General features: G+C 69.8%; 55 protein-coding genes (1 of these 55 cut by a window edge). 14 read left to right on the top strand and 41 right to left on the bottom strand.

Annotated features, from left to right (window positions below):
- Positions 1-7: 7 nt before the first annotated feature.
- From trpM to hisI, 7 genes are all read right to left on the bottom strand, one after another.
- Entirely contained in the window at positions 8-181 is a 174-nt protein-coding gene (gene trpM, locus OG734_RS48135; protein WP_371659256.1) for a tryptophan biosynthesis modulator TrpM, read from the bottom strand.
- A 22-nt stretch (positions 182-203) separates the two neighbouring features.
- A complete protein-coding gene (gene trpC, locus OG734_RS36755; RefSeq protein WP_330291738.1) occupies positions 204-1,013 on the bottom strand; it encodes an indole-3-glycerol phosphate synthase TrpC in 810 nt (269 codons plus the stop codon).
- Positions 1,014-1,178: 165 nt separating this feature from the next.
- Positions 1,179-1,628 carry a DUF2752 domain-containing protein gene (locus OG734_RS36750; RefSeq protein ID WP_330291737.1) on the bottom strand — a complete coding sequence of 150 codons (450 nt, stop codon included), beginning with the start codon at positions 1,626-1,628 and terminating at the stop codon, positions 1,179-1,181.
- 94 nt (positions 1,629-1,722) lie between these two features.
- Positions 1,723-1,977, bottom strand: a complete 255-nt coding sequence (locus tag OG734_RS36745; RefSeq protein ID WP_330291736.1) for an HGxxPAAW family protein — start codon at positions 1,975-1,977, stop codon at positions 1,723-1,725.
- A gap of 222 nt (positions 1,978-2,199) precedes the next feature.
- Positions 2,200-2,847, bottom strand: a complete 648-nt coding sequence (locus OG734_RS36740; protein ID WP_330291735.1) for a TIGR02234 family membrane protein — start codon at positions 2,845-2,847, stop codon at positions 2,200-2,202.
- A 104-nt stretch (positions 2,848-2,951) separates the two neighbouring features.
- Positions 2,952-4,430 carry an anthranilate synthase component I gene (locus OG734_RS36735; RefSeq protein WP_330291734.1) on the bottom strand — a complete coding sequence of 493 codons (1,479 nt, stop codon included), beginning with the start codon at positions 4,428-4,430 and terminating at the stop codon, positions 2,952-2,954.
- Between the two features lie 11 nt (positions 4,431-4,441).
- Positions 4,442-4,867, bottom strand: coding sequence for a phosphoribosyl-AMP cyclohydrolase (hisI, locus tag OG734_RS36730; protein ID WP_330291733.1), 426 nt, complete (start codon positions 4,865-4,867; stop codon positions 4,442-4,444).
- Between the two features lie 82 nt (positions 4,868-4,949).
- Between hisI and OG734_RS36725 the strand changes: the two genes are divergently transcribed.
- Positions 4,950-5,585, top strand: a complete 636-nt coding sequence (locus OG734_RS36725) for a TIGR03085 family metal-binding protein (protein ID WP_330291732.1) — start codon at positions 4,950-4,952, stop codon at positions 5,583-5,585.
- Positions 5,586-5,695: 110 nt separating this feature from the next.
- Here the strand turns inward: OG734_RS36725 and hisF are convergent, their stop codons facing one another.
- From hisF to hisD, 8 genes are read right to left on the bottom strand one after another with little or no spacing between them, the layout of a single operon-like run.
- Positions 5,696-6,451 (bottom strand): imidazole glycerol phosphate synthase subunit HisF, encoded by a 756-nt coding sequence (hisF, locus tag OG734_RS36720; protein WP_330291731.1) that lies wholly within the window; start codon positions 6,449-6,451, stop codon positions 5,696-5,698.
- Positions 6,448-6,846 (bottom strand): RidA family protein, encoded by a 399-nt coding sequence (locus OG734_RS36715; protein WP_330291730.1) that lies wholly within the window; start codon positions 6,844-6,846, stop codon positions 6,448-6,450. The genes hisF and OG734_RS36715 overlap by 4 nt, the downstream gene beginning before the upstream one ends.
- On the bottom strand, positions 6,843-7,574 hold the full coding sequence (gene priA / locus OG734_RS36710) for a bifunctional 1-(5-phosphoribosyl)-5-((5-phosphoribosylamino)methylideneamino)imidazole-4-carboxamide isomerase/phosphoribosylanthranilate isomerase PriA (RefSeq protein ID WP_330291729.1): 732 nt from the start codon (positions 7,572-7,574) through the stop codon (positions 6,843-6,845). Before priA ends, OG734_RS36715 begins: the two co-directional genes overlap by 4 nt.
- Positions 7,575-7,582: 8 nt before the next feature.
- Positions 7,583-8,233, bottom strand: coding sequence for an imidazole glycerol phosphate synthase subunit HisH (hisH, locus tag OG734_RS36705; RefSeq protein ID WP_443064983.1), 651 nt, complete (start codon positions 8,231-8,233; stop codon positions 7,583-7,585).
- Positions 8,230-8,394 carry a hypothetical protein gene (locus OG734_RS36700; protein WP_203690639.1) on the bottom strand — a complete coding sequence of 55 codons (165 nt, stop codon included), beginning with the start codon at positions 8,392-8,394 and terminating at the stop codon, positions 8,230-8,232. The genes hisH and OG734_RS36700 overlap by 4 nt, the downstream gene beginning before the upstream one ends.
- A 3-nt stretch (positions 8,395-8,397) precedes the next feature.
- Entirely contained in the window at positions 8,398-8,991 is a 594-nt protein-coding gene (gene hisB, locus OG734_RS36695; RefSeq protein WP_330291728.1) for an imidazoleglycerol-phosphate dehydratase HisB, read from the bottom strand.
- Positions 8,988-10,100, bottom strand: a complete 1,113-nt coding sequence (locus OG734_RS36690; protein ID WP_330291727.1) for a histidinol-phosphate transaminase — start codon at positions 10,098-10,100, stop codon at positions 8,988-8,990. The genes hisB and OG734_RS36690 overlap by 4 nt, the downstream gene beginning before the upstream one ends.
- A complete protein-coding gene (hisD, locus tag OG734_RS36685; protein WP_330291726.1) occupies positions 10,097-11,419 on the bottom strand; it encodes a histidinol dehydrogenase in 1,323 nt (440 codons plus the stop codon). Before hisD ends, OG734_RS36690 begins: the two co-directional genes overlap by 4 nt.
- A gap of 225 nt (positions 11,420-11,644) precedes the next feature.
- Between hisD and OG734_RS36680 the strand changes: the two genes are divergently transcribed.
- The 4 genes from OG734_RS36680 to ybaK all read left to right on the top strand — a co-directional run bounded on the left by OG734_RS36680 (position 11,645) and on the right by ybaK (position 15,700).
- On the top strand, positions 11,645-13,243 hold the full coding sequence (locus tag OG734_RS36680) for an oxidoreductase (RefSeq protein ID WP_330291725.1): 1,599 nt from the start codon (positions 11,645-11,647) through the stop codon (positions 13,241-13,243).
- Positions 13,244-13,341: 98 nt separating this feature from the next.
- A complete protein-coding gene (locus OG734_RS36675; RefSeq protein WP_330293924.1) occupies positions 13,342-14,418 on the top strand; it encodes a hypothetical protein in 1,077 nt (358 codons plus the stop codon).
- Positions 14,419-14,429: 11 nt separating this feature from the next.
- Positions 14,430-15,170: an LON peptidase substrate-binding domain-containing protein gene (locus tag OG734_RS36670; RefSeq protein WP_330291724.1), complete on the top strand. Its 741-nt coding sequence runs from the start codon at positions 14,430-14,432 to the stop codon at positions 15,168-15,170.
- Between the two features lie 11 nt (positions 15,171-15,181).
- On the top strand, positions 15,182-15,700 hold the full coding sequence (ybaK, locus tag OG734_RS36665) for a Cys-tRNA(Pro) deacylase (protein WP_330291723.1): 519 nt from the start codon (positions 15,182-15,184) through the stop codon (positions 15,698-15,700).
- Positions 15,701-15,791: 91 nt separating this feature from the next.
- Here the strand turns inward: ybaK and OG734_RS36660 are convergent, their stop codons facing one another.
- From OG734_RS36660 to OG734_RS36645, 4 genes are all read right to left on the bottom strand, one after another.
- On the bottom strand, positions 15,792-16,505 hold the full coding sequence (locus tag OG734_RS36660) for a hypothetical protein (protein ID WP_330291722.1): 714 nt from the start codon (positions 16,503-16,505) through the stop codon (positions 15,792-15,794).
- A 34-nt stretch (positions 16,506-16,539) separates the two neighbouring features.
- Entirely contained in the window at positions 16,540-17,367 is an 828-nt protein-coding gene (locus OG734_RS36655; protein ID WP_330291721.1) for an ABC transporter permease, read from the bottom strand.
- A 103-nt stretch (positions 17,368-17,470) separates the two neighbouring features.
- A complete protein-coding gene (locus OG734_RS36650; RefSeq protein ID WP_330293923.1) occupies positions 17,471-18,442 on the bottom strand; it encodes an ABC transporter ATP-binding protein in 972 nt (323 codons plus the stop codon).
- A gap of 120 nt (positions 18,443-18,562) precedes the next feature.
- Entirely contained in the window at positions 18,563-19,783 is a 1,221-nt protein-coding gene (locus tag OG734_RS36645; RefSeq protein ID WP_330291720.1) for an NYN domain-containing protein, read from the bottom strand.
- A gap of 237 nt (positions 19,784-20,020) precedes the next feature.
- Here OG734_RS36645 and OG734_RS36640 point away from each other — a divergent pair, with 237 nt between their 5' ends.
- Positions 20,021-20,194 (top strand): hypothetical protein, encoded by a 174-nt coding sequence (locus OG734_RS36640; RefSeq protein ID WP_330291719.1) that lies wholly within the window; start codon positions 20,021-20,023, stop codon positions 20,192-20,194.
- A 104-nt stretch (positions 20,195-20,298) separates the two neighbouring features.
- Here OG734_RS36640 and dnaE read toward each other — a convergent pair whose 3' ends face one another.
- Entirely contained in the window at positions 20,299-23,838 is a 3,540-nt protein-coding gene (dnaE, locus tag OG734_RS36635; RefSeq protein WP_330291718.1) for a DNA polymerase III subunit alpha, read from the bottom strand.
- Positions 23,839-24,076: 238 nt separating this feature from the next.
- Here dnaE and OG734_RS36630 point away from each other — a divergent pair, with 238 nt between their 5' ends.
- The 4 genes from OG734_RS36630 to OG734_RS36615 all read left to right on the top strand — a co-directional run bounded on the left by OG734_RS36630 (position 24,077) and on the right by OG734_RS36615 (position 28,928).
- Positions 24,077-25,402 (top strand): DUF2252 domain-containing protein, encoded by a 1,326-nt coding sequence (locus OG734_RS36630; protein ID WP_330291717.1) that lies wholly within the window; start codon positions 24,077-24,079, stop codon positions 25,400-25,402.
- Positions 25,403-25,484: 82 nt separating this feature from the next.
- Positions 25,485-26,174: a hypothetical protein gene (locus OG734_RS36625; RefSeq protein WP_330291716.1), complete on the top strand. Its 690-nt coding sequence runs from the start codon at positions 25,485-25,487 to the stop codon at positions 26,172-26,174.
- A 94-nt stretch (positions 26,175-26,268) separates the two neighbouring features.
- Positions 26,269-27,117 (top strand): thioredoxin domain-containing protein, encoded by an 849-nt coding sequence (locus tag OG734_RS36620; protein WP_330291715.1) that lies wholly within the window; start codon positions 26,269-26,271, stop codon positions 27,115-27,117.
- Between the two features lie 137 nt (positions 27,118-27,254).
- Complete coding sequence (locus OG734_RS36615; protein WP_330291714.1) at positions 27,255-28,928, top strand: alkaline phosphatase D family protein; 1,674 nt, start codon at positions 27,255-27,257, stop codon at positions 28,926-28,928.
- Between the two features lie 27 nt (positions 28,929-28,955).
- Here the strand turns inward: OG734_RS36615 and OG734_RS36610 are convergent, their stop codons facing one another.
- Positions 28,956-29,525: a dienelactone hydrolase family protein gene (locus OG734_RS36610; RefSeq protein ID WP_330291713.1), complete on the bottom strand. Its 570-nt coding sequence runs from the start codon at positions 29,523-29,525 to the stop codon at positions 28,956-28,958.
- 80 nt (positions 29,526-29,605) lie between these two features.
- Between OG734_RS36610 and OG734_RS36605 the strand changes: the two genes are divergently transcribed.
- Complete coding sequence (locus OG734_RS36605) at positions 29,606-30,721, top strand: mechanosensitive ion channel family protein (protein WP_330291712.1); 1,116 nt, start codon at positions 29,606-29,608, stop codon at positions 30,719-30,721.
- A 106-nt stretch (positions 30,722-30,827) separates the two neighbouring features.
- Here the strand turns inward: OG734_RS36605 and OG734_RS36600 are convergent, their stop codons facing one another.
- From OG734_RS36600 to OG734_RS36585, 4 genes are all read right to left on the bottom strand, one after another.
- A complete protein-coding gene (locus tag OG734_RS36600; RefSeq protein WP_330291711.1) occupies positions 30,828-31,298 on the bottom strand; it encodes a GNAT family N-acetyltransferase in 471 nt (156 codons plus the stop codon).
- Positions 31,295-32,239, bottom strand: a complete 945-nt coding sequence (locus OG734_RS36595; protein WP_330291710.1) for an RluA family pseudouridine synthase — start codon at positions 32,237-32,239, stop codon at positions 31,295-31,297. The genes OG734_RS36600 and OG734_RS36595 overlap by 4 nt, the downstream gene beginning before the upstream one ends.
- A 66-nt stretch (positions 32,240-32,305) precedes the next feature.
- Complete coding sequence (gene lspA, locus OG734_RS36590) at positions 32,306-32,878, bottom strand: signal peptidase II (protein ID WP_330291709.1); 573 nt, start codon at positions 32,876-32,878, stop codon at positions 32,306-32,308.
- A gap of 116 nt (positions 32,879-32,994) precedes the next feature.
- On the bottom strand, positions 32,995-33,855 hold the full coding sequence (locus OG734_RS36585) for a TraR/DksA family transcriptional regulator (protein WP_330291708.1): 861 nt from the start codon (positions 33,853-33,855) through the stop codon (positions 32,995-32,997).
- A gap of 581 nt (positions 33,856-34,436) precedes the next feature.
- On the opposite strand from OG734_RS36585, the gene ileS reads away from it, so the two are divergent.
- Positions 34,437-37,595 (top strand): isoleucine--tRNA ligase, encoded by a 3,159-nt coding sequence (ileS, locus tag OG734_RS36580; RefSeq protein WP_330291707.1) that lies wholly within the window; start codon positions 34,437-34,439, stop codon positions 37,593-37,595.
- Positions 37,596-37,855: 260 nt separating this feature from the next.
- On the opposite strand, the gene OG734_RS36575 is transcribed toward ileS, so the two are convergent.
- From OG734_RS36575 to rsmH, 16 genes are all read right to left on the bottom strand, one after another.
- The gene (locus tag OG734_RS36575) at positions 37,856-39,139 is read right to left on the bottom strand and encodes a DivIVA domain-containing protein (RefSeq protein ID WP_330291706.1); all 1,284 of its coding nucleotides are present in this window, start codon (positions 39,137-39,139) and stop codon (positions 37,856-37,858) included.
- 46 nt (positions 39,140-39,185) lie between these two features.
- Complete coding sequence (locus OG734_RS36570) at positions 39,186-39,476, bottom strand: YggT family protein (protein WP_330291705.1); 291 nt, start codon at positions 39,474-39,476, stop codon at positions 39,186-39,188.
- 84 nt (positions 39,477-39,560) lie between these two features.
- Positions 39,561-40,220: a cell division protein SepF gene (locus OG734_RS36565; protein ID WP_330291704.1), complete on the bottom strand. Its 660-nt coding sequence runs from the start codon at positions 40,218-40,220 to the stop codon at positions 39,561-39,563.
- 129 nt (positions 40,221-40,349) lie between these two features.
- Positions 40,350-41,069, bottom strand: a complete 720-nt coding sequence (locus tag OG734_RS36560) for a YggS family pyridoxal phosphate-dependent enzyme (protein ID WP_330291703.1) — start codon at positions 41,067-41,069, stop codon at positions 40,350-40,352.
- Positions 41,070-41,075: 6 nt separating this feature from the next.
- The gene (gene pgeF, locus OG734_RS36555) at positions 41,076-41,813 is read right to left on the bottom strand and encodes a peptidoglycan editing factor PgeF (RefSeq protein ID WP_330291702.1); all 738 of its coding nucleotides are present in this window, start codon (positions 41,811-41,813) and stop codon (positions 41,076-41,078) included.
- Positions 41,810-42,997: a cell division protein FtsZ gene (gene ftsZ, locus OG734_RS36550; protein ID WP_330291701.1), complete on the bottom strand. Its 1,188-nt coding sequence runs from the start codon at positions 42,995-42,997 to the stop codon at positions 41,810-41,812. Before ftsZ ends, pgeF begins: the two co-directional genes overlap by 4 nt.
- A 275-nt stretch (positions 42,998-43,272) precedes the next feature.
- Positions 43,273-44,091 carry a cell division protein FtsQ/DivIB gene (locus OG734_RS36545; RefSeq protein WP_330291700.1) on the bottom strand — a complete coding sequence of 273 codons (819 nt, stop codon included), beginning with the start codon at positions 44,089-44,091 and terminating at the stop codon, positions 43,273-43,275.
- 25 nt (positions 44,092-44,116) lie between these two features.
- The gene (gene murG / locus OG734_RS36540; RefSeq protein ID WP_330291699.1) at positions 44,117-45,208 is read right to left on the bottom strand and encodes an undecaprenyldiphospho-muramoylpentapeptide beta-N-acetylglucosaminyltransferase; all 1,092 of its coding nucleotides are present in this window, start codon (positions 45,206-45,208) and stop codon (positions 44,117-44,119) included.
- Between the two features lie 6 nt (positions 45,209-45,214).
- Positions 45,215-46,585: a putative lipid II flippase FtsW gene (gene ftsW, locus OG734_RS36535; RefSeq protein ID WP_330291698.1), complete on the bottom strand. Its 1,371-nt coding sequence runs from the start codon at positions 46,583-46,585 to the stop codon at positions 45,215-45,217.
- 170 nt (positions 46,586-46,755) lie between these two features.
- A complete protein-coding gene (murD, locus tag OG734_RS36530; protein ID WP_443064982.1) occupies positions 46,756-48,198 on the bottom strand; it encodes a UDP-N-acetylmuramoyl-L-alanine--D-glutamate ligase in 1,443 nt (480 codons plus the stop codon).
- Entirely contained in the window at positions 48,180-49,253 is a 1,074-nt protein-coding gene (gene mraY, locus OG734_RS36525; RefSeq protein ID WP_330291697.1) for a phospho-N-acetylmuramoyl-pentapeptide-transferase, read from the bottom strand. Before mraY ends, murD begins: the two co-directional genes overlap by 19 nt.
- Positions 49,250-50,680 (bottom strand): UDP-N-acetylmuramoyl-tripeptide--D-alanyl-D-alanine ligase, encoded by a 1,431-nt coding sequence (locus tag OG734_RS36520; RefSeq protein ID WP_330291696.1) that lies wholly within the window; start codon positions 50,678-50,680, stop codon positions 49,250-49,252. Before OG734_RS36520 ends, mraY begins: the two co-directional genes overlap by 4 nt.
- A gap of 4 nt (positions 50,681-50,684) precedes the next feature.
- Positions 50,685-52,358 (bottom strand): UDP-N-acetylmuramoyl-L-alanyl-D-glutamate--2,6-diaminopimelate ligase, encoded by a 1,674-nt coding sequence (locus tag OG734_RS36515; RefSeq protein ID WP_330291695.1) that lies wholly within the window; start codon positions 52,356-52,358, stop codon positions 50,685-50,687.
- Positions 52,359-52,388: 30 nt separating this feature from the next.
- The gene (locus OG734_RS36510; protein WP_330291694.1) at positions 52,389-54,341 is read right to left on the bottom strand and encodes a peptidoglycan D,D-transpeptidase FtsI family protein; all 1,953 of its coding nucleotides are present in this window, start codon (positions 54,339-54,341) and stop codon (positions 52,389-52,391) included.
- A gap of 5 nt (positions 54,342-54,346) precedes the next feature.
- On the bottom strand, positions 54,347-54,925 hold the full coding sequence (locus OG734_RS36505; protein WP_330291693.1) for a septum formation initiator family protein: 579 nt from the start codon (positions 54,923-54,925) through the stop codon (positions 54,347-54,349).
- Positions 54,926-55,022: 97 nt separating this feature from the next.
- A complete protein-coding gene (gene rsmH / locus OG734_RS36500; protein WP_330291692.1) occupies positions 55,023-55,979 on the bottom strand; it encodes a 16S rRNA (cytosine(1402)-N(4))-methyltransferase RsmH in 957 nt (318 codons plus the stop codon).
- Between the two features lie 391 nt (positions 55,980-56,370).
- On the opposite strand from rsmH, the gene OG734_RS36495 reads away from it, so the two are divergent.
- The gene (locus OG734_RS36495; RefSeq protein WP_330291691.1) at positions 56,371-56,919 is read left to right on the top strand and encodes a beta-class carbonic anhydrase; all 549 of its coding nucleotides are present in this window, start codon (positions 56,371-56,373) and stop codon (positions 56,917-56,919) included.
- 249 nt (positions 56,920-57,168) lie between these two features.
- Positions 57,169-57,275, top strand: partial view of an AAA family ATPase gene (locus OG734_RS36490; protein ID WP_330291690.1) — the 5' end (the start) only. 934 nt of this gene lie beyond the right edge of the window; only the first 107 of its 1,041 coding nucleotides appear in the window; the start codon lies at positions 57,169-57,171; its stop codon lies off the right edge, out of view.

The following is a 57,275-nucleotide window of genomic DNA, read 5'->3' as shown; positions in this document are numbered from 1 at the left end:
CGCATCCCTAGCGCCAAGCCCCGCAGGGCCATCGCATGCCGTTGACCTGTCCCGGCTCGTCCCCGATGACATATCGAACCCGCCGCCCATGCACGCGCCGCGCGGGCGCGCGGCAGCCGCGGGGTCGGCAGCCGCGCGCGAGGCGGGCGTACCGGTCCATGGGTGTCAGGGTGAGTGTCATCGAGGGCAACTCTAGCGGGAGATCAGCCGCGGCCGTGCCGCAGCGCGGGATGCTCCCCGGCGGCCACCAGGTCGGACACCGCGGACTTGGGATCGCGGCCGGTGACCAGGGACTCGCCCACCAGCACCGCGTCGGCGCCCGCGTTGGCGTACGCGATCAGATCGTGCGGGCCACGGACACCGGACTCGGCGATCTTGACGATGCTGTCGGGGATCTCGGGAGCGACCCGCTCGAACGTGGAGCGGTCGACCTCCAGGGTCTTCAGGTCGCGCGCGTTGACACCGATGATCCGGGCTCCCGCGTCCACCGCCCGCTCGACCTCGTCCTCGTCGTGCACCTCGACGATCGGGGTGAGCCCGATGGACTCGGCGCGCTCGATGAGGGACTCCAGGGCGGGCTGGTCGAGGGCCGCGACGATCAGCAGGACCAGATCGGCCCCGTACGCCCGCGCCTCCCACAGCTGGTACGACGTGACGATGAAGTCCTTGCGCAGCACCGGGATGTCCACCCGGGCGCGCACCGCCTCCAGGTCCGCCAGCGAGCCGCCGAAGCGGCGCTGTTCGGTGAGGACGGAGATGACCGCCGCGCCGCCCGCCTCGTAGTCCGCCGCGAGGCCGGCCGGGTCGGCGATCGCCGACAGCGCGCCCTTGGACGGGCTGGACCGCTTGACCTCGCAGATGACCTTGACGCCGTCGCCGCGCAGTGCGGCGATCCCGTCCTTGGCGGCGGGAGCCTTCGCCGCGCGCTCCTTGAGCTCGTCGAGGCTGACGCGCGCCTGCCGCTCCGCGAGGTCGGCACGGACTCCGTCGATGATCTCGTCGAGCACACTCACGCGAGCGGCCCCCTTCCAGACGGTAGGCGGTTGACTGTTCAAACCATTCACAGCGTGGAAGCTGCACAAACTGTCAAAGCTGGTCACTCCGATGGTATCCGGAGGAGGGCACGCCCCTCACATCCGGTTGACACCGGTCCCACTACCTGGACATCCACCATTTGATCAAGGGTGAAGCCAGCCACCGAACGGCAGGTTCCGGACAACCGTGAAGACCAGCAGCAACGCTCCAAGACTCCACAGCTGCACCGGCCCGAGGTCGATCCGCATCGGCCGCCCGCGCACCGCGCGGACCACCCATACGGCCCACAGGGCGGCGAAGGCCACGTATCCCGCCACGGCGAGCGCGTTGGCCCCGAGGGCCGTAACCCAGTCCCCGTGCACGAAGGCGTAGGCGCTGCGCAGACCGCCGCAGCCGGGGCAGTACACGCCAGTCAGCCGCAGGAGCGGGCACACGGGGTAGTGGCCGGGTTCGTTGGGGTCGACCGTCCCGACGTAGGCGAAGGCCCCGACGACGGCCGCGAGCACCCCGGCGGGCACGGCCACCCGTCCCACGACGGCACCGGCGCCCGACGACACGCCCTGCTGAGCCCGCTCGGTGTTCACCCCACGCATTCTGCCCCCTGCGGGGCGTGCACGCGCGAGGGGCGGCCCCGGCGCTTTCGCCGGGGCCGCCCCTGCCAGTCTGAAAACCGGTCCCCTACGGGGTTCAGCTCTCGGCACCCGCCGGTTCGCCCGCGACCTTGTGACCCTGGCGGCCCTGGGTGGTCGGCTTCTGCTTGCCGAGGCCCATCGCGGCCATGATCCAGCCGACGACACCGCCGAGGACCACGATCACCATGCCGGCCCAGAAGCCCAGCGGCTCGGCCATCACCATGAAGGCGCCCGATACGCAGAAACCGATGATGGCGATGGTGACGCCGGTCCAGGCGGCCAAAGTGTGACCGTGGCTAGTGCCCGCCATGACTTGCTCCTCGTTGCTGAGTTGCTGGTTGTTGAATACAGGACGTGGCGAGCCGGAAGCTCGTCGTCCATCAGTTCCTCGATTGTCCCGCACGCGCGCGTGCGGGGGACCCCGGGGGTCAACCCAGCGAGTCCCTCCGCAATGCAGGCCTGGTGAAGTCAGATGCGGCTGTACCACGCCCCGAGGGCCCGCAGAAACCGCACCGCCCTTCCAGCGGAGCGCCTACGCCCCCGTCGGGTCCTCGCCCCGGTCCAGGGCCTTCCAGATCTCCTCGGGCCGGTCGGGGTCGACGGCTCTCGCCCGGGGGCGCGGACGCGGGGTGCCACCGCGCTCGTAGCGGCCGGACATGGTGGGCCACAGCCTGCCGTAGCGCAGGGCGAGGAGTCCAGCGAGGAGGATCAGCGCACCGCCGACGGCGGCCGCGTACGGCCAGGGGGTGTGGCTGAGGGTGTTCACGGTGGCCGCGGTGTCGCCGGTGGCCTGCGCGGCCTTCTCGTCGAGCGCGGAGCTGTCGGAGGCGCCGAGAACGGCCGCGGCGACCGTACCCGCGCCGGACAGCGCGAGCAGTCCGGCGACCAGGAGGCGGCCGGAGCGGCGGACGGCGAAGACGGCGACGAGCGCGGCGAGGCCCACTATGGCGAGGGCCGCGGGCACGCCCGTGACGTCACTGCCCCTGGCGGTCAGCGGGAAGGCGCCGCCGGCCACGGTCGCGGTGCCCTCCGACCAGCGCTGGCGGGTGGCGAGCAGCGCGACGGCCGCGCCGAGCGCACCGGCCAGCAGGGCGACGGCAAGGCTGAGCCGGCCGGCCCGGCCGGGAAGGGGGGCTTCGGAACGTGCGGAAGGTACGGGTACGGCTGTCACGTACCCCACTATCGCCCCAACCCCGGGTGAACCGGCACCCGGGGCTCACGTGAGAAGCGCCCCATTCGGACACTCATGGGCAGGAAATGGCCAGAACGCGGCCAGGAAACCGCCTACTGGCCGAGCCGGTTCGCCGTGTGGACCGCGCGCAGGACCGCCGCCGCCTTGTTGCGGCACTCGTTGTCCTCCGCGACCGGGTCGGAGTCCGCGACGACGCCGGCGCCCGCCTGGACGTAGGCCGTGCCGTCCCGCAGGAGGGCCGTGCGGATGGCGATGGCGGTGTCGGAGTCGCCGGCGAAGTCGAGATAGCCGACGGCGCCGCCGTACAGCCCCCGCCTGGACGGCTCCAGTTCGTCGATGATCTGCATCGCGCGCGGCTTGGGCGCTCCGGAGAGCGTGCCGGCCGGGAAGCAGGCCGTCAGGACGTCGAAGGCCGTGCGGCCGGGTGCCACGCGGCCGGTGACGGTCGAGACGATGTGCATGACGTGCGAGTACCGCTCGACGGACATGAAGTCGACGACCTCGACGGAGCCTGGCTCGCAGACCCGGCCGAGGTCGTTGCGCCCGAGGTCGACGAGCATGAGGTGCTCGGCGCGCTCCTTGGGGTCGGCGAGCAGTTCCTCGGCCAGTGCCTGGTCCTCCTGCGGGGTCGCCCCGCGATGCCGGGTGCCCGCGATGGGGTGCACCATCGCACGCCCGTCCTCGACCTTGACGAGGGCCTCGGGGGACGATCCGACGACGTCGAACCCGTCGAAGCGGAACAGGTACATGTACGGGGACGGGTTGGTGGCGCGCAGGACCCGGTAGACGTCCAACGCGCTTGCCGTGCACGGTGTTTCGAAGCGCTGGGAGGGGACCACCTGGAAGGCCTCCCCGGCCCGGATGCGCTCCTTGATGTCCTCGACGGCCACCTGGTAGTCGGGGCCGCCCCACAGGGCCGTGTACTCGGGGAGTTCGGAGGGCGGGAGCTGGGCGGGCGGCTGGGAGACCGCGCGCGAGAGGTCGGCCTGCATGGCGTCGAGGCGGGCCACGGCGTCGGCGTAGGCCTCGTCGACGCCCGTGTCGAGGTCGTTGTGGTTGATCGCGTTGGCGATCAGCAGGACCGAGCCCTCCCAGTGGTCCATGACGGCCAGGTCGCTGGTGAGCAGCATGGTCAGCTCGGGCAGCTTGAGGTCGTCGCGCTCGCCGGGGCCGATCTTCTCCAGGCGGCGCACGATGTCGTATCCGAGGTAGCCGACCATGCCGCCGGTGAAGGGCGGCAGGCCCTCCTGGTGGGGGGTGTGGAGGGTCTCGATGGTGGCGCGCAGGGCGGCGAGCGGGTCACCCTCGACGGGCACGCCGACGGGCGGGGTTCCGAGCCAGTGGGCCTGGCCGTCGCGGGCCGTGAGGGTGGCGCTGGAGCGGACGCCGACGAAGGAGTAGCGGGACCAGGAGAGACCGTTCTCGGCGGACTCCAGCAGGAAGGTGCCGGGGCGTTCGGCGGCGAGCTTGCGGTAGAGCGCCACCGGGGTGTCGCCGTCGGCGAGGAGCTTGCGGGTGACGGGGATGACGCGCCGGTCGGTGGCCAGCTTGCGGAAGGTCTCGAGGTCCATGGCGGCTGACCTTACTGACCCTGTGGGAGTACGCCGGAATCGGCGTCCTCGAACGACACGTCGAGCAGGACGTCGGCGTCGAAGCAGGTCCGCGCGCCGGTGTGGCAGGCGGCGCCCACCTGGTCGACCTTGACGAGCACGGTGTCGGCGTCGCAGTCGAGGGCGACGGACTTGACGTGCTGGAAGTGGCCGGAGGTGTCGCCCTTGACCCAGTACTCCTGGCGGCTGCGCGACCAGTAGGTGCAGCGGCCGGTGGTCAGGGTGCGGTGCAGCGCCTCGTCGTCCATCCAGCCGAGCATGAGCACCTCACCGGTGTCGTACTGCTGGGCGACGGCGGGGACGAGCCCGTCGGGGCCGCGCTTGAGGCGCGCGGCGATCTCCGGGGCCAGGGGGCTGGGGCCGCCGGTCCTGCTGGGCGGGGGCGTGCTGCTGGTCATGGGGCCATTGTGCCGCGCCACACTGACAGCCCTGCGGGATGTCCATTGGGCGGACCGTGCGGGCGGTCGTAGGCTTGCTGGCATGTCTACCTACGCGAAGCGTGAACGACTTCTTCTCGCCGACCTGTTGGAGACCGAGGGTCCCGACGCCCCGACGCTGTGCGAGGGCTGGCGGGGCCGTGATCTCGCCGCTCACGTGGTGGTGCGCGAGCGCCGCCCGGACGCCGCCGGCGGTCTGCTGATCAAGCAGCTCGGCTCCCGTCTTGAGCGGGTGATGGCGGAGTTCGCCGACAAGCCGTACGAGGAGCTGATCCAGCTGATCCGTACCGGCCCGCCGCGCTTCTCGCCGTTCTCGCTGAAGCAGGTCGACGAGGCGTCGAACACGGTCGAGTTCTACGTCCACACGGAGGACGTACGCCGGGCGCGGCCCGACTGGACGCCCCGCGAACTGGACCCGGTCTTCCAGGACGCCCTGTGGTCCCGTCTGGAGCGCACCGCCCGTCTGACGGGCCGCGGTGCGGCGACGGGCCTGGTGCTGCGCCGTCCGGACGGCCAGACGGCAGTCGCCCACCGCGGCACTCCGGTGGTCACGGTGACCGGCGAGCCGTCCGAGCTGCTGCTGTTCGCATACGGCCGGCAGAACGCCGCCGACGTGGAGCTGGAAGGCGACAAGGACGCGATCGCAAAGCTGCACGAGTCGAAGCAGCTGGGCATCTGAGGAGGGCGCGGAAACGCGCCCCCGACAGGGGCGCGGGGCTGTATCCGATCTGCGGCTCCGCCGCGGGGCGCGCCCAGCCCCCACCGGGCCCGCGGCCTAAGAACCGCGTGTCAGCGAACAGGATGCCCAGCCGCGCGCAGCGCCCCCTTCACCTGCCCGATCCGCAGATCCCCGAAGTGGAAGACGGACGCCGCCAGGACGGCGTCCGCGCCCGCCGCGACGGCCGGCGCGAAGTCGGCCAGCCGCCCCGCTCCCCCGCTGGCGATCAGCGGCACGCGCACGTGCTTGCGTACGGCCTCGATCATCTCGATGTCGTAGCCGTCCTTGGTGCCGTCCGCGTCCATCGAGTTGAGCAGGATCTCGCCGGCGCCCAGTTCGGCGGCCTGGTGGGCCCATTCGACGGCATCGATGCCGGTACCGCGTCGGCCGCCGTGGGTGGTGACCTCGAAGGAGCCCGATTCGGTGCGGCGGGCGTCCACGGACAGCACCAGCACCTGTCGGCCGAACCGCTCGGCGATCTCGCGGATGAGCTCCGGACGCGCGATGGCGGCCGTGTTGACGCCGACCTTGTCGGCGCCGGCGCGCAGCAGCTTGTCGACGTCCTCGGCCGCGCGCACCCCGCCGCCCACGGTGAGCGGGATGAACACCTGCTCGGCGGTGCGCCGGACCACGTCGTAGGTGGTCTCGCGGTTGCCCGACGAGGCGGTGATGTCCAGGAACGTCAGTTCGTCTGCGCCCTCGGCGTCGTACACCTTGGCCATCTCGACGGGGTCGCCCGCGTCGCGCAGGTTCTGGAAGTTGACACCCTTGACGACCCGGCCGTTGTCCACGTCCAGGCAGGGGATGACTCGTACGGCAAGGGTCATGCTGTGGACACCCCTCGGAACGCTTCCACCTCGACCTCGACGACCAGACTGGGGTCCACGAGGCCGGCGACGATGATCATGGATGCGGCGGGCCGGACGGCGTCGAACAGCTCCTTGTGAGCGCGCCCGACGTCGTCCACGTCCCGCGCGTGGGTGATGTACATGCGCGTGCGCACGACATCGCCGCGCCCGAGACCCAGTTGCTCCAGCGCCGCGAACGCGACGTTGAAGGCGTTGACCGTCTGCTCGTACGGGCCGCCGCCGGCGATCTGGCCGTCCACTATCGACGTGCAGCCGGAGACCAGCACCAAGCCGTTCGGCAGTTCCACCGCGCGGGAGTACCCGAAGGTGTCCTCCCAGGGCGCACCGGTCGTGACACGCCGTACGTCGCTCACTTGGCCACCGCCTCCAAGGCCTCTTCCAGGGTGAACGCCTTCGCGTACAGGGCCTTCCCGACGATGGAGCCCTCGACACCGAGTGGCACCAGCTCGGCGATGGCCCGCAGGTCGTCCAGGGACGAGACGCCGCCGGAGGCGACGACGGGCCGGTCGGTCGCCGCGCAGACGTTCCTGAGCAGCTCCAGGTTCGGGCCCTGGAGCGTGCCGTCCTTGGCGATGTCGGTCACGACATACCGTGCGCAGCCCTCGGAGTTGAGGCGCTCCAGCGTCTCGTAGAGGTCGCCGCCGTCCCGGGTCCAGCCGCGTCCGCGGAGTGTGGTTCCTCGTACGTCCAGGCCGACCGCGATCTTGTCGCCGTGCTCGGCGATGACCTTGGCGACCCACTCCGGGGTCTCCAGGGCGGCCGTGCCGAGATTCACCCGGGTGCAGCCGGTGGCGAGGGCCGCGGCCAGCGTGTCGTCGTCGCGGATGCCGCCGGACAGCTCCACCTTGATGTCCATCGCCCCGGCGACCTCGGCGATCAGCTTGCGGTTGTCGCCGGTGCCGAACGCCGCGTCCAGGTCGACCAGGTGCAGCCATTCGGCACCGGAGCGCTGCCAGGCGAGGGCGGCCTCCAGGGGGGAGCCGTACGAGGTCTCCGTACCGGACTCGCCGTGCACGAGGCGGACTGCCTGGCCGTCTCGGACGTCGACGGCGGGGAGGAGTTCGAGCTTCACGGAAGGCATCGAGGGCATCAGAGGGTTCCGATCCAGTTGTTCAGCAGCTGCGCTCCGGCATCGCCGGACTTCTCGGGGTGGAACTGGGTGGCCCACAGGGCGCCGTTCTCGACGGCCGCCACAAAGGGCTTGCCGTGCGTCGACCAGGTGACCTTGGGGGCTCGCATCACCGGGTTCGTGGTCTCCAGGGACCAGTCGTGGACGGCGTACGAGTGGACGAAGTAGAAGCGCGCCTCGGCGTCCAGGCCCGCGAAGAGCTGGGAGTCCGCGGGGGCCTCGACGGTGTTCCAGCCCATGTGGGGCACGATGTCGGCCTGCAGCGGCTCGACCGAGCCGGGCCACTCGTCGAGGCCCTCGGTCTCGACGCCGTGCTCGATACCGCGCGCGAAGAGGATCTGCATGCCCACGCAGATGCCCATCACGGGTCGCCCGCCGGACAGCCGGCGTCCGACGATCCAGTCGCCGCGCGCCTCCTTGAGGCCCTGCATACAGGCGGCGAAGGCGCCGACGCCCGGCACCAGCAGCCCGTCCGCGTTCATGGCCGTGTCGAAGTCACGCGTTATCTCGACGTCGGCGCCCGCGCGCGCGAGAGCGCGTTCGGCGGACCTCACGTTTCCGAAGCCGTAGTCGAAGACGACGACCTTCTTGGACGCTTTGGACGCGCTCAATTCCAGACCTCCAGCCTCATGACTCCGGCGACCAGACACATCGCGGCGCCTATCGAGAGCAGCACGATGAGGCTCATCGGCATCTTCTGCTTGACGAAGGAGTAGATCCCGCCGAGCAGGAAGAGTCCGACGACGATCAGGATGGTGGAGAGGCCGCTCATGGCTTACAGGGCGCCCTTCGTGGAGGGGAGGATGCCCGCCGCGCGCGGGTCACGCTCGGAGGCGTAGCGCAGCGCCCTCGCGAGGGCCTTGAACTGGCACTCCACGATGTGGTGCGCGTTGCGCCCGTAGGGCACGTGCACGTGCAGCGCGATCTGGGCCTGGGCGACGAAGGACTCCAGGATGTGCCGGGTCATCGTGGTGTCGTACTCGCCGATCATCGGCGCCATCTTCTCGGGCTCGGTGTGCACGAGGTAGGGGCGGCCGGACAGGTCGACGGTGACCTGGGCGAGGGACTCGTCCAGCGGGACCGTGCAGTTCCCGAAGCGGTAGATCCCCACCTTGTCGCCGAGGGCCTGCTTGAAGGCGGCGCCGAGGGCGAGGGCGCTGTCCTCGATGGTGTGGTGCGAGTCGATGTGCAGGTCGCCCTCGGTCTTCACGGTCAGGTCGAACAGACCGTGCCGGCCGAGCTGGTCGAGCATGTGGTCGTAGAAGCCGACGCCCGTCGACACCTCGACCTTGCCGGTGCCGTCGAGATCGATCTCGACGAGGACCGATGTCTCCTTGGTGGTGCGCTCCACGCGTCCGACGCGGCTCATGACTCTTCCTGCGCTTTCTTCAGTTCACGTACCGCGTCGAGGAACGCGTCGTTTTCGGCGGGAGTTCCGGCGGAGACCCGCAGCCACCCCGGTACGCCGTTGTCCCGTACCAGGACGCCCTGGTCGAGGATCTTCTGCCAGGCCGTGTGGGAGTCCGCGAAGGTGCCGAACTGCACGAAGTTGGCGTCCGACTCGGTGACGTCGAACCCGATGGCACGCAGTTCGGCGACCAGCCGGTCCCGCTCGGCCTTCAGCTGCTCGACGTACTTCAGCAGCGTCTCGGTGTACTCCAGGGCGGCCAGAGCGGTCGCCTGCGTCACGGCCGACAGGTGGTAGGGCAGTCGTACGAGCTGCACGGCGTCGACTACGGCCGGGTGCGCGGCGAGGTAGCCGAGGCGCAGGCCCGCCGCCCCGAACGCCTTCGACATCGTCCGCGAGACGACGAGATTCGGCCGTCCTTCGATCAGCGGCAGCAGTGAGTCGCCGTGGCTGAACTCGATGTACGCCTCGTCGACGACCACCATCGAGGGCCCTGCGGCCTGAGCGGCCTCGTACAGGGCGAGGACCGTCTCGCGCGGGACCGCGTTCCCTGTGGGGTTGTTGGGGGTGGTGACGAAGACGACGTCGGGCCGGTGCTCGGCGATGGCCTTCTCGGCCGCCGCGAGATCGATCGTGAAGTCCTCGTTGCGGGGACCGGAGATCCAACCGGTGCCCGTCCCGCGCGCGATGAGCCCGTGCATCGAGTACGACGGCTCGAAGCCGATCGCGGTACGGCCGGGCCCGCCGAAGGTCTGGAGCAGCTGCTGGATGACCTCGTTGGAGCCGTTGGCAGCCCAGACGTTGGCGAGGCCGACCTCGTGCCCGGAGGTGTCCGTCAGGTACCTGGCGAGCTGCGTGCGCAGCTCCACGGCTTCCCGGTCGGGGTAACGGTTGAGGTTCCGGGCCGCCTCGCGCACCCGCTCGGCGATCCGCTCGACGAGCGGTTCGGGCAGCGGGTAGGGGTTCTCGTTGGTGTTCAGCCGCACGGGGACGTCGAGTTGGGGCGCGCCGTACGGCGACTTGCCGCGCAGCTCGTCCCGTACGGGAAGATCGTCGATTCCGAAGTTCACTTGCTCTCAGGCACCTTCCACCCGAACCTTGCCTTGACCGCCGCGCCATGTGCGGGCAGGTCCTCCGCCTCCGCCAGCGTCACCACGTGCTGCGCCACGTCGGCCAGCGCGTCCCGCGTGTAGTCGACGATGTGGATGCCGCGCAGGAAGGACTGGACGGACAGGCCTGAGGAGTGGCAGGCGCAGCCGCCGGTCGGCAGGACGTGGTTGGAGCCGGCCGCGTAGTCGCCGAGCGAGACCGGTGACCAGGGCCCGACGAAGATCGCGCCGGCGTTACGCACCCGGTCGGCCACGGCCGCCGCGTCCGCGGTCTGGATCTCCAGGTGCTCGGCGCCGTACGCGTCGACGACCCGCAGCCCCTCCTCGACGCCGTCGACGACGACGATCGCGGACTGCCGGCCGGCCAGCGCCGGGGCGATGCGGTCCTCGATGTGCTTGGTGGCCGCGACCTGCGGTTCCAGCTCCTTCTCGACCGCGTCCGCGAGCGCCACGGAGTCCGTGACGAGGACGGCGGCGGCCAGCGGGTCGTGCTCGGCCTGGCTGATCAGGTCGGCGGCGACGTGCACCGGGTCGGCGGTGTCGTCGGCGAGGATCGCGATCTCGGTCGGGCCGGCCTCGGTGTCGATGCCGATCTTGCCCGCGAAGTACCGCTTGGCGGCGGCGACCCAGATGTTGCCGGGGCCGGTCACCATGTTGGCGGGCGCGCAGGACTCGGTGCCGTACGCGAACATCGCGACGGCGGTGGCGCCACCGGCCGCGTACACCTCGTCGACGCCGAGGAGCGCGCAGGCGGCGAGGATGGTCGGGTGCGGCAACCCGTCGAACTCGGCCTGGGCGGGGGAAGCGAGGGCGATGGACTCGACGCCCGCTTCCTGCGCGGGCACGACATTCATGATCACGGAGGACGGGTACACGGACCGGCCGCCGGGCGCGTAGAGCCCGACCCGGTCCACGGGCACCCACTTCTCGGTGACCGAGCCGCCGGGCACGACCTGGGTCGTGTGGGTCGTACGGCGCTGCTCGCGGTGGACGAGACGCGTGCGCCGGATGGACTCCTCCAGGGCCGCGCGGACGGCCGGGTCGAGCTGCTCCAGCGCGTCGGCGAGGGCCTGGACGGGCACGCGTACCGATTCCAGCCGGACGCCGTCGAACTTCTCGGCGAAGTCGATCAGCGCCGCGTCGCCCCGATGATGCACGGCCTCGCAGATCGGACGCACCTTCTCCAGGGCCGCCGAGACGTCGAAGTCCGCTCGGGGCAGCAGGTCGCGCAGGGCGGGTCCCTCAGGGAGGGCGTCGCCGCGCAGATCGATTCGAGCCATCGAGAAATGTTGCAGCACGGGGTCAATTCTCTCAGACGTCGATCGGGCGTTGTTCGCGCGTATCAGTGGCTGATACAGAGCGTTGCGAATCGCTCCTCGGGGCCTGCACGGGAACTTGGAAGATCACTGTCGCGTCTTGAGTTCAGAGGGTTACTGAGCGGGCAGAACGGTTGTACTAACCCTGTTGGTAACACCTGGTGACACGGGGAGGAGTGGGAAAACGTCGTGACAGAGGGTGCCGGCATCCGTACGGGGGACTCGCAGACCACGGGGGAACCGCCGGACGATCTGAGCGCCGCCGAGGTCGGCATGTGGCAGGCCTTCCGCAACGGCAGCGTGTACGACCTGAGCAGCGGCGACACCGTCGTCGACGATCCGCACGGCGGCCATCCCTGGGGCGCCGACCGGACCGTACGGGCCCGCATCGTGTGCTGGCTGCTCCTCGACGGCCCGCCCGCGCTCGCGGGGCGCGTGTCGTCCCTCAAGCTGACCGGCGTGCAGATCAGCGGCACGCTGGATCTGGCGGGCGGCACGGTCGAGCCGTACGTCGAGCTGAAGGGCTGCCGGTTCGAGAAGGAGATCCTGCTGCCGGAGGCCCGCTTCACGACCGTACGGCTGGTGGACTGCTCGGTGCCGAGGCTGGAGGCGGCCCGGGTGCACACCGAGGGCGATCTGCACCTCCCCCGCTGCCGCTTCCACAACGGCGTACGCCTCACCGACGCGCACATCGGTACGGATCTGCTGCTCAACCAGGCCGTCGTCTACCGGGACCGGCGCGGACGCTCGCTGGTCGGGGACGGCATGAACGTCGGCCAGGACCTCCAGGCGGAGATGCTGGAATCACACGGCGAGCTGAGCCTGCGCGGTGCGACGATCGGTGTCTCGCTGAGCCTGCGCGGCAGCCGGCTCACCAACCCCTACGGGAGACTCGCGCTCAACGCCCCCCAGCTGACCGTGGGCCGCACGCTGTATCTGACCCCCGCGGGCGTCTGGAACCCGATCCTGACCAGTGGCACGACCCCCGCGCGCGGGACGCGTATCCAGCGCTTCGAGTGCGAGGGCGGGATCCGGCTGGACGACGGCCGGTTCGGCGACGCCGTCGACCTCGAACGCGCCCGTCTCACCTTCACCGACGACCAGGAACTGTCGCTGCGCCGGGTGCAGACGCCCGAACTGCGCTTCCTCGGGGAGCGGCCGGAGCGCGGCAAGGTGGTGCTGTCGGGGGCCAAGGTCGTCAACCTCATGGACCGGGCGGGCAGTTGGCCAGGGCCGGGCAACCTGCACATGGGCGGCTTCGGGTACGAGAACCTCGTACCGCAGGGGCCGTTCCCGCCGGCGGAGCGGCTGGCGTGGGTGGCGGCGGCGACCGCCGAGTACAGCCCGGAGCCGTACGAGCGGCTGGCCACCGTGCTGCGCAACGGCGGTGAGGACGAGGACGCGCGCGAGGTGCTGCTCGCCAAGCAGCGCCGGCGCCGCGAGACCCTGCCGCCGGCGGCGAAGCTGTGGGGGTACGTGCAGGACTGGACGGTCGCCTACGGGTACCGGCCCGGCCGGGCCGCCGTGTGGATGGCGGTGCTGTGGGCGGCGAGTTCGGTGGCGTTCGCGCACGCGAGCCATCCACCGCTGAAAAGCGGGGAGCACCCGCCGTGGAACCCCTCTCTCTTCGCCCTCGACCTGCTTCTCCCGGTGATCGATCTGGGCCAGGTCGGGTTCTGGCAGCTGCGCGGCGGCTGGCAGTGGCTGGCCGCCGCGATCATCATGCTGGGCTGGGTCCTGGCGACGACGGTGGCGGCGGGGGCGACCCGGACGCTGCGCAGAAGCTGAGCAGGGTTCACTTTTCTTCACCATCCCCTCACCTCGGACCGTACAACTAAAAATAGGGTGCGCATTTGGTCTGGCGCGGCCCCGACCTGCGCCTTTCAATGGTCGACACCATGGCTTCGCTGCGTGCGTTCCTCCGTGCCACCAGGACGGAACGGAACACTCCGCCGTCTCCACTCCTCGCCACCGCCGGACTGCCCGCCGACGACGAGGTACTGCTCGACGCGCCCGACGCCCGGCTCGGCCCCGCCCTGGTCGCGGCAGGCCGGGGCGAGTACGGGCCCGCCGCCGATCTGCTGGCCGCCACCCGCGCCACGACCGACTGGGAGAACCGCGACCGGTACGTGGTCCGGCTGGCCGCGTTCGCGCACGCCCGCGCCGAGTGGTTCACGTCCTGGCGTGCCGCCGCCCCGCACGACCCGGACGCGCTGCTGGTGGCGGCCGAACTGGCCGTGGTGCACGCCTGGGAGTCCCCCGCCCGGGCCGAACTCCTGCTGCAGACGGGCCCGTTGGTCGAGGCGGCCGCGGCGGGCGACCCGCGGGACCCGGTGCCCTGGCGCATCGCACTGGACCGGGCTCGGGGCAGCGACGCGGACCACGGCGAGTTCGAGAGGCTCTGGGGCGAGGCCGTACGCCGCTCCCCGCACCACTACGGCTGCCATGTGGCGGCGCTCCAGTACCTGTCCACGGGCTCCTTCCGGTCCTCGGGCGGACGCGGCTCGCACCGCGAGTGCTTCGACTTCGCCGAGCGGGCCGCGCAGGACGCCCTGCCCGGCTCGCTCGTCCAGACGCTGCCCCTGCACGCGGCCTTCGCCTACCTGACCGAGGGCGACGGCGGACCGGTGGTGGACCGGTACCGCCTGGACGCGGCGGCGGACACGGCCATCGCGCTGTCGGCGACTCACCCGGCGGCGGACCCGTGGCCGGCCGAGCTGCGCAACCTGCTCACATACGTCCTGATCGCGCTCGACCGCTGGCAGGACGCACTCCTCCAACTGCGCCTGACCGGCCCGTACACCACATCCTTCCCCTGGGACCGGTTCTCGGACGACCCCCTCGGCAGGTTCCTCGAAGCCCGCGAGGAGATCCACCGGAACGCACCCGCCGCCCGCTGCGCGGCCTGCGCCGGTCATCCACGGAGTGAGCACGGCGGACGCGCCCACCCCGGCGACCATTAGGCTTTCCCGTCGTGACCATCGTCCGGCTGCCCCTCTTCCCGCTCAACTCGGTGCTGTTCCCGGGACTCGTCCTCCCGCTGAACATCTTCGAGGAGCGATATCGCGCCATGATGCGCGAACTTCTGAAGACCCCCGAGGACGAACCACGCCGGTTCGCCGTCGTGACGATCCGCGACGGCCACGAGGTGGCACCCAGCGCGCAGGGCCTGCCCGACCAGACGGCGACGCCCGAACGCGGGCCCACCGCGGGCTTCGGCGACGACCCGGTCAAGGCGTTCCACTCCGTGGGGTGCGTGGCCGACGCAGCGACGATCAGGGAACGCGCGGACGGCACGTTCGAGGTTCTGGCCACCGGTACGACCCGGGCGCGGCTGGTGTCGGTGGACGCGTCGGGCCCGTTCCTGACGGCGGAACTGGAGGAGCTGGAGGAATCCCCCGGCGACGAGGCGGGCGCGCTGGCAGAAGGCGTCCTGAGAGCCTTCCGCCAGTACCAGAAACGCCTGGCGGGCGCGCGGGAACGCTCCCTGTCGACGGGCGCCGACCTCCCCGACGAACCGTCGGTGGTGTCGTACCTGGTGGCGGCGGCGATGATGCTGGACACCCCGTCGAAGCAGCGCCTGCTCCAGGCCCCGGACACGTCGTCCCGTCTCCGCGAGGAACTGAAACTCCTGCGTACGGAGACGGCGATCATCCGCAATCTCCCGTCGCTGCCCGCGGCGGAACTGACACGCGCCCCGACAAGCCTCAACTGAGGGGAGCAGCAATGGCGAAGAAGCAGAAGCAGCAGCAGTCGGGCGGAACACCGGCGACGGTGGCACTGACGGCGGCGGGCGTCACGTACAAGGTGCACGCGTACGAACACGACCCCGCGCATCCCTCGTACGGCGAGGAGGCCGCCGAGGCGATGGGGGTGTCGCCGGAGCGCGTCTTCAAGACCCTGGTGGCGGACGTCGACGGGGTGCTGACGGTCGCGGTGGTCCCCGTGGCGGGCCAGCTGGACCTGAAGGCGCTGGCGACGGCGGTGTCGGGCAAACGAGCGTCAATGGCGGACCCCACCCTGGCGGAACGCACGACGGGCTATGTAAGGGGTGGCATCTCCCCCCTGGGCCAGCGCAAGAAGCTCCGGACGGTCCTGGACACATCGGCGGACGCCCACCCCACGATCTGCGTCTCGGCGGGCCGGCGAGGCCTGGAGGTCGAACTGTCCCCCGACGACCTCACCACCCTCACCCAGGCGACAAGGGCCCCGATCTCCCGCACTTCCAGCCCGTCCGGCGTTTGAGGACAAGGCCCGTTCAGGGCCGACAGCGGGGGTCTGGGGGCGCAGCCCCCAGGGATGGGACGGGTAGGGGCGGCGGGGGCGAAAAACCCACCTACGCCGGCGGCACCGCTTCCGGATCCCGAGGCCCGAACAACCCCGTCAACCCCAGATGCACCACCATCGCCGCCACGGACCACACCAGCAACGCCCCCTTCGCCCCCAGCTTCAACGGCGCCGAGAACGTAACCCCCCGACCCGCATCCTTCGCATGGGCGATCACATCCTGCGCGGGCCCGAGCCACACCCCCAGCCGCCACGCCAGCACCGACCCGAGCACCCCCCCGACCGTCAGCGCGACCACCAGCGGCACCCCCCCGCGCCGCCGCACCAGGAACGCCCCCAGCGCACTCACCGCGCCCAGCGCCAACGCCAGCAGAGTGAACGTTCCGTCGACCCCGATCGCCTGCTCGCCCTCGCTGTCCTTGACGTACACGACCCAGCGGTTCTCGACGATGTCCCCGACCAACGGCACGCTCGGGGCCAGCCACCACCACAGCAGACCGAGCAGCACTCCACCGAGCGCCACCGCCACCGTGACGACGGCGGCCTCCCGCAGTTCGGTCTTCATCCCGGGGCCGTCCTGTCCGTACGCCGGTGCGAACCCGCTTCCCCCGGACGGCTCCGGCCAGAACTGGCGGGGCCGGCCGTCCGGAGCCTGCTGGAGCGAGGGCTGCTGCTGCAGGGGCTGCTGCGGCTGCGAGGCATCCTCACGTTCACGCGAGGGCTCTTGATGCGGCGGCGGAGGGGGAGTCAGCGGTGCGGTCACACTGCCATCGTGCCAGGCCCGTCTGTGCGGCGCGTCACCGGACGGCCGCCCGACGGTACGCCCAGGTCGCGACGGCCAGCGAGACCACCCCGACCCCCGCGCACACGGCGAGGTCACCGAACACGAAGGCCCAGTCGGGATCCGGCCCGAAGGTCCGGGCGAAGGCCTCCACGCCGTACGTCGAAGGCAGCAGATCCCGCGCGAACCGCACCACCCCCGGCATCCGCTCCGCCGGCAGCACCCCCAGCAGCAGCGCCGCCGACATTCCCAACTGCCCGAGCAGCGTGGCCAGTTCCGGCCGCGGTGCGAGCAGTCCGAACGCGGCGCCGAGCCCGGCGAGCGCGGCCCCCGCGAGCGGGATCACCAGGGCGAGCACCCACAGATGCGTCAGCGGCAACCCGTACAGCAGGCACCCGAACACCGCCGTGACCACGGTCCCCGGCACGGTGAAGGAGGCGTACGCCCCCGCCGCCCCCAGCACCACGGACGCGGGCGGCACCGGCAGCGTGGCGTAGTGGTCGAGCCCGCCGCTGGCCCGCAACTGCCCGAAGTACTGAGCGAGCAGATTCAACGCGACAAAAGCCACAACAAGCACGGACGCCCCGGCCACCACGGCCCGAGCCTCCCCGCCCCCGTCCACGACCCCCCGCATCAGGATCATGATCCCGACGGACTGGAAGGTCGCCACGAACAGCAGCGGAATCCGCGCGACGCGGGCCCGGGACAGCTGCGCCCGGTACACCGCGACCAGCGCGGGCCACAGCCGCGCACGCGGCCCGAGCTCGGCGCTCGCGCGGCGCGCGGGCGTCTCCTCCACGGCCAGGGCGCTGCCCGGCAGCACCTCGGCGGGTACGAAACTCACGTCGAGCTGCTCCTCTTCGTCCCGGTCATGACAGCCGCCCTCTCCCCCACCAGCGCCCGCACACCCACCCGTACGGATCCGAAGCCGCCCACGCTCATGCAGCTCACGCCTTCACCAGCCCCTGCACATTCCCCCCGAGCGCCAGATACACGTCCTCCAGGCTCGGCGTGGCCAGTGTGAAGTCGTCCAGCGCGGTGAACGCGGCCCCGCCGGTGACCGTGGCGACAGCCGCGCGGGCCTCCTCGGGCGCCAGCCGCAACGTCCACCTGCGCCCCGACTCGACGGCCCGGTCCCGCAGCGCGGCGACCTCGGGGACATGCAGCGGCGCCGACTCCCGCCACACGAGATCGACGCGCACTTCCCCCGCGACCTGCTCCTTCAGTCCGGCCGGGGTGTCGCACGCGATCACGCGCCCCCGGTCGAGAACAGCCACCCGGTCGAGAACCGTCTCCGCCTCGATCACGTTGTGCGTGACCAGCAGCACCGTCGTACCGCGCTCGGCGCGCCGCCGGTCGACCGCCGACCACACGGCCCGGCGCGCCACCGGATCCATCCCGGTCGTCGGCTCGTCGAGGACGAGCAGCGGCCGTTCCCCGACCAGCGCGGTGGCGAAGCATGCGAGCCGCCGCTGCCCACCGGACAGCTTGCGGATGGGACGGGCGGCCAGTGCTGTGAGCCCCAGTTCCTCCAGGACCTCGTCCCGTTCCGCGCGCGCCTGCCGTACCTCCAGGCCGCGCAGTCGCGCGGTGGTCTCGACGGCGAGCGAGACGGTCAGTTCGTCGAGGGCGCTGGACTCCTGGCCGAGATAGGCGAGGATGCGCGCCGCCCGCTCGGGGTGGCGCACGACGTCGTGGCCCAGGATCTCGACGCTGCCCCGGTCGGGGCGCATCAGCCCGGTGATCTGCCGGACGAGGGTCGACTTGCCGGCGCCGTTCGGCCCGAGCAGGCCGAAGATCTCACCGCGTCGGACGTCCAGCTCCACGGCGTCGGTGGCCCGCACCTCGGGTGTTCCGGGGGCGCCGCGCCGGCCGCGTACCGCGGAATAGGTCTTGGTGAGATCGCGCACCGCGCACACGACATCGTCACCGTGTCGGGCTGCGTGTGCCGTGCTCGTACTCACGAAGGACGAGAGTACGGGGTGCCCGACTCCGCCTGAAATCCAACCCCCGCCCGGCCCTTCCCCATTAAGGGCCGCTCACTCCCCGGCGGGCGCGTGCTCCGCAGCCGTACGGACGTCGATCTCGCGCCAGAAACCGGCCCTGATCGCGTACCGGTCATGCTCGTCGATCTGGTCGTCCTTGTGGGCGAGCAGACCGAAACGGGCGGCATAGCGCAGCAGCTCGCCGTCGATGCGGTGCGGGATACGGGGGTACATCGTGGACAGTTTCTGCAGCTGGGCAGGTTCGGGCATGCGTTCCATCCAGCGGCGTGCGAACACCTGTCCGACCTCGTACGGATCACCGCCGACCGTGGTGATGTCCTCCTCGCGGTCCGCCCAGCGCTGCTCGGCCGAGGTGAGCTGGGCCAGCGTCGGCATGGAGGCGATGTCGGGGGGCTCGGAGGCCACGCCCGGCCGGTCGACCCAGCCCTTGTCGGAGGACCAGCGCAGGGTGGCGCTCGCGGGATGCTGGGCGGACTGGGCGCCGGGGGCCCGCAGCGCGGCCAGGTCCTTGGGGGTCGGTACGCCCTTGGGTGCGGGCACGCGCTCCTGCACGCCGTTCTGCGCGTCCGGGGCCGTCGCGTGCTCCTGTCGCTCGTCGGCGGCCCGCTCGGCGGCCTGCGCGTGCGACGACTCGGGCAGCGGCGCGGACAGGATCGCGGCGATCTCGGGCCGGGGCACGGGCTGCGGCGCGCAGATCCCGCCGAGTTCCTTGGCCCGTACGGCCTTGGTGATCCACGTACGGTCGAGGACGCGCCGCTCGTCGGCCTCGGCGACCAGGTCCTCGGACTGGTTGTAGTCGCCGTCGGCGGCCTGCACGGCCCACAGGTGTACGGCGACTCCGTGCTCCTTGGCGGCCATCATGCCCGGCAGCAGATCGCCGTCGCCGGTCACGAGGACGATGTCGGAGCAGGCGCGGTTGCGGGCCAGCTCGGTCAGCTCGGCGTGCATCGCGGCGTCGACGCCCTTCTGGGCCCACCGTCCGTCGCTGCGGGTCAGGGCGCCGAGCCGGACGGTGACCCTGGGCATCACGCGGAGCCTGCGGTGCTCGGGCTGGGGCACCCGGTCGGGGGCGCCGTCGAACCAGTAGATGCGCAGCAGTGGCCGTTCGGTGTCCGACTCGGCGCGTTCTCGCAGGCCCTGGATGAGGGCGGGGTGGTCGACGGTGATCCGGGACCGCGAGGGCTCTCCGGCGAGAAGACTCGCCGCGGCCCCGAGCAGATACCCGGCGTCCACCAGGACGATGCAGCGGTCCACGCGATCCACCCTCTTTCCGGGGGGTTTGCTTCGGGCTTGCTTCGAGTCTGCCCGACCGCGCGGAGGTTAACGGCCCGAACTCGATCTTCGGCGTGGCGTTTCCCGCGTCGGCCGTACGTCTCGCCGCACGACTCGACCTTATTACGCACGGTAATTCTCCGACATGCACGCTTTGTCGGGCCGTGTGAATCTGAATTTGGTCCTGGCCCCTAGATCCCCCTCAGGAGGAAGATCACCATGGCCAAGAACAAGAAGCAGAGTCGCCGCCACGAACCGGCGTCACAGGCCGAGCGCGGTACCGAGCAGGCGAAGTCCTCCTCGCTGGAGTCGCAGGCCGAGCAGCGCGCCGCCCAGGTGACTCCCGGTGATATGGCACGCAAGGGCCGGCAGAAGCGCTTCGGCCACAACTGAGCCGCCACTGAGTACGACAGGCATCTGAACAACGGGCTGTTGAAGCCCAGTGACAGTGAGGGGCGCACCCGGATCCGGGTGCGCCCCTCACTCACATCTCGTGGTCAGCCCGCGAGACAGGACGGTCCGAGCAGCACCTTCAGGTCACCGAAGAGTGCCGGGTCCGGCTTCACCCGGTGGCGGTCGAGCCGCAGCACCGTCGTCTTGCTCGGTCCCTGGAGCCGGATGCGGACCTCGCTCTCGCCCTTGTGGTGACTGAGGATCTCGCCGAGCCTGCTGATCATCGGCGGGGTGACCTTCAACGCGGGGATGGTGAGGATCACGGGGGCGTTGGTGCCCGCGTTGGACAGGTCGGGGACCTGGAGTTCCATCGCGACCAGGCGGGGCACGTCCTCGCGCTTGTCGAGCCGTCCCTTGACGAACACGACGGCATCCTCGACGAGTTGGGTCGACACCAGCTGGTAGGTCGCCGGGAAGAACATGCACTCGATGGAACCGGCGAGGTCCTCGACGGTGGCGATGGCCCAGGCGTTGCCCTGCTTGGTCATCTTGCGCTGGAGGCCGGAGATGATGCCGCCGATGGTGACGACCGCGCCGTCGGCGTGCTCACCTCCGGTGAGCTGGGAGATACCGGCGTCGGCCTTGTCGGAGAGGACGTGTTCCAGGCCGAAGAGGGGGTGGTCGGAGACGTACAGGCCGAGCATCTCCCGCTCCTGGGCGAGGAGATAGGCCTTGTCCCACTCGTCGGTGGTGAACTCGACGTCGAGACCGAAACCGGGCTCGCTGGTGTCCTCCTCGCCCATGCCGCCGAAGAGGTCGAACTGCCCTTCGGCCTCTTTCCTCTTCACCGCGACCACGTTGTCGATCATCGGCTCGAAGTGCGCGGTGAGGCCCTTGCGGGTGTGCCCCATGCTGTCGAACGCGCCGGCCTTGATCAGCGATTCCGTGGTCCGCTTGTTGCAGACGACGGCCTCGACCTTGTCGAGGTAGTCGGGGAAGGAGGCGTACTTCCCCTTGGCGTTGCGGGACTTGATGACCGACTCGACGACGTTGGTACCGACGTTGCGCACCGCGGACAGGCCGAAGAGGATCACGTCGTCGCCCTGCGCGGCGAAGTTGGACATCGACTCGTTGACGTTGGGCGGGAGCACCTTGATGCCCATGCGTCGGCACTCGTTCAGATAGATCGCGGACTTGTCCTTGTCGTCCTTGACCGAGGTGAGCAGACCCGCCATGTATTCGGCCGGGTAGTTCGCCTTCAGATAAGCGGTCCAGTAGGAGACCAGCCCGTACGCGGCCGAGTGGGCCTTGTTGAAGGCGTATCCGGCGAAGGGGACCAGGACGTCCCACAGGGCCTTGATCGCCTCGTCGCTGTAGCCGTTCTTCTTGGCGCCGGCCTGGAAGATGGTGAAGTTCTTGGCCAGCTCGTCGGGCTTCTTCTTGCCCATCACGCGGCGCAGGATGTCGGCCTCGCCGAGTGAGTACCCGGCGATGATCTGGGCGGCCTTCTGCACCTGCTCCTGGTAGACGATCAGACCGTAGGTGACCGCCAGAACCTCCTGCAGAGGCTCCTCCAGCTCCTTGTGGATCGGGGTGATCTCCTGGAGCTTGTTCTTGCGCAGCGCGTAGTTGGTGTGCGAGTCCATGCCCATCGGGCCGGGACGGTAGAGCGCCGAGACGGCGGAGATGTCCTCGAAGTTGTCGGGCTTCATCAGGCGCAGCAGTGAGCGCATGGGTCCGCCGTCGAACTGGAAGACGCCGAGTGTGTCGCCGCGCTGGAGCAGTTCGAAGGTCTTCGGGTCGTCGAGCGGCAGGCCCAGCAGGTCGAGTTCGACGCCCTTGTTGAGCTTCACCATCTTGACGGCGTCGTCCATGATGGTCAGGTTGCGCAGGCCCAGGAAGTCCATCTTGAGCAGGCCGAGCGACTCGCACTGCGGGTAGTCCCACTGTGTGATGGTCACGCCGTCCGTGTGCCGCACCCAGACGGGGGCGTGGTCGACGATGGGCTCGCTGGACATGATGACGCCGGCCGCGTGCACACCCATCTGCCGGACCAGGCCCTCGACGCCCTTGGCGGTGTCGATGACCTTCTTCACATCCGGCTCGTTCTCGTACATCGCCCTGATCTCGCCGGCCTCGCTGTAGCGCGGGTGCGAGGGGTCGGTGATGCCGTTGAGGTCGATGCCCTTGCCCAGGACGTCGGCGGGCATGGCCTTGGTGAGCCGGTCGCCCATCGCGTACGGGTAGCCCAGCACGCGCGCGGAGTCCTTGATGGCGTTCTTCGCCTTGATCTTGCCGTACGTGCCGATCATGGCGACCTTGTCGGCGCCGTACTTCTCGGTGACGTACCGGATCACCTCGACGCGCCGACGTTCGTCGAAGTCGATGTCGACGTCGGGCATGGAGACGCGCTCGGGGTTGAGGAACCGCTCGAAGATCAGACCGTGCGGGATCGGGTCGAGGTCGGTGATGCCCATGGCGTACGCGACGATCGAACCGGCCGCCGAACCACGGCCCGGACCGACCGCGATGCCCTGCTTCTTGGCCCACATGATGAAGTCGGCGACGACGAGGAAGTACCCCGGGAACCCCATCTGGATGATGACGTCCATCTCGTACTCCGCCTGCTTCTGGCGGTCGTCGGGGACGCCGCCGGGGAAGCGGCGGTTCATGCCGAGCCGGACCTCCTCCTGGAACCAGGTGATCTCGGTGAAGCCGTCCGGGATGTCGAACCTCGGCATGAGATTCTTCGCCTCGAACATGCCGGAGGTGTCGATCTGTTCGGCCACCAGGAGGGTGTTGGCACAGCCCTCCTGCCAGGCGTCCGAGGAGTCGACGGCGTACATCTCGTCCGTGGACTTGAGGTAGTAGCCGGTGCCGTCGAACTTGAAGCGGTCCGGGTCGGAGATGTTCTTGCCGGTCTGGATGCACAGCAGCGCGTCGTGCGCGACCGACTCGTGCGGGTACGTGTAGTGCGAGTCGTTCGTCACGAGGGGCGGGATGCCGAGCTTCTTGCCGATCTCCAGGAGGCCGTCACGGACCCGGTGTTCGATCTCGATGCCGTGGTCCATCAGCTCCAGGAAGTAACGGTCCTTGCCGAAGATGTCCTGGTACTCGGAGGCCGCCTTCAGCGCCTCGTCGAACTGACCCAGGCGCAGCCGGGTCTGGAGCTCACCGGACGGGCAGCCGGTGGAGGCGATGAGCCCCTCGGACCACTGGGAGATGGTCTCCTTGTCCATCCGCGGCCACTTCTGCAGCCAGCCCTCCGCGTACGCGTCCGAGGACAGCCGGAAGAGATTGTGCAGACCCGTCGAGTTGGCCGCCCAGATCGTCTTGTGCGTGTAACCACCCGAACCGGACACGTCGTCGCGCTTCTGGTGCGGCTGACCCCACCGGATCTTGCGCTTGTTGCGCCGCGACTCCGGCGCCACGTACGCCTCGATGCCGATGATCGGTGTGACACCCGCCTTCTTGGCGGTGTGGAAGAAGTCGTACGCCCCATGGAGGTTGCCGTGGTCGGACATGGCGATATGGGACATGCCCATCTCGTTGCACGCGTCGAACATGTCCTTGAGCCGCGCGGCACCGTCCAGCAGCGAGTACTGGGTGTGGACGTGCAGGTGCGTGAACGGCGGCTTTGACACGGCGTGGCCTCCATGGAAAACACTCGGCGACAGGCTGCGGGCAGTCTGGGGGGACAGCGACGAAGTCTAAGCCTCGGCACTGACAGCGGGAGGCGTCTCCCCCGGTACCTTCGTGGGCGGGTCGTGGGCACTCCGGCGTACCTTCGGACGTTGGAGGGACGACGGAGTCATTCGTCTCCCCGGTCGGCCTGTCCGGCCCCATTCGTCTTGCATCACCTGCACCAGGAGGCACCCAGCGATGTCGGTTCCGCAGCTCAGCGCCGAGCACCGCGGCGAGGAGATCCTCACCGTGTTCGACACCGCGTTCGGCGAGCTCCTGGCCGCCGACCCGGCCGCGTTCCGCGTGAAGTTCCGCAAGATGGCGGCCTCCGCGTTCGCGTTCTACCGGGGTACGGCGTGCCTCTTCTACCACGACCTGGAGGCGGAAAAGCGGGGCGGACCGTACCTGGACGACCGCACCGCGCGCGTGTGGATCCACGGCGACCTGCACGCGGAGAACTTCGGCACGTACATGGACGCCCAGGGGCGCCTGATCTTCAACGTCAACGACTTCGACGAGGCGTACGTCGGCCCCTTCACCTGGGACCTCAAGCGCCTCGCCGCCTCCCTGGCCCTCATCGGATACGCGAAGGCGCTCTCCGACGAGCAGATCAGCGAGCTCGTGCGGACGTACGCGGGCGCGTACCGCGAGCGCATCCGCGCCCTCGCGACCGGCGCGAAGAGCGACGAGGTGCCGCCGTTCACCCTGGACACCGCCCAGGGACCGCTGCTGGACGCGCTGCGCGACGCGCGCTCGCTGACCCGGTTCGGGCTGCTCGACTCGATGACGGAGATCCGCGACTTCGAGCGCCGCTTCGCGCCGGGCGGCGGCTCCATCGAGCTGGACGCGGCCACGCGCTACAAGGTGCTGGCCGCCTTCGACGGCTATCTGGAGACGCTGCCGGAGTCGTCCCTGAGCCGCCCGGACTCGTACCGGGTGAAGGACGTCGTCGGCCGACGCGGCATCGGCATCGGCTCGGCCGGGCTGCCCTCGTACAACATCCTTCTGGAGGGCGCCACGGACGCCCTGGAGAACGATGTGGTGATCTACATCAAGCAGGCCCAGACCCCGGCCGTCTCCCGGCACATCACCGACCCGGAGATCCGCGGCTACTTCCAGCACGAGGGCCATCGCACGGTGATCTCGCAGCGCGCCCTCCAGGACCACGCCGACCCGTGGCTGGGCTGGACCGAGCTGGACGGCCGCGGTCAGCTGGTCGCCGAGGTGTCGCCGTACGCCGTGGACCTGGACTGGGGCGACATCGACGACCCGGAGGAGATCGCGGCCGTCGTCGCCGACCTGGGCCGGGCGACGGCCACGATGCACGCCGCAGCGGACGACCAGTCCGGCGAGTCCCTGGTGCCCTTCTCCACGGAGCGGGCCATCGACGCGGTGATCGCGGCCGACGAGGCCGGCTTCGCGGACATCCTGGTGGACTTCGCCCACGAGTACGGCGCACGCGCGCGCAGCGACCACCAGGTCTTCGTCGACCTGTTCCGCAACGGCCGGATTCCGGGCCTCTAGGCAACCGCTTCGGACAGTGCACGGGCTCACAGGGACCTTTTAGGGGCCTCTTACAGGAGTCCGTGACACACTCTCCTCCGCTATGGACATATCCGGGACCCACCTCAGAGCCGTACGCGCGGCGCTGTTCACGGCACTCGTCGTGACGCTCAGCAGCGCGTCGCACGTGCTGCTGTCCAGGGTCCCGCTGCCGATGGGGACGGTGGCCGTGATCGCCGCCGCCGTCTTCGTCGTCGCGTACGCGCTGGCAGGCCGCGAGCGCGGCTTCGCCCGGATCGCGGCCCTGCTGATCCCGCTGGAACTGGCCGCCGACACGGTCTTCACCACCGGCCAGACGGTCTGTTACGGCCGGGCGGGCGGCCCGGTCGCCGGCCCGCTGCGCTCGGTCGGCTTCGACGTGCTGTGCGCCGGTGACGGCGTGGGCACCCCGCTGGCCCGGGTGGCCGGCACCGACACGGACCGGGTGGCGTCGCTGCTCGCCCACGCGGGCCCCTCGACCGCCTGGCTGCTGCTGGCCGCGCATGTCGGCGTGGGGCTGCTGGCCGCCGCCTGGCTGCGCCGGGGCGAACGGGCCCTGGCCCAGCTGCTGGCCGCGCTCGCCACCTCCACCTTCCGCCCGCTGCTGCTGGCCGCCGCCGCGGTGACGGTCCGGTTCGCCCCGACGGTAAGCCGCCTGCCGCGACCGGTTCAGCGCATCGCCACCCTCCGCACGCGTCTGCTCGTGCACTCCCTGGGACGCCGAGGGCCACCGAGCCCGCTCGCCTTCGCCTGAGCGACAGCACCGAGCAACGAGCACCGGCAAGCCCCCATTCATTTCCGCGTACGACGCCCATGACGCGTACGCGTTCCCCAGGGAGATCACCAGCATGAGCAAGCGGAACAGCCAGGCGTCCAAGAGCGCGGCCCGTGAACGTCTGCGCGAGGAGCGCGAGCGCCAGGCCAAGCGCGACAAGGTCAAGCGGCAGGTCATCGTGGCCGGCGCCGTCGTCGCCGTCCTCGCGATAGCCGGCGGTATCGGCTACGCGGTCGTGCAGAACAACAAGCCGGGCTACTGGGACACGGCGAAGGACGCGAAGGTCGTCGCCCCGGCCAACACCACGGGTACGAACGGCACGACGGTGGTCCTCGGCAAGAGCACCGCCAAGAAGACCCTCAAGCTGTACGAGGACCCGCGCTGCCCGATCTGCGCCCAGTTCGAGGAGACGGTCGGCCCGACCCTCAAGCAGGACTTCGACGCGGGCAAGTTCAAGATCCAGTACATCGGTGGCACGTTCCTCGACGGTGACACAGACGACAACGGGAAGATCGAGATCGGTTCCCGCGGCGAGGGCTCCAAGAACGCGATGAGCGCCATGGGCGCCGCGCTGAACGTGAGCCCGGCGGCGTTCCTGGAGTACAAGACGGCGCTCTACTCGGCGAAGTACCACCCCGACGAGACAGAGGACAAGTTCAAGAGCGACGACTATCTGATCAAGGTCGCGAACACGGTCGCCGCGCTCAAGAACAACACGAAGTTCCAGACCGCCGTCAAGAACGGCACGTACGACGCCTGGGCACTGGCGATGTCGCAGACGTTCAACACCAACAAGGACGGCGTCAACGGCACTCCGAGCCTGGTGATGGACGGCAAGACGCTCACGGGCGCGAACACCAAGTCGGCGCCCATGACGGTCGCCGACTTCAACACGGCGATCGAGGCGGCCCTGAAGTCCTGAACAGCGGGTTCCGGGGCGTTTGAAGCGCCTGCCGTACGGCCCTCCGCTCGGTCCCGGTGGACGATCAGCCGAAGAGCGGGCGAACTTTAGCCGGTTCGCCCGCTCCACTGCCTTACTGGTCAGTAATCTCAGCGCCCGTGACGAGTCGAAGCAGTTCCACCGAGTCCACGGGCGCCCAGGTCAACTCCCTCGCCCCGCGCCGCCGTACGGTCGTCAAGGCCGCCGCGGCCAGCGCCGTACTGGCCGGCCCGCTGGCCGCCTCGCTGCCCGCGAGCGCGGCTGCCGAGGCCCCCGCCTTCCTGCACGGGGTCGCCTCCGGCGATCCGTTGCCGGACGGCATCCTGCTGTGGACGCGTGTGACGCCCACGGCCGAGGCGATACCCGGTTCCGGGCTCGGCCCGGACACCGAGGTGAGCTGGATCGTGGCCCGTGACAAGACGTTCACGAGCGTCGTCTCCAAGGGCTCGACCACCGCGACGGCCGCCGCCGATCACACGGTCAAGGCGGACATCCGGGGCCTCACGCCCGCCACGGACTACTGGTTCCGCTTCTCGGCGGGCGGCACGGACTCCCCCGCCGCCCGTACGCGCACCGCGCCCGCCGCGGACGCCGCCGTGACGGGCCTCCGCTTCGGCGTGGTCTCCTGCGCCAACTGGGAAGCCGGCTACTTCTCCTCGTACCGCCACCTCGCGGCCCGCCGTGACCTGGACGCCTGGCTGCATCTCGGCGACTACATCTACGAGTACGGCACCGGCGCGTACGGCACGCGCGGCACCGTCGTACGCCCGCACTCCCCCGCGCACGAGATCCTCACCCTCGCCGACTACCGCGTACGGCACGGCCGTTACAAGACCGACGCGGATCTCCAGGCTCTCCACGCGGCTGCCCCCGTCATCGCGATCTGGGACGACCACGAGTTCGCCAACGACGCCTGGTCGGGCGGCGCCGAGAACCACACCGAGGGCACGGAGGGCACCTGGTCGAGTCGGCAGTCCGCCGCGAAGCAGGCCTACTTCGAGTGGATGCCGGTCCGCCCCGCGATCGCGGGCACCACCTACCGGCGCCTCCGATTCGGCAAGCTCGCCGACCTCTCCCTCCTCGATCTGCGCTCGTTCCGCTCCCAGCAGGTGGCCGTGGGCAACGGCTCGGTCGACGACCCGGCGCGTACGATCACCGGCCGGGCCCAACTGGACTGGCTGAAGGCCGGGTTGAAGGCTTCGGACACCACCTGGCGGCTGGTCGGGAACTCGGTGATGATCTCGCCGTTCGTCATCGGCTCCCTCACCGCCGACCTCCTGAAGCCGCTCGCCGAACTGCTCGGCCTGCCCAAGGACGGCCTCGGCCTCATCACCGACCAGTGGGACGGCTACACGGACGACCGCCGCGAACTCCTCGCCCACCTCCGCTCCAACGCGATCCGCAACACGGTCTTCCTGACCGGCGACATCCACATGGCCTGGGCCAACGACGTGCCCGTGGACGCCGGCACCTACCCGCTGTCGCCCTCGGCCGCCACGGAGTTCGTCGTCACGTCGGTCACCTCCGACAACCTCGACGACCTCCTCAAGGTCCCCGAGGGCACCGTCACCGCGCTCGCCGCGCCGATCATCCGCGCGGCCAACCGGCACGTCCACTGGGTCGACACCGACCGCCACGGCTACGGCGTCCTGGACATCACCGCCGACCGCGCGCAGATGGACTACTACGTGCTGTCCCACCGCACGAAGCCGAACGCGACCTCGACCTGGTGGCGCTCGTACCGCACGCTCAGTGGCACGCAGAAGATGGAACGGACGTACGCCCCGGTGTAAACGGCCGCGAGTACCGGTGCCCCCGGTCTACAGGCTGTCGAGGAAGCCGAGCGCCACACGCCAGGTGGCCTCGGCCGCCTCCTCGTCGTAGTCCGGCAGGTCGGGGTCGGTGTAGAGGTGACCGGCTCCGGCGTACCGGTAGATCTCCACGTCGGCGCCCGCCTTGCCCATCTGGAGATACCAGGAGCCCAGCCAGTCGTCGGTCTCGAACGCGTCCGGCTCGGCCACGTGCAGCTGGACCGGCAGCTCGTCGACCGACGCCGTCTCGGCGATGTCCGACGTGCCGTGCAGCAGCAACAGCCCGCGCGCCTTGTCGTCGCCGAGCGCGAGCGTCTGCGCGGTCGCGGCACCGAAGGAGAACCCCGCGTACACCAGACCCCGCCCGGAATAGGGCGCGGCGGCCAGGATCGCCCGCCTGAGCAACTCGTCCTTGCCTATGGCGTCCTTGAAGGCCATGCCCTCCTCGACGGTCTCGAAGGTGTGCCCGTCGAAGAGGTCGGGGGTCCACACCTCGTGTCCGGCCGCCCGCAGCCGGTCCGCCGCGGCGCGCACGGCGGGGCGAAGCCCATAGGTCGAGTGAAAGAGCATGACGTTCATGAGCACATCGTGCCAGCCACCACTGACAGAGAACGAAGTCACATGTTCATGACCGCCCTTCTCCGGTTACGTTCTCCGGCATGGAGAACGTACTGCGCCCGTTGATCGTCCTTGGTGGCTCGGTCGTGCTCACGCTGCTCATCGGCTGGGTCACGGACCGCTTGCTGCGCAAGGCGGACGAACGACAGACCGAGACTCCTCTGTGGGGACTGCTGCGCCGGGGCCGCGTGCCCTACCAGCTCGTCCTGTGTGCGGCGATGCTCAGAGGGTCCTACGACCAGGCCGACCTGATCCACGGGCACGAGGTCACCGCCGGCCGGGTCCTGACCCTGGTCCTGATCGGCTCGGCGGCGTGGCTGATCGTGCGCATCGCGGCGGCGATCGTGGACACCTCGTACACCCGTTACGCCCGCGCCCACCGCGACCCGGCCCGGGTCCGCCGGGTCCGTACCCAGGTGTCGCTGATCATGCGGGTGGTCGCGGCGATCGTGGCCGTCGTGGCGGTGGCGGCGATGCTGCTGACGTTCCCGGCGATGCGCGCGGCCGGCGCCTCCCTGCTGGCCTCGGCCGGTGTCCTGGGCATCGTCGCCGGTGTGGCGGCCCAGTCGACGCTGAGCAACATGTTCGCGGGGTTCCAGATCGCCTTCGGCGACATGGTGCGCATGGGCGACACGGTCGTGGTGGACGGTGAGTGGGGCACGGTCGACGAGATCACGCTGACGTTCCTGACCGTGCGGACCTGGGACGAGCGGCGCATCACGATGCCGGTCTCCTACTTCACCTCGAAGCCCTTCGAGAACTGGTCGCGGGGCGGCGCCCAGATGACCGGCATCGTCTTCTGGCACCTGGACCACAGCGCGCCCATGGAGGCGATGCGGGAGAAGCTCCGCGACCTCCTGCGCGAGTGCCCGGCCTGGGACGGACGCGCCTGCGACCTGTGCGTCACGGACGCCACACCGACCACCATGGAGGTACGCGCCCTGGTGACGGCGAAGGACGCGGACGACGTCTGGAAGGTCCGGGTGCACGTCCGCGAGGGCATGATCCGCTGGCTGACCGAGCAACACCCGTACGCCCTACCCCGAGTCAACACGGCGGACGCGGCCCTGCTCCCGGGCACGGAGGCGGCTCGCCGCTTCCAGGACGGAGGCCCGCGAAGGGCCCACGAAACGCCAAGGCCGGCCGGCCGAGGCTAGACACCACCCCCGGGCGGAAAGCCGCCGACGAAGCGCACCCCCACAGGCGAGGCCCACCTCTCAACGGACCCGCCACGGGTGGTGCGCGGGTGTGGGATAAAAAAACTCAAAAAGAACGGCGCATCGCAAGATGTGCGATACCCGCCTCGTAGAACTCGTCTCCGTACCCCGCATACCCGAGCCGCTCGTAAAACCCTGACGCGGAGGTCTGCGCATGCAGATCCACAGCGACGAGCCCCAGCCCCCGAGCCGCCTCCTCGATCCCCCGCACGAGCGCGACCCCGACCCCCAGCCCCCGCGCTTCTTTCCGCACCGCGAGCCGCCCGAGCGACCCCAAGGACAGATCTCCCCCGGTCCGGCCGGCCGCCGCCTCCCCGTACAGCAACCGCCCCGTACCGAGCGCCACCCCGTCCTCCCGGACGGCCAGCACATGCAGCGCGCCCGCGTCGAACTCGTCGTACTCCAGATCCTCCGGCACCTGCTGCTCCGCGACGAAGACCTCCTTGCGCACCGCGAAGCAGGCCTCACGGTCGGCAGGCTCCTCGGCGACGCGCACCACGTACGGCGCCAGGGTCATGCGTACGTCTCCTCGCGCACCCGCTCCAGGGCATTGGCCAGGTCGTCCGGGTAGTCGCTCTCGAACTCGACCCACGTCCCGTCCCCCGGGTGCTCGAAGCCGAGACGTACGGCGTGCAGCCACTGACGGGTCAGACCGAGCCGCTTGGAGAGCGTCGGGTCCGCCCCGTACGTCAGGTCGCCGACGCAGGGGTGCCGGTGGGCGGCCATGTGGACGCGGATCTGGTGGGTGCGGCCGGTCTCCAGCTTCACATCGAGCAGGGAGGCCGCACGGAACGCCTCGATGAGGTCATAGTGCGTGACGGACGGCTTGCCCTCAGCAGTGACCGCCCACTTGTAGTCGTGGGTGGGGTGCCGGCCGATGGGCGCGTCGATCGTGCCGCTCATCGGATCCGGGTGGCCCTGGACCAGTGCGTGGTAGCGCTTGTCGACCGTGCGCTCCTTGAACTGGCGCTTGAGCGACGTGTACGCGCGCTCCGACTTGGCGACCGCCATCAGGCCGGACGTGCCGACATCGAGCCGATGCACGATGCCCTGGCGCTCGGCGGCACCGGAAGTGGAGATGCGGTATCCGGCAGCGGCGAGGCCGCCGATGACGGTCGTCCCGGTCCAGCCGGGCGACGGATGCGCGGCCACGCCGACGGGCTTGACGATCACGACGATGTCGTCGTCGTCGTGCACGATCACCATGCCCTCGACGGGCTCGGCCACCACCTGCACGGGCGCGGGCGCCTGCGGCATCTCGACCTCGAGCCAGGCGCCGCCGTGCACCCGCTCCGACTTGCCGACCACCGAGCCGTCGACCGTGACCTTCCCCGCCGCGGCCAGCTCGGCGGCCTTCGTACGGGAGAAGCCGAACATCCGGGAGATGGCGGCGTCGACGCGCTCGCCCTCCAGGCCGTCCGGCACGGGCAGGTTGCGGATCTCGGGAATCGTACTCACCCGTCGAGTATGCAGGACTGGCCAGACACCCCCGACCGGGCCTGTGGAAAACCCCCGCCCAGCTCGTCAGTCCTTGTGGACGGTCCCGTCCGGGTCGAGCCCCTTGAAGGACAGCAGGACGATCAGGATGCCGCCGCAGACGATCGCGGAGTCGGCCAGGTTGAAGACCGCGAAGTGCTTGGGCGCGATGAAGTCGACGACCGCGCCCTTGAAGACTCCCGGCGTGCGGAAGATCCGGTCGGTCAGATTGCCCAGCGCGCCGCCGAGCAGCAGACCGAGCGCGATCGCCCAGGGCAGGCTGTAGAGCTTGCGGGCCAGGCGGACGATCACGACGATCACGGACGCCGCGATGACCGTGAAGATCACCGTGAAGGCCTCACCCATGCCGAAGGCGGCGCCCGCGTTACGGATCGCCTCGAACTTCAGCCAGTCCCCGATGATCTCGATCGGCGCGTGGTGCTCCAGCTTGGCGACGACGATCATCTTGCTGACAAGGTCCAGCGCGTACGCCAGCGCGGCGACCGTGAACAGCACGACGATCCGGCGCCTGCCCCGGGGCCGCTCGTCCGGGATCTCCGCCTCGGCTCCCGCCGCGTCTGGGATGTCCGGCGTACCGATGATGCGCTCCGCCTCTGCCACGTGAGTCCCTCAACCTAGGTTCCTGACTGAGGACGAGGGTACGACACGCCTCCTGGCACACAGGAGTGCAGGAGGCACACGGCGCGACTCGGCACGGCAGGGGCTCTGCGGAGGGGTCAGTAGCGCCGCTCCTGCTTCTGCTTGCACTCGACGCACAGCGTCGCGCGCGGGAAGGCCTGCATACGCGCCTTGCCGATCGGGTTGCCGCAGTTCTCGCACAGGCCGTACGTGCCCGTGTCCAGCCGCTCCAGGGCCCGCTCGTCCTGGACGAGCATCTCGCGCGCGTTGGCCGCCAGCGCCATCTCGTGCTCGCGCGTGATGTTCTTGGTACCGGTGTCAGCCTGGTCGTCGCCCGCGCCGTCCCCGGAGTCCCGCATCAGGCCCACGAGCGACTGCTCGGACGACGTGATCTCGGCGCGCAGCCGCTGCACCTCGGACTGCAGCTCGGCGCGTGCCTGAGCCACCTCCTCCGGAGTCCATGGGTCCTCACCGGGGCGTACTGCGAGCTCGCCCGGCTCCGCCGCCGCGATGATCCGCGCCTTGGGTACCGCGCTGGGCTTCTTCGCCGCCGTGGCCGTGCCAGCACTCTTCTTCGCAACCACCGTCGTGGCTCCCGTCGTCTTCGCGGCCTCGGCCGCGCCCGCCTTGTTGGCCGTGCTCTTCTTGACCGTGCTCTTCGTGGAGGTGCGTTTGCCGGCGCCGCCGTGAACCGCGGTGCTTCGGGGCGCGGCGGCCTTCTTCTCTACGGCTGTCTTGGCGACGGCCGTCTTCGCGGCGACGGTCTTCTTGGCCACCGTTTTTTTGGCCTCCGATTTACCTGCCACCGTCTTCGTGGCCGCCGTCTTCTTCGTGGTGCCCTCCTTGAGGGCGCTCTTCTTCGCGTCCGTGCCCTTGCCACTGCCGGAGGGCCCCGCGGCCGTGGATCCGGTGGATCTGCTGGACGCCGACTGCTGTACGGCGGTCTTTTTCGCCACCATGGCCGCGGCCCCTTCACATATTGTGATCTTGCTCGCGAATCGTGCTGGGACGATAAATCGACTTGAGTCCCGCGGCAACGGGGGCCGCCACCCGATTCGCCCACCCCGCCGGTCCCGCGGGGCAAGCCTGCAAGCGTTGTGCCCAGCTCCCCGCCGGGTAATCCGCCGAGCCGCGCGTCCCGGAATCCGGGCCACCCGACCCTCGCCATTCGGGTGGCCCGGAAAACCGGTCGGCCGCTGTCGGTGGGGCGCCGTACACTGGCCGCAGCGAGAAGCGTGGATGGGGACGAGTAGCGGCGTACGCAGCCCAGAGCGACCCGGGGACGGTGGAAGCCCGGGGGTGAGCGCGACGCGAAGATCACCCCGGAGCCGCCGGAAGAAAGCCGCAGCGAGGCGAGCAGGACAGCCAAGGCCAGTAGACCCGGTATCGCGACCCCAATGAGGGGGCTCACAGGTGCGCACGATGCACCGGGGAGCCAAGGAGGGTGGTACCGCGGGAGTACGCCGTACACGGCATCCGGAGAATTCCGGCTCTCGTCCCTCCGACGGAAGGCAGAAAGTCCGCCGGAGGAAGCTCGCTGATGACAACGCCGACGTACCGCCAGGTGCCCGCCCAGGTCGACCTGCCCGCCCTTGAGCACGCCGTGCTCGAGTTCTGGCGCGAGCAGAAGATCTTCGCCAAGAGCCTTGAGCAGTCCGAGGGCCGCCCCGAATGGGTGTTCTACGAGGGCCCGCCCACCGCGAACGGCATGCCGGGTGCCCACCACATCGAGGCACGGGTCTTCAAGGACGTGTTCCCGCGCTTCCGCACCATGCGCGGCTACCACGTGGCCCGCAAGGCCGGCTGGGACTGCCACGGCCTCCCGGTGGAGCTGGCGGTCGAGAAGGAGCTCGGCTTCTCCGGCAAGCAGGACATCGAGGCGTACGGCATCGCCGAGTTCAACGCCAAGTGCCGCGAGTCGGTGACCCGCCACACGGACGCCTTCGAAGCGCTCACGACCCGCATGGGGTACTGGACCGACCTGCACGACCCCTACCGCACGATGGACCCCGCGTACATCGAGTCGGTCTGGTGGTCGCTGAAGGAGATCTTCAACAAGGGCCTGCTGACCCAGGACCACCGCGTCGCCCCCTGGTGCCCGCGCTGCGGCACAGGACTCTCGGACCACGAGCTGGCCCAGGGCTACGAGACGGTCGTCGACCCGTCCGTGTACGTCCGTTTCCCGCTCACCTCCGGTCCGCTGGCCGGCGAGGCCGCACTCGTCGTCTGGACGACGACCCCCTGGACGCTGGTCTCCAACACCGCGGTCGCCGCCCACCCCGACGTCACCTACGTGGTGGCGACGAAGGGTCCATCCGACAGCGAGAAGCTCGTCGTCGCGGAGCCACTGCTCACCAAGGCGCTCGGCGAGGAGTGGCAGCCCACCGGACAGACCTTCACCGGCGCCGAGATGGAGCGCTGGTCCTATCAACGTCCGTTCGAGCTGGTCGAGTTCCCGGACGACGTACCCACCCACTACGTGGTGAACGCGGACTACGTGACGACCGAGGACGGTACGGGTCTGGTCCACCAGTCCCCCGCTTTCGGTGAGGAAGACCTCAAGGTGTGCCGCGCGTACGGCCTGCCCGTCGTCAACCCGGTCCGCCCGGACGGCACCTTCGAGGAGGACGTCCCCCTCGTGGGCGGCGTCTTCTTCAAGAAGGCGGACGAAAAGCTCACCGAGGACCTCCAGCAGCGCGGCCTCCTCTTCAAGCACATCCCGTACGAGCACAGCTACCCGCACTGCTGGCGCTGCCACACCGCACTCCTCTACTACGCGCAGCCGTCCTGGTACATCCGCACCACGGCCGTCAAGGACCGTCTCCTCCAGGAGAACGAGAAGACCAACTGGTTCCCGGACACGGTCAAGAACGGCCGGTACGGCGACTGGCTGAACAACAACATCGACTGGGCGCTCTCCCGCAACCGGTACTGGGGCACTCCGCTCCCGATCTGGCGCTGCGAGGAGGACCACCTCACGGTCGTGGGCTCCCGCGCGGAGCTGACCCAGCTCACGGGCACCGACCAGTCGGACCTGGACCCGCACCGCCCGTTCATCGACGCGGTCACCTTCTCCTGCCCCCAGGGCGACTGCGGACAGACGGCCACGCGCGTGCCGGAGGTCATCGACGCCTGGTACGACTCGGGTTCGATGCCGTTCGCGCAGTGGGGATACCCGTACAAGAACAAGGAACTGTTCGAGTCCCGCTACCCGGCCCAGTTCATCAGCGAGGCCATCGACCAGACCCGCGGCTGGTTCTACACGCTGATGGCGGTCGGCACGCTCGTCTTCGACAAGTCGTCGTACGAGAACGTGGTCTGCCTCGGCCACATCCTCGCCGAGGACGGCCGCAAGATGTCCAAGCACCTGGGCAACACCCTGGAGCCGATCCCGCTGATGGACCGGCACGGCGCGGACGCCGTGCGCTGGTTCATGGCGGCCGGCGGTTCCCCGTGGGCGGCCCGCCGTGTCGGCCACGGCACGATCCAGGAGGTCGTCCGCAAGACGCTCCTCACGTACTGGAACACGGTCGCCTTCCAGGCCCTGTACGCGCGTACTTCGAACTGGGCCCCGTCCGCGGCGGACCCGGCCCCGGCCGACCGCCCGGTCCTGGACCGCTGGCTCCTGTCCGAGCTCCACGCCCTCACCGACCAGGTGACGCAGGCTCTGGAGGCATACGACACCCAGCGCGCCGGCAAGCTCCTGTCCGCGTTCGTCGACGACCTGTCCAACTGGTACGTACGCCGGTCCCGGCGGCGCTTCTGGCAGGGCGACAAGGCCGCGCTGCGCACCCTGCACGAGGTCGTCGAGACGGTCACGAAGCTGATGGCCCCGCTGACCCCGTTCATCACCGAGCGGGTCTGGCAGGACCTGGTGGTGCCGGTGACCCCGGGCAGCCCCGAATCCGTCCATCTGACGTCCTGGCCCGAGGCGGACCTGTCCGCGATCGACCCGGAGCTGTCGAAGCAGATGGTGCTCGTACGGCGGCTGGTCGAGCTCGGCCGTGCCACGCGCGCGGAGTCGGGCGTGAAGACGCGCCAGCCGCTGTCCCGCGCGCTGGTCGCGGCGGCCGGCTTCGACACCCTCGACCGTGAACTGCACGCGCAGATCACGGAGGAGCTCAACGTCAGCTCCCTCGCGTCCCTCTCCGAGGTGGGCGGCTCACTGGTCGACACCACCGCCAAGGCCAACTTCCGCGCCCTGGGCAAGCGGTTCGGCAAGCGCGTCCAGGACGTCGCGAAGGCCGTCGCGCATACCGACGCGGCAGCGCTGTCCCTCGCCCTGCGCGCGGGCACGGCGTCGGTGGAGGTCGACGGCGAGACGGTCACGCTGGCGCCGGACGAGGTCATCATCACGGAGACCCCGCGCGAGGGCTGGTCGGTGGCGTCCGACTCGGGCGCGACGGTCGCCCTCGACCTGGAGATCACGGAGGAGCTGCGTCAGGCGGGCCTCGCCCGTGACGCGATCCGGCTGATCCAGGAGGCCCGCAAGAACAGCGGCCTCGACGTGGCCGACCGCATCGCCCTCCGCTGGACGTCCACGGACCCGGCGGTCACCGCGGCCCTCACCGAACACTCGGGCCTGATCGGCGACGAGGTCCTGGCAACAGCCTTCGGCGAGGGCGAGGCGGACGACACCTACGGGGACCCGTTCACGGACGAGGGCCTGTCCCTGACGTTCCGCCTGCGCAAGGCGTAGGCAACGGTACAGCCGACGGCCGCCGCTGCGGGCAGTCGTGCCGCTGGGGCGGCACAGGTGGGCGCAGCGGCGGCCGGCAAGCGCCGGTGAGCGACACCCACCCCGGCACAAGCAGCGGGCAGCGCTGAGGGCCCGGGCCACTTCAGTGGCCCGGGCCCTCAGCGTCACCGAAATACAAAAGGGCAAAAGGGCGGGGCCCCGGAAGAAAATCCGGGGCCCCGCCCTGAACGCCGACGACGCCTAAGGCGTACTAGAGGCCGTCAGTTGTCGTCCTCGTCGATCAGGAAGCCGCGCATCGGTGAGGGAGCCTGACCCATCGGAGACGGGCCCTGCGGCCGGACCGGAGCCATGGGCTGGGTCATCGCCGGGGACATCTGCTGCTGGCCGCCGTAGGACGGAGCAGCCGGGCCGGGGCCACCCATGCCCTGGTTGCCGCCGTACGACTGGGCACCTGCGCCGGCCGGAGCCATCGAGGGCGCCGGGGACGGCGGCAGGGAGGCCGTGGCGGGAGCACGCGGCGGGGCCAGCGAGTCGTCGGCCTGGGTCTCCAGCTGACGCAGCTGCGATTCCAGGTAGGACTTCAGGCGGGTGCGGTACTCGCGCTCGAAGCCGCGCAGATCCTCGACCTTGCGCTCCAGCGTGGCGCGGGCGGACTCCAGGGAGCCCATCGCGACGCGGTGCTTCTCCTGGGCGTCCCGCTCAAGAGCGTCGGCCTTGGCGCGGGCGTCGCGCTCCAGACCCTCGGCGCGGCTGCGTGCCTCGCCGACGATCTTGTTGGCCTCGGAACGTGCCTCGGCGATCGCCTGGTCGGCGGTCTGCTGGGCCAGCGAGAGAACACGCGCGGCGCTGTCGCCACCGGGACCCTGGCCGGGGCCACCCATCTGCGGGGGACCACCCATGGGACCGCCCATCGGGCCGCCCATCTGCTGCATCTGACCCTGCATCTGCTGACCAGGCATCTGCTGCATCTGGCCGGGCATGCCGCCCTGACCCATCTGCCCCTGCATCGGACCCTGGCCCATGGGGCCCTGGCCCATCTGACCCTGCATCGGGTTCTGGCCCATGGGGCCCTGACCCATCGGGCCCTGACCCTGCGGACCGCCCTGGCCACCGGGGCCGGGGGGCAACTGCGGCGCACCGCTGGGCAGCTGGGGCGGGCCTCCCATGGGGCCACCCATCTGCTGCTGCGGCGGGCCCGATATGCCGGCGGGAACCGGGCCGCCCGGCCCTCGCATCCCCTGCTGGGGCATTCCCTGCTGAGGCATTCCCTGCTGGGGCATGCCTTGCTGAGGCATGCCCTGTTGCTGCATACCCTGCTGCTGGTCCTGTTCCGGAGGTTTACGCATGCCCTGCTGCTGGTTCTGTGCAGCGGCACGCGTGGCAGCGGCCAGCTTGGCGCGCAGATCCTCGTTCTCGCGGAGCAAGCGGGTCAGTTCGGCTTCGACCTCGTCGAGGAAGGCATCGACCTCGTCCTCGTCATAGCCTTCTCGGAGGCGGACGGTCGTGAACTGCTTGTTCCGCACATCCTCGGGGGTCAATGGCATCTCTTCACCTCAACGTAGTCGTCGGCATTCGGCAAGACCGTATCGTTCACACCAACACCTGCCTGACGACAGTGATCAGGATGTACACGATGATCATCAGTACGAAGAAGGACAGGTCGAGCGCCACGCCCCCGAGACGCAACGGCGGGATGACCCGCCGCAGAAGCTTGAGCGGTGGATCAGTGACAGTGTAGGTGGCCTCCAGAACGACCACCATCGCCTTGCCGGGCTGCCATGAGCGGGCGAACTGGAAGACGTAGTCCATGACCAACCGGAAGATCAGCACGATGAGAAAGCACATCAGCGCGATGTAGAGAATTTGTCCAACCACGCTCATGATCCGTGCGTCCCTCTCCCCTGTTTCCGTGCTCTGGGTACCGCTGTTCGTACTGCCGTGTTACCGCTGTTCCGGTCGTGCGTCTCAGCTCTGGTTGAAGAACCCGCCCTCTGCGATGCGGGCCTTGTCCTCCGCCGTGACATCGACGTTAGCAGGCGACAACAGGAACACCTTCTGCGTCACCCGCTCGATACTGCCGTGAAGACCAAACACCAAACCGGCCGCAAAGTCGACAAGTCGCTTCGCATCTGTGTCATCCATCTCAGTGAGATTCATGATCACAGGCGTGCCCTCACGGAAGTGTTCCCCGATGGTACGGGCCTCGTTGTAGGTCCTGGGGTGGAGCGTGGTGATCCGGTAAGGCTCTCGTTCCGACACGACCTTGGGCATGATCACCGGTGCGTTCTTCTCCAGGCTTTGGCGTTCTTGTGTGATGGACGCCACGGGCGCGATCCGCGCCGGACGCCCGGAATCCGCACCCAGCGAGGCGGAATGCGGCACCGGATCACGCGGGGCGGGCGGCTGCACCACTCGTACCGATTCGTCCCTTTGGGACAGGTGAGACTGATGGGACTGGTGCGAACCGTGCGGCTGGTGCGAGGGCTCACGCCGCCGCAGGTCGCGCTCGGGTTCCGGGTCCAGTTCGGGCTCGAAGTCGTCATCGGGGTCGAATCCCCGGCCGTCGTACCCATCGTCCTCCACGAGGCCGAGGTAGACCGCCATCTTGCGCATCGCGCCGGCCATGCTCTGAGTCCTCCGCTCTGTGGTGGATCGACTGACGAATGCCAAGTGCCCGCGATCCACGAGGTCGTTATGACCACCTTTCGGCGGTAATGACCATATTTTCTGCTGTGGTCCGACTTCCTGGCGACGTTACCCGAGCCTGGGACGGACTCCGAGTACCGCACTGCCGACGCGCACATGTGTCGCCCCGGCTGTCACGGCCTTTTCGAGATCCGCACTCATCCCTGCAGACACCATGTTCGCAGCCGGATGCGTGCGGCGCATAGCAGTCGACAAATCCATCAGCCGCTCGAACGCCGCCAGTTCGCGTCCGGCGTACGGTCCGGTCAGCGGTGCGACGGTCATCAGCCCGTCGAGCCTGAGCCCCTCGGCCCCGGCGACGAGGCCGGCCAACTCCTCGATTCCGCCCGGCCCCACACCTCCGCGCTCCCCACGCCCGCTCTCCTGCGCATCCAGCGCGACCTGGATCAGGCAGCCCAGCTCACGCCCGGCCCGCACGGCCTCCTTGGACAGCCCGGAGACCAGCCGGTCACGGTCGACGGACTGCACGACATCGGCGTAACCGACCACGGAACGCACCTTGTTGGTCTGCAACTGGCCAACAAAATGCCAGGTGAGCGACAGATCCGCGCACTCCTCGGCCTTGGGTGCCGCATCCTGGTCACGGTTTTCGGCCACATGACGCACACCGAGCTCCCACAGGATCCGCACATCGCTAGCGGGGTAGGTCTTGGTGACGACAATCAGCGTCACCTCCTCCCGCTTACGGCCCGCGGCCGAGCAGGCCGTCGCGATACGCTCCTCGACCGCCGCCAGATTTGCGGCGAGTTCACCCTTACGGTCCGTCATGTCCTATCAGTCCAGCCAGACATAGCCTGCGAGCCGCCCGGTCGTGCGGTCTCGGCGGTACGAGAAGTGGTCGGCGGACTCCCTCGTGCACACCGACGACTGCTGCCGGTCGCGCACCCCGAGCCGCTCCAACTGTGCGTGGACTCCCGCGACCACGTCGACCGCCGGGGTGCCCCAGCTGGTCTCGGCGTACGCGGCGGGTTCGACGGCGGCGACGTCGGCGCGCATCTCCTCCGGAACTTCGTAGCACCGGCCGCAGACCGCGGGGCCGGTGCGGGCGACGATGCGAGCAGGGTCGGCGCCGAGCGATTCCATGGCGTCCACGGCGGCGGGGACGATCCCGGCGACCATGCCGGGCCGACCCGCGTGGGCCACGGCGACCACTCCGGCGACCGGGTCGGCCAGCAGGACCGGGACGCAGTCGGCGGTGAGGACGGCGAGCGCGAGACCGCGGGTTGCGGTCACCAGCCCGTCGACGGACGGGGTGAGCCGGGTGGTCCACGGCCCGTCGACCTCGGCGACGAGGTTGCCGTGCACCTGGTTCATCCAGACCACCCGCTCCGGGACGAGGCCCAGGGACTTGGCGGCCAGCTCACGATTCGTGCGTACGGCGTCGGGGTCGTCGCCGACCGCTCCGCCGAGGTTGAGCTCCTCGTACGGAACGGCGCTCACCCCGCCCCACCGGTCGGTGAAGGCGAAGTGCGCGCCGCTCGCGTCGCTCGTTTCGGAGCGCTGTCCTATCACTTCAGGAAGTCCGGCACGTCCAGCTCCTCGGCCGCGCTGTCCGAGTAGGACCGGGACGGCGGGACCGGCGGGGAGACCGGGAGTTCGTTGACCGGCTCCGGGGCGGGTGTCGGGGCCTCCTTCGGCGTGACGCTGCCGAGCGAGCCGAAGGACGGCCGGCTCTCGGACCGTACCGGCGTGGGTTCGTCGCGCTTGGCGCCGGCCGAGCCGAGGATGTTGTCGCGCTTGGCCGGGGGCTGGCCCCCGTCGAAGCCGGCCGCGATGACCGTGACCCGGACCTCGTCACCGAGCGCGTCGTCGATGACCGCGCCGAAGATGATGTTGGCCTCGGGGTGCGCGGCCTCGCTGACCAGCTGGGCGGCCTCGTTGATCTCGAACAGGCCGAGGTCGGAGCCGCCGGAGATGGAGAGCAGGACGCCCCGGGCGCCGTCGATGGAGGCTTCGAGAAGCGGCGAGGAGATCGCCATCTCGGCCGCCGCCACCGCACGGTCGTCACCACGGGCCGAACCGATGCCCATGAGGGCCGAACCGGCCTCGGACATCACGGACTTGACGTCGGCGAAGTCGAGGTTGATCAGACCGGGGGTGGTGATCAGGTCGGTGATGCCCTGGACGCCGGAGAGCAGGACCTGGTCCGCCGACTTGAAGGCGTCGAGGACCGAGACCTGGCGGTCCGAGATGGACAACAGGCGGTCGTTGGGGATGACGATGAGGGTGTCGACCTCTTCGCGGAGTTCCGCGATGCCGTCCTCGGCCTGGTTGGCGCGGCGCCGTCCTTCGAAGGTGAAGGGGCGGGTGACCACGCCGATGGTGAGGGCGCCGAGGTTGCGGGCGATGTTGGCCACGACGGGCGCGCCGCCGGTGCCGGTGCCGCCACCCTCGCCGGCCGTCACGAAGACCATGTCGGCCCCCTTGAGGACCTCCTCGATCTCCTCGCGGTGGTCCTCTGCCGCCTTGCGGCCGACGGCCGGGTTGGCGCCGGCGCCGAGTCCGCGGGTGAGTTCGCGGCCGACGTCGAGCTTGACGTCGGCGTCGCTCATCAACAGCGCCTGAGCATCGGTGTTGATGGCGATGAACTCGACGCCCTTCAGACCGACCTCGATCATCCGGTTGATGGCATTGACACCACCGCCGCCGACACCGATGACTTTGATGACTGCGAGGTAGTTCTGCGGTGCTGCCACGTCGAAGGCCTCTCGCCTCGAGTTACGTGTCGCCGTTCGCGATACGGTGAACGGACAACTCATGCCGAAGTGGGACGGTCCGAACGCCGACCCGAACCCTAACGTTGAAGTTTAGGGTTACCAGTGTGTCTGTTCCTTGGACTCTTCCGAACAGGACACTAAGTCGACAAGTGGCGCACGTTCAACGAACACGCCGAACCTCCCGTTTTTCTTTTCACCCTATGTGATCAGCCATAGCGATGCCCAACCAGGGTGCTGGCCTGCACCAACAGGCGTCAACTCCCTGATGACGCAGGGGCCGCGGGGACGCTCACGTCGAAGTGCCGCGCCCCGGGAGCTGCTTTCATCAGAGCGGTGAGCGCACGTGACTTCGCCTCGCCCTTCTGGCCGCTCCCCCACGCGACGGTCCGGCCGTCGCCCAACTCAAGCGAGATGGAGTCGTACGAGCGGACCTTGACCGCCTTGACGGCGCGCGCGACGGCACTCGGCAGGTCGCCTGCCACCCGCACCGCCTCGCGCACCAGTCGGTCGCTGCCGAAGCGGCGCAGACTCGCGGTCTGCGAACCGGTCCGGGACAGCGTCAATTCCAATGCGGGTACACCTTTCGGGGCATGCGAAACCGTCGCGAAACGCACGCCTTTGGCGTCCACTTCGACATATTTGCCCCCTTTCCCGGTGCTGTCGACAATCAGGACAGGGGTGCGTTCGACCACTTTCAGCACGATTCCGTGCGGCCAGGATCGAGTGACCTCAACCGAGTCAATTCGGGGCAATTTCCGGAGCAGTCGGGACTCAATGGCGTCGGCGTCGACGGAAACGAGCGGTTCCCCGACCGGCACGTCGGCGGCTTCGCGCACCTGCGTCTGCGTCAGGACTTCGGTCCCCGACACCGACACACGCTCCACATGCGTCCACCGGGACCCGTAGAGCACCCACAGGGCGCCCCCGCCGAGGAGGAACAGGGCGAGGGCCAGGATGACGATCGTACGAAGCCTGCGCGGCCCCAACCGGCCGAGGATGCCGGGCCGACGGGGCGGGCCGGAGGTGTCCTGCTGCCGTTCACCGCGTTCGGCGGTCGTCGCTCCTCCGGCCACGCCCTTTCCTGCCTTCCTTCGTCGCCTAGCGGTGGCGCGAGGCGATCGCCTCGTACACCATGCCGACGAGCAGGTCGTCGGCGTCCCGGCGGCCGAACTCGCTGGCGGCGCGGGACATCTCGTACAGTCGGTGCGGGTCGGCGAGCACGGGCAGGACCTGACGCTGGATCCACTCGGGCGTCAGTTCCGCGTCGTCGACCAGAAGTCCGCCGCCGGCCTTGACCACCGGCTGGGCGTTCAGCCGCTGTTCGCCGTTGCCGATGGGCAGCGGGACGTAGGCGGCCGGGAGTCCGACGGCGGAGAGTTCGGCGACGGTCATCGCGCCCGCGCGGCACAGCATCATGTCGGCCGCGGCATACGCGAGGTCCATCCGGTCCACGTACGGTACCGGGATGTAGGGGGGCATCCCCGGCATCTGGTGGACCTGCGGCAGTTCGTTCTTCGGGCCGACCGCGTGGAGCACCTGGATGCCGGCCTGCTGGAGGTACGGCGCGACCCGCTCGACCACCTCGTTGAGATGCCGGGCACCCTGCGAGCCGCCGGAGACCAGCAGCGTCGGCAGACTCGGGTCGAGCCCGAACGCGGCCCGCGCCTCGGGTCGCACGGCGGCCCGGTCGAGGGTGGCGATGGAGCGGCGCAGCGGGATGCCGATGTAGCGGGCGCCGCGGAGCTTGCTGTCCGGGGTGGAGACGGCGACCTGGGCGGCGTACCGCGAGCCGATCTTGTTGGCGAGGCCGGGGCGGGCGTTGGCCTCGTGGACGACGATCGGCACGCCCAGGCGCTTGGCGGCGAGGTAACCGGGCAGGGCCACATAGCCGCCGAAGCCGACGACCGCGTCGGCCTTGGTGCGCTCCAGGATCTGCTCGGCGGCCTTGATCGTGCCGCGCAGCCGCCCTGGGACGGTGATCAGTTCAGGGGTGGGCTTGCGCGGCAGGGGGACCGCTGGGATCAGCGCCAGGTCATAGCCCCGCTCGGGAACGAGCCGGGTCTCCAGACCGCGTTCCGTGCCCAGGGCCGTGATCCCCACGGTGGGATCCTGCCTGCGCAGGGCGTCCGCGAGGGCGAGCGCGGGCTCGATGTGGCCGGCGGTCCCCCCGCCGGCGAGTACGACATGCACCGAAATTCACCGCTCTCCGGACGTACGCGCCGCCGAGGCACGCCGTCTCATCGTGTTCCATCTCCGGGGGCTCCGATCGGACACCGGGCCCCCGACCCCCCGCTTTCTACCAAAGCGGGGTTGCCGCAACGAAAGCGCCGCCCGCGCACCCGGTTCGTCGCGTGCGAAGGCGATCAGCAGTCCGATGGCGAACATGGTCGGCAACAGGGCGGAACCCCCGTAGGAGAACAGCGGGAGCGGGACACCGGCGATCGGCAACAGGCCGAGCACCGCACCGATGTTGATCACTGCCTGAGCGGTGATCCAGGTGGTCACACCTCCCGCGGCGTACCTCACGAAGGGGTCCTCCGTGCGTCCGGCCACGCGGATACCCGCATAGCCTAGAGCCGCGAAGAGGGCGAGCACCGACAGCGTCCCCGCCAGGCCCAGTTCCTCACCGGTGACAGCGAAGATGAAGTCGTTGTGCGGTTCGGGGAGTTGCCCCCATTTCTCCACACTCGCTCCGAGGCCCGAACCGAACACGCCACCGGAGGCGAGCGCGTAGATGCCGTGCACGGCCTGCCAGCAGGTGCTGCCCCCGGTGCCCGGCTCGGTGGCACCGATGCACTGGAAGCGGGCCATACGGTTGGGGCTGGTCTTGATGAGGACGAGACCGATGAACGCGGCGACGGACAGCACACCCACGAACAGCCGCGTGGGCGCCCCGGCCAGCCAGAGCAGCCCGAACAGGATGGCGGTGAGGATGATCGCCGTCCCCATGTCCCCGCCGAGCATGATCAGGCCGAGCAGCATGAACGTCACCGGGACCAGCGGCACCAGCATGTGCTTCCACTGCGTGAGCAGCCGCTTGTCCTCCTTGCGCGCGATCAGGTCGGCACCCCACAGCACCAGGGCGAGCTTGCCGAACTCGCTCGGCTGGATCTGGAAGGAGCCGCCCAGCGAGATCCAGTTCTGGTTGCCGTTGATCGCCACTCCTATCCCGGGCACCTGCACGAGGATCATCAGGAAGACGGATCCCGCGAGGATCGGGTAGGCGAGCGCCCGGTGCAGCTTCACCGGCATGCGCGCGGCCGCGAACATCAGCACGCCGCCGATCGTGGCCGCGAGGAACTGCTTGCGGAAGAAGTAGGACCCGGGCAGCGACAGCTGGAGCGCCTTGATCTGGGAAGCCGAGTAGACCATCACCAGCCCGAGCACCGTGATCAGCAGGGAACCGCCGAGGATCACGTAGTACGCGGTCAGCGGCCGGTCCCAGGCCCGCTGCACGCGCCCGTGGAGGCGCCGTACGGGGTTGTCGCGAGGCGGGCGGGGTGCGGCGGGCCTACGGGCTCTGACGGCCCGCTGTACGGGCGGTCGCCCGGTACGACTACTGGGCATCAGAGCCTCCCGCGCGACTGACGAAGGGGCGCGGGGCTGTGTCGATCTGCGCCTCCGCCGCTGGGCGCGACCAGCCCCCACCGGCCCGCAGCCGACGAACCGCACCTGGCCACATCCGACTCACGCGTCCCTCCAAGGGGCCCGTAGGCACCGCGGCCGAAGACCGACCGTCAGGTCCCCGCTCCGAGTTCGCCAACGGCCTGCGCGAACGCGTCACCGCGCTTGTTGTAGTTGGCGAACATGTCCATGGAGGCACAGGCCGGGGCCAGCAGTACCGTGTCACCCGCCACGGCCAGCCGCCGGGCCTCCTGAACAGCCGCGAGCATCGCCCCAGTGTCGGTCCGGTCGAGGTCGACGACGGGTACTTCCGGCGCGTGTCGCGCGAGGGCTTCGCCGATCTGCGCGCGGTCGGCGCCGATCAGCACCACTCCTCGAAGTCGCTTTGCCGACTTGGCGACCAGCTCGTCGAAGGTCGCGCCCTTGGCGAGTCCGCCGGCGATCCACACGATCGACTCGTACGCCGCCAAGGAGGCCTCGGCCGCGTGGGTGTTGGTCGCCTTGGAGTCGTCGATGTAGGCGACCCCGTCCACGTCGGCCACGTGCGCGATGCGGTGCGCGTCCGGGGTGAAGGCCCGAAGGCCGTCACGGACCGCCTTCGGGGGCACCCCGAAGGCGCGGGCGAGGGCAGCCGCGGCAAGGGCGTTGGCGATGTTGTGCGGGGCGGGCGGGTCGACGTCCGTGACCTCGGCCAGTTCCTGGGCGTTCCGCTGCCGGTTCTCGACGAAGGCGCGGTCGACCAGGATGCCCTCCACGACGCCGAGTTGGGACGGTCCGGGCGCGCCGAGCGTGAACCCGACAGCCCGGCAGCCCTCCTCGACGTCCGCCCCGCGCACCAGGTCCTCGGTGGACGGTTTGTCGGTGGCATCCACGTTGTAGACGCAGGCGACCCGATTGCCCTCGTAGATACGGCCCTTGTCGGCGGCGTACGCCTCCATGGAGCCGTGCCAGTCGAGGTGGTCGGGGGCGAGGTTGAGGACGGCGGCGGAGTGGGCGCGCAGGGAGGGCGCCCAGTGGAGCTGGTAGCTGGAGAGCTCGACGGCGAGGACGTCATACGTCTCCTCGCCGAGGACCACGTCGATGATCGGCGTGCCGATGTTGCCGACGGCGGCTGTACGCAGGCCTGCCGCGCGCAGGATCGAGGCGAGCATCTGGGTGGTGGTCGTCTTGCCGTTGGTCCCGGTGATCGCCAGCCAGGGCGCGGCGTCAGGGCCGCGCAGCCGCCAGGCGATCTCGACGTCGCCGACCACGTCCACGCCCGCCTCGGCCGCCGCCGCGAAGAGCGGTGAACTCGGCTTCCAGCCGGGCGAGGTGACGACGAGTTCGGTCCCCTCGGGCAGCGTCTCCGCGTCCCCGAGGCGTACCTCGATGCCCTCCAGGGCAGCCGCGCGTTCCCGGTGGGCCTCGGAGTCCCCGCCGTCCACGACGGTGACCAGGGCGCCGAGGGCGGCCAGGGCGCGGGCGGCGCTGATGCCGCTCACGCCGAGACCGGCGACGGTGACCCGCATGCCCTCCCAGTCGCCGAGCTGCCCGGAGGTCACTTGTCGGCCGCCCATCCCGCGTAGAAGATGCCCAGTCCGACGATCACGCAGATGCCCTGGATGATCCAGAAGCGGACCACGACAAGGACTTCGGACCACCCCTTGAGTTCGAAGTGGTGCTGGAGTGGCGCCATCCGGAAGACCCGCTTGCCGGTGAGCTTGAAGGAGCCGACCTGGATGACCACCGACATGGTGATCAGGACGAACAGGCCGCCGAGGAGCGCCAGCAGCATTTCCGTACGGGAGCAGATCGCGAGGCCGGCGAGCGCGCCGCCCAGGGCCAGGGAACCGGTGTCGCCCATGAAGATCTTGGCGGGTGACGTGTTCCACCACAGGAAGCCGAGGCAGGCACCCATCAGCGCCGAGGCGACGACGGCGAGGTCCAGTGGATCTCGTACCTCGTAACAGGCGGACGGGTTGGTCAGGGTCACCGCGTTGGCGCAGGACTCCTGGAACTGCCAGACGCCGATGAACGTGTACGCGCCGAAGACGAGGACGGAGGCGCCGGTGGCGAGGCCGTCCAGACCGTCCGTCAGGTTCACGCCGTTCGACATCGCCAGGATCATGAAGAGCGCCCAGACGACGAACAGCACCGGGCCGATCGTCCACCCGAAGTCCTGCACGAAGGAGAGCTTCGTCGAGGCCGGCGTGTTGCCGCGGTCGTCCGCGAACTGCAGCGAGAGCACCGCGAAGGCGATACCGCCGGTCAGCTGGCCGGCCATCTTCGCCTTGGCCCGCAGACCGAGCGAACGCCGCTTGACGATCTTGATGTAGTCGTCCAGGAAGCCGACCAGGCCCATACCCGCCATCAGGCCGAGCACCAGCACCCCGGAGAAGGTCGGCGGCTTGCCGGTGATCACCTTGGACAGGAAGTACGCGATGACCGTCGCCAGGATGAAGGCGATACCGCCCATGGTCGGCGTACCGCGCTTGGCGTGGTGCTCGCGCGGGCCGTCGTCACGGATGTACTGGCCGTAGCCCTTCCGTGCCAGCAGCTTGATCAGCAGCGGAGTGCCGATCAGCGTCAGGAACATACCGATGACGCCCGAGAACAGGATCTGGTTCATCATCGGGCGGAAACCTCACCCTCGGCAGCACCGGGAAGCAGCGCCTGCGCCACCCGTTCGAGCCCGACCGACCGGGACGCCTTCACGAGCACGACATCCCCCGGGCGCAACTCGCTGCGCAACAGGTCGACAGCCGCCTGTGCGTCGGACACGTGCACCGACTCCTCACCCCACGAACCCTCGTTATATGCGCCCAGTTGGAGCCAGGACGCTTCCCTGCCCCCGACCGCGACGAGCTTGCCGACATTGAGCCGGACGGCCAGCCGTCCGACCGCGTCGTGCTCGGCGAGCGCCTCGTCCCCGAGCTCGGCCATCTTGCCGAGCACCGCCCACGTACGTCCCCCCTGTGCCTGTGAGGCCTTGCCCATCGCCGCGAGCGCGCGCAAAGCCGCTCGCATGGACTCGGGGTTCGCGTTGTAGGCGTCGTTGACGATCGTCACGCCGTCCGGGCGCTCGGTGACCTCCATCCGCCAGCGGGAGAGGGAGCCCGCCTCGGAGAGCGCGGTGGCGATCTCGTTTGCGGACATGCCCAGCTCATGGGCGACGGCGGCGGCGGCGAGCGCGTTCGACACGTGATGCTCACCGTACAGGCGCATGGTCACGTCGCTTGCACCGGAGGGTGTGTGGAGCCTGAAGGCGGGCTGTCCCCTGTCCGTGAGTCGTACGTTCTCGGCGCGTACGTCCGCTTCGCCGGACTCGCCGAAGAAGATCACCTTCGCCTTTGTTCGAGTCGCCATGGCCCGCACGAGGGGATCGTCCGCGTTGAGGATCGCGACACCGCCGTCGGCCTCGGAGGGCAGTGCCTCGACGAGTTCGCCCTTCGCTTGTGCGATCTGCTCGCGTCCGCCGAACTCGCCGATGTGGGCGGTGCCGACGTTGATGACGAGACCGATCTGCGGGGGCGTCAGCTCCGACAGGTAGCGGATGTGACCGATTCCGCGGGCGCCCATCTCCAGGACCAGGAACCTGGTCTCCTCGGTGGCGCTCAGCGCGGTCAGCGGCAGCCCGATCTCGTTGTTGAGCGAGCCGGGGGTGTAGACCGTCGGCGCCTTGTGCCGCAGCACCTGCGCGATCAGGTCCTTGGTGCTGGTCTTGCCCGCGGAGCCGGTGAGGGCGACGAGGGTCGCGCCGAGCTTCTGGACCACGTGCCGTGCGAGGGCGCCCAGCGCCCGCTGCACGTCGTCCACGACGACCGCGGGCACGCCGACCGGCCGGGAGGCCAGTACGGCGACCGCGCCCGCTTCGACGACCGCGGCCGCGAAGTCGTGGCCGTCGACGTGCTCGCCGGCGAAGGCGACGAAGAGGCTGCCGGGCTCCACCTCACGGGAGTCCCTGACGACCTGTCCGGTGACCTGGACCGACGGATCCGGTATGTCGTACGTCTGCCCGCCGACGACTTCAGCGATCTCGGCGAGAGAGAGGGCGATCACAAGTTCATCCCTGAGTCTTCTGGATAGCTTCGCGAAGCACCTGGCGGTCGTCGAACGGACGGACCACCCCGGCGATGTCCTGGCCCTGCTCATGGCCCTTGCCCGCGACCAGCACGGTGTCCCCGGGCCGCGCGCGGGCCACGGCGGCGGCGATGGCCGCGGCCCTGTCCTCGAACACCTGGACCTCGCCGCGCTCGTGCGCCGGCACGGAGGCCGCGCCTTCGAGCATGGCCGCGAGGATCGCGAGGGGGTCCTCGGAGCGGGGGTTGTCGGAGGTCAGTACGGCGGTGTCGGCGAGCCGGGCCGCGGCGGCACCCATCGGGGCGCGCTTGGTCGTGTCCCGGTCTCCGCCGCAGCCGAGCACCACATGCAGCTTGCCCTCGGTGACCTTGCGCAGTGCGCGCAGCACCGATTCGACGGCGTCCGTCTTGTGCGCGTAGTCGACGACCGCGAGATACGGCTGGCCCGCGTCCACCCGCTCAAGGCGCCCCGGAACTCCGGGTACCGCGGCGATCCCGTCAGCGGCGGCCTGCGGGTCGAGCCCGGCCTCGGCGAGGGCGACGATCGCGGCGAGGGTGTTGGCGACGTTGAAGGTGCCGGCGAGCGGCGACCTGGCGCGGATCCGCTGGTCCTTGGGGCCGACCACGGTGAACGTCGAGTCCATCGGGCCGACCTGGACGTTCTCGGCGCGCCAATCGGCATCCGGGTGGCCTTCGGCGGAGAAGGTGACGACCGGTACGGCGGCCTCCTGGGCGAGCCGTCGGCCGTAGGCGTCGTCGAGGTTGACGACCCCGAGTTTGCTGCGTTCGGGAGTGAACAGCCGCGCCTTGGCCTGGAAGTAGTCCTCCATGTCGGAGTGGAACTCCATGTGTTCCGGGCTGAGGTTGTTGAACACGGCGATGTCGAAGACGCAGCCGTCGACCCGGCCGAGGACCAGCGCGTGGCTGGAGACCTCCATGGCGACCGCGTCGACCCCGCGCTCGCGCATCACCGCGAACAGCGCCTGGAGATCGGTGGCCTCCGGCGTGGTGCGCTCGGACTTGATGCGTTCGTCACCGATGCGCGTCTCGACCGTGCCGATCAGCCCGGTCGCCCGGTCCGTCTTCAGGCCGCCCTCGACGAGGTACGCGGTGGTGGTCTTGCCGGAGGTGCCGGTGATGCCGATCTGGAGCAGGTCGCGCCCTGGACGGCCGTAGATCGTGGCCGCCAGTTCGCCCATCCGCGCGCGCGGATCGTCGGCCACCAGTACCGGGAGGCCGGTGGCGGCGGCGCGTTCGGCGCCCGTGGGGTCGGTCAGCACGGCGGCTGCGCCGAGGCCGGCGGCCTGCGTCACGAAGTCGGCGCCATGCAGCCGGGCGCCCGGGAGGGCGGCGTACAGGTCGCCGGGGCGGACTGCGCGCGAGTCATGGGTGATGCCCGTGATTCCGGCGTCCTTCGGGGTCTGGGGCTGCGATGCACCCAGCTGCCCGGCCAGTTCCGCGAGGGGTGTGGCGGAGACGTGAACCGGCCTCGGCGGTCCCGGATATGTCACAGGAACGCCCTTCTGGGTGGTTTGGTACTGATCAGCGTGTGGCACGGCGGTGAGCGTACCGGGCGCACCCCCGGACGAGCGAAGTGAGGGCGCGGGCGGGGTGTGCGACGGTGCGCTGTTCCCCGGGGCGGGAGAGTTCGTAGTCACGAGCTGTTTCCTGGCTGGTTTCCGTGCTGATCAGGGTGTGAAGGCCACGGGGAGATTCGCGGCCTTGGCCCCGGTGGGCGGCACCTGAAGGGTCTTCAGGGCGAACTCCATGACCTCCTTGTAGATGGGGCCACAGATCTGACCTCCGAAGTAACTGCCTTTGGTGGCGTTCTGGATGGCGCAGTAGACGGTGATGCGGGGGCTGTCGGCGGGCGCGAACCCGGCGAACGACGAGGTGTACCCCTTGTACCTGCTGGTGGCCGGATCCACGCGGTTGGCGGTACCCGTCTTGCCCGCCACCCGGTAGCCGGGGATACGCGCCTTGGTGCCGGTGCCCTCCACGTCGTCCACGACGGACTCCAGCATCTGCGCGAGCGTCTTCGCCGTCTTCGCACTGACGACCCGGGTCTTCCTCGGCTCGGCGGCGGGAGTGAACCGGCCGTCGGCACCGTTGGTGCCCCGGATCAGGGTGGGCTCCACGCGGACACCGCCGTTGGCGATCGTCGAGTACACAGAGGCCGCCTGCAGCGCGTTGAGGGAGACGCCCTGGCCGAAGGGAATCGTGAACTGCTGGGAGGTCGACCACTGGTCGGGCGGCGCGAGGATGCCCTTGGTCTCGCCGGGGAAGTCGAGCCCCGTGTAGCTGCCGAGGCCGAACTTGCGCAGATAGGAGTAGAGGACCTGGTTGGACTGCGCCTGCGTCTTGCCCAGCTGGCCGGTGGCCAGGATGGTGCCGATGTTGCTGGACTTGGCGAGCACGCCGTTGAGGGTCAGATACCAGGTCGGATGGTTGATGTCGTCCTTGAAGAGCCGGTCGCCCCGGTGCAGCCGGTTGGGCACGACGACATGCGTCGCGGGCGTGGCCACGTTCTCCTCGAGTACGGCGGCCATCGACATGACCTTGGCGGTGGAACCGGGCTCGTAGGCGTCCTGGAGGGCCGCGTTGCCGAGCGCGTTCGGGTTCGCCTTCGTGAGGTCGTTGGGGTCGAAGCCGGGCGAGTTGGCCATGGCCAGGATCTGACCGGTCCGGGTGTCCTGCACTATCACGTACCCGCGGTCCGCCTTCGACTCCTTCACCTGCTCGGTGATGGCGTTCTGCGCGGCCCACTGGATATCGCGGTCGATGGTCAGTTCGACGTCGGAACCGGGCACCGCAGGTGTCTCGGTGGAATCGGCGGTGGGCACCTGACGTCCCCCTGACTGCGCGTACCGGATCTTGCCGTCCTTCCCGGCCAGTTCGCCGTTCAGCTGCTGTTCGAGGCCGCCGCCGCCCTTGCCGTCGGCGCTGACCCAGCCCAGCAGTCCGGCGGCGAGCTCACCGTTCGGATAGACGCGCTTGCTCGCGGGCACGGCCAGCACACCGGCGAGGATGCTGACGGCGTCGGAGCCGGCTTTGGACTTGGCGGCCAGGGCGGACTTCAGGTCTTTGATCTGCGTCCACACCTGGGGGGTCTGACGGTGCGCGAGCAGCGTGTAGCGCGTGTTCGGCGTCTTCAGCTTCTTGGCGACGTCGCCCGCGTCCTGTCCGAGGATCGGCGCGAGGAGAGCGGCGGCCTGCTCGGGGGCGTCGCCCAGTTTCGTGCTCTTCGGCGTGAACATCGTCGGGTCGGCGGTGATGTCGTACGCGTCCACGCTGGTCGCCAGTTCGACGCCGTTGCGGTCGGTGATCTCGCCGCGTTCGGCGGCCAGGGTGCGGCCGACGTACCGGTTCTGCTCGGCCTTGGCGGCATACACGCTCGCGTCGACGGCCTGCACCTGGAGCAGCCGTACGACGAAGGCGATCAGCACCAGGGCCAGCGCGAGGCTGACCATGCGCAGCCGGGGCCGGGGACTGCCGAGCCGGATGATCTTCGGTCCGGCGGGGCGGCCGGCGACGGGACGGCGGGCGGGGCGGGCGGCGGGGCCCGGACGCCGGGCGGGGCCGGGGCGGGCGGGCCTGGCCGGGGCGGGCACACGGCGGCGCGGCGGTTCCCTGTCGGACACTTCCGTCACCTGCCGGGGGTCGTGGAGGGGAGGGTGGGGGTGGCTGCGGGTGCCTGCTCCGGGGTTGCCGGCACGGTCGGCGTCGGCGTCGGCGTCGGCTCAGGGGTGGGTGTCGGGGTCGCAGCCGGGGTTGGCGTAGGGTTGGGCGCCGACGCGGGGGCGTTCACCACGGGCGGGATCACCACGGGCGGGATCACCGCCGGGATCCGCAGCGCCGCCTGCTCCGCGGCCTCCGGGACACCCCTGACGGTGCCGTCGGGGTCGAGGAAGGCCGGGTCACCGCCGGGCACCATGCCGAGTTCCCTGGCCCGGCGCTGGAGGGCGTCGGGCGCGGCGTAGGCGTCCACGTCCCGTTGGAGTGCCTGTTCCTCGTCGGTGAGGCTCTTGGTGTCCTTCTGGAGGTCGTCGAGGCGGAATCCGCCTTCGCTGAGCGCGGAGTTCAGCACGAGGAGCCCGATGAGTCCGCCGCCCAGCAGGAAGACGACGAGCAGGACGAAGGGGGTACGGGCGGCCTGCCCCGGCCCCGTGGGGAAGAGCCGGGCGAGCCGGGCGGCCCGGCCCTTCAGCTCGGGATTCCTACTCACTCGCCCTCCCCGCGAGTCGGTCCTGCCCACACGCCTTCCCGCTCGCCTGCGCGACAAGTCCGGGTTTCCTGCTCACCCGCAGTCCCCTCCGTACGCCTCACTCGGCGTCCTCCCTGATGCGCTGAGCCCCGCGCAGTCGCGCCGGGGCGGCTCGCCTGTTCTCGGCGATCTCTTCCTCGGTGGGAAGTTCGGCACCGCGGGTGAGCAGCTTGAGCCGGGGCTGGTAGCGCTCGGGCACGACGGGCAGTCCGGGGGGCGCCGTGTTGGCGGCGCCGGCCGCGAACACCTGCTTGACCAGCCGGTCTTCGAGCGAGTGGTACGACAGGACAGCGATCCGGCCGCCGACGGCGAGCGCCTTCACCGCGGCCGGGATCGCCCGTTCCAGGACGGTCAGTTCACCGTTGACCTCGATGCGCAGCGCCTGGAAGGTGCGCTTGGCGGGGTTGCCGCCGGTGCGCTTGGCGGCCTGCGGCAGCGAGTCGCGGATCAGTTCGACGAGCCGGGCGCTGTTGCTGAAGGGCTCCTTGCCGCGTTCGCGCACGACCGCGGAGACGATCCGCTTGGCCTGCTTCTCCTCGCCGTACGCCCGCAGGATCCGGACGAGTTCACCGGCCGGGTAGGTGTTGAGGACCTCGGCGGCACTGATGCCGGTCGTCTGGTCCATGCGCATGTCGAGCGGCGCGTCCTGGGCGTAGGCGAACCCCCGGTCCGCCTCGTCGAGTTGCATGGAGGAGACACCGAGGTCGAACAGGACGCCGTCGACCTTCGGCAGGCCCAGCCGGTCGAGTACGTCGGGCAGTTCGTCGTACACCGCGTGCACCAGGTCGGCCCGCTCGCCGTAAGGCGCGAGCCGCTCCCCGGAGAGGCGCAGTGCCTCCTTGTCGCGGTCGAGGGCGACCAGCCGGGCCTCGGGGAAACGGGCGAGCAGCGCCTCGCTGTGGCCGCCGAGGCCGAGAGTGCAGTCGACGACGACCGCTCCGGGCCGCTCCAGTGCGGGGGCCAACAGGTCCAGGCACCGCTGGAGCATCACCGGGACATGTCGACTGTTGCTCAAGGGGCCCTCTCAGGTCCGGCACGGTGCCATACGCACCGCCGGGTCCCCGCCCGCTCGGCGAAGGGGAGGCCTGCCGGCGCCGGAAGCGTCAGCCGACCGGGAGCGGGAGGAGGCCGAGCCGTACGTACGCGCCGCGCACGCGGGGGATCAATCAATCCAGCAGGGAGTCTCGGCTCCCGCTTCGCGTCACTTTAGTCCACGGTGTCGCGCGGTCAATCAACCGGCCTGCGCGTCGCGGAACCCTGCCCCGGCAAGCCGCGAATCATACGTAATCACCCATACGGGTACACTCTTACCACCCTTGTGGGTTACCTCACAACAACACTCATTGATGTTCTTTGTCCCCTCTCACAGCGGGCCCGGAAGGGGCGTGACCAGTACCGTCATGCTTATGACGACTTCCGCATCAGTTCCCACCGGACCCGAAGGCGCCATAGCCACCGAAAACACCGTGATCGACCGTCTCGTCGAGGCCAACGGGCAGTACGCGGCCGCATTCACCGACCCGGGGATGGACGCCCGTCCCGTACTCCAGGTGGCGGTCGTGGCCTGCATGGACGCCCGTCTCGACCTGCACGCCGCGCTCGGTCTGGAGCTCGGCGACTGCCACACCATCCGCAACGCGGGCGGCGCCGTCACCGACGACGTGATCCGCTCCCTGACCATCAGCCAGCGGGCGCTCGGCACCCGTAGTGTCATCCTCATCCACCACACCGGCTGTGGCCTGGAGTCCCTCACCGAGGACTTCCGGCAGGAGTTGGAGGTCGAGGTCGGACAGCGCCCGGCGTGGGCCGTGGAAGCGTTCCGGGACGTCGACCAGGACGTACGCCAGTCGATGCAGCGTGTGCGCACCAACCCGTTCCTGCTGCACACCGACGACGTCCGCGGCTTCGTCTTCGACGTGAAGTCGGGCCTGCTGCGTGAGATCGACCCCGTTTAACCGAACCGGACCGCGCATCCTTACGTATGTCTCTACGAAATTTACCCTTCACTTCAGTGCCGAAAAGGCCTGAAAATCAGACATACCCCTGCCAGTTATCCACAGGCGAGTGACACGAACCGGTAACGGCAACAAGAATGCGGGTGTGACGTCACGCGGAACTTTTCCCGCGTGGTGTCCGTGTTTCGGGGTGGGCCGGTCCGCATCGCAGGCGTCGGCCCGGAGAAAGAACGGGCCGAGGAGGGCCGTGTGACGACCTATGACGATCGAGCGAGCCTCACTGATCTGACTGCCACTGTGGAGCGAGTCCGCAGTTCGGTGGAGGGAGTGATCGAGGGCAAGCCTGAGGTCGTACG

The organism is Streptomyces sp. NBC_00576, from assembly GCF_036345175.1.
Classification (GTDB): domain Bacteria; phylum Actinomycetota; class Actinomycetes; order Streptomycetales; family Streptomycetaceae; genus Streptomyces.
Note: the sequence above shows the minus strand (reverse complement) of the source record. Positions and strands in the feature narration are given on the sequence as shown.

What these genes read in the sequence shown, in the direction of transcription:
- OG734_RS36620 (WP_330291715.1), top strand. Translation starts at nt 26,269, where the DNA reads ATGAGCAAGCGGAACAGCCAGGCGTCCAAGAGCGCGGCCCGTGAACGT.
- OG734_RS36610 (WP_330291713.1), bottom strand. Translation starts at nt 29,525, where the DNA reads ATGAACGTCATGCTCTTTCACTCGACCTATGGGCTTCGCCCCGCCGTG.
- OG734_RS36565 (WP_330291704.1), bottom strand. Translation starts at nt 40,220, where the DNA reads ATGGCCGGCGCGATGCGCAAGATGGCGGTCTACCTCGGCCTCGTGGAG.
- ybaK (WP_330291723.1), top strand. Translation starts at nt 15,182, where the DNA reads ATGGCGAAGAAGCAGAAGCAGCAGCAGTCGGGCGGAACACCGGCGACG.
- OG734_RS36735 (WP_330291734.1), bottom strand. Translation starts at nt 4,430, where the DNA reads ATGGACCTCGAGACCTTCCGCAAGCTGGCCACCGACCGGCGCGTCATC.
- hisI (WP_330291733.1), bottom strand. Translation starts at nt 4,867, where the DNA reads ATGACCAGCAGCACGCCCCCGCCCAGCAGGACCGGCGGCCCCAGCCCC.
- OG734_RS36585 (WP_330291708.1), bottom strand. Translation starts at nt 33,855, where the DNA reads ATGGTGGCGAAAAAGACCGCCGTACAGCAGTCGGCGTCCAGCAGATCC.
- murD (WP_443064982.1), bottom strand. Translation starts at nt 48,198, where the DNA reads ATGGGCGGCCGACAAGTGACCTCCGGGCAGCTCGGCGACTGGGAGGGC.
- OG734_RS36575 (WP_330291706.1), bottom strand. Translation starts at nt 39,139, where the DNA reads ATGCCATTGACCCCCGAGGATGTGCGGAACAAGCAGTTCACGACCGTC.
- hisD (WP_330291726.1), bottom strand. Translation starts at nt 11,419, where the DNA reads ATGGCTCGAATCGATCTGCGCGGCGACGCCCTCCCTGAGGGACCCGCC.
- ftsW (WP_330291698.1), bottom strand. Translation starts at nt 46,585, where the DNA reads ATGCCCAGTAGTCGTACCGGGCGACCGCCCGTACAGCGGGCCGTCAGA.
- OG734_RS36745 (WP_330291736.1), bottom strand. Translation starts at nt 1,977, where the DNA reads ATGGCGGGCACTAGCCACGGTCACACTTTGGCCGCCTGGACCGGCGTC.
- OG734_RS36605 (WP_330291712.1), top strand. Translation starts at nt 29,606, where the DNA reads ATGGAGAACGTACTGCGCCCGTTGATCGTCCTTGGTGGCTCGGTCGTG.
- OG734_RS36570 (WP_330291705.1), bottom strand. Translation starts at nt 39,476, where the DNA reads ATGAGCGTGGTTGGACAAATTCTCTACATCGCGCTGATGTGCTTTCTC.
- priA (WP_330291729.1), bottom strand. Translation starts at nt 7,574, where the DNA reads ATGCCTTCCGTGAAGCTCGAACTCCTCCCCGCCGTCGACGTCCGAGAC.
- OG734_RS36750 (WP_330291737.1), bottom strand. Translation starts at nt 1,628, where the DNA reads ATGCGTGGGGTGAACACCGAGCGGGCTCAGCAGGGCGTGTCGTCGGGC.
- OG734_RS36630 (WP_330291717.1), top strand. Translation starts at nt 24,077, where the DNA reads ATGTCGGTTCCGCAGCTCAGCGCCGAGCACCGCGGCGAGGAGATCCTC.
- OG734_RS36560 (WP_330291703.1), bottom strand. Translation starts at nt 41,069, where the DNA reads ATGACGGACCGTAAGGGTGAACTCGCCGCAAATCTGGCGGCGGTCGAG.
- OG734_RS36600 (WP_330291711.1), bottom strand. Translation starts at nt 31,298, where the DNA reads ATGACCCTGGCGCCGTACGTGGTGCGCGTCGCCGAGGAGCCTGCCGAC.
- OG734_RS36495 (WP_330291691.1), top strand. Translation starts at nt 56,371, where the DNA reads ATGACGACTTCCGCATCAGTTCCCACCGGACCCGAAGGCGCCATAGCC.
- OG734_RS36640 (WP_330291719.1), top strand. Translation starts at nt 20,021, where the DNA reads ATGGCCAAGAACAAGAAGCAGAGTCGCCGCCACGAACCGGCGTCACAG.
- OG734_RS36700 (WP_203690639.1), bottom strand. Translation starts at nt 8,394, where the DNA reads ATGAGCGGCCTCTCCACCATCCTGATCGTCGTCGGACTCTTCCTGCTC.
- hisB (WP_330291728.1), bottom strand. Translation starts at nt 8,991, where the DNA reads ATGAGCCGCGTCGGACGCGTGGAGCGCACCACCAAGGAGACATCGGTC.
- hisF (WP_330291731.1), bottom strand. Translation starts at nt 6,451, where the DNA reads ATGACCCTTGCCGTACGAGTCATCCCCTGCCTGGACGTGGACAACGGC.
- OG734_RS36675 (WP_330293924.1), top strand. Translation starts at nt 13,342, where the DNA reads ATGGTCGACACCATGGCTTCGCTGCGTGCGTTCCTCCGTGCCACCAGG.
- ileS (WP_330291707.1), top strand. Translation starts at nt 34,437, where the DNA reads ATGACAACGCCGACGTACCGCCAGGTGCCCGCCCAGGTCGACCTGCCC.
- OG734_RS36625 (WP_330291716.1), top strand. Translation starts at nt 25,485, where the DNA reads ATGGACATATCCGGGACCCACCTCAGAGCCGTACGCGCGGCGCTGTTC.
- trpM (WP_371659256.1), bottom strand. Translation starts at nt 181, where the DNA reads ATGACACTCACCCTGACACCCATGGACCGGTACGCCCGCCTCGCGCGC.
- mraY (WP_330291697.1), bottom strand. Translation starts at nt 49,253, where the DNA reads ATGATGAACCAGATCCTGTTCTCGGGCGTCATCGGTATGTTCCTGACG.
- OG734_RS36725 (WP_330291732.1), top strand. Translation starts at nt 4,950, where the DNA reads ATGTCTACCTACGCGAAGCGTGAACGACTTCTTCTCGCCGACCTGTTG.